Raw genomic sequence first — 49,092 nt, forward strand, 5'->3', positions numbered from 1 at the left:
GGTGAAGTGACCCCCGGGAGTTGGACGCCAGATCCAACCCCGAGGGATACATGAACAGGTACGAAGCTCGATTCAAACTGCAGGTCGCCAAAGAAGCCTGCAAGACCTCCACGTCGGTCAAAGCCATCGCCCGACACCACGGTTTGGAGTTCTCCACGGTCAGACGCTGGGTGGCTACGTATCGGCTGCACGGTTGGCGCGGGTTTCACCGCCAGACCCGGTCCTATGACCTCGCGTTCAAGCTGGCTGTTCTGGAGAAGATGAGCCGGGACGGCATGTCCGGGCGTGAGGCCACCACCTACTTTCAGATTGGCGATGCCGGCGCAGTGGGGCAGTGGCGGCGCCTGTATGCTCAGGGCGGTGCCCAAGCGTTGGCACCGCCGCCGCTGCCGCCCCGAAAGCCGATGAAAAAGACCCGTTCGTCCAAACCACCTGAGGATATGAGCCGCGATGAGCTGCTCAAGGAAGTCGCCTATCTGCGTGCGGAGACCGACTACCTAAAAAAACTCGATGCCTTGATCCGGGAAGAGCAGGCGGCGCAGGACGCAAAGCGCAAGCCATCCAAGGATTGAGGCAGGTTCATACGCTGTCGCTTCTGCTCGAAGCGGCAGAGCTGTCGCGCAGTACTTTCTATTACCAGAACCATGTCCTGGCCCATCCGGATCAGGACGAGGCAGATCTGTGCGAGCGCATCCGTGCAATCTACGATCAAAGCCAAGGGCGCTATGGCTATCGCACGGTGACGCTGGAATTGGCCAATCAGGGCCATCGGACCAATCACAAGCGGGTACAGCGTCTGATGGGAGAGATGGGCCTGAAATCACGGGTCCGCGTGAAGCGCTACCGATCTTTCAAAGGGGCAGCCAATGTTGTGGTTGGCAATGACCTCAATCGCCAGTTCCATGCCGAGCGGCCCAACCAGAAGTGGGTGACCGACGTCACCGAGTTCAAGGTGCAAGGGATGAAGCTCTACCTGTCGCCGATCATGGACCTCTACAACGGCGAAATCGTGGCTTATCAGATCAAGCGTCAGCCCGTGTTCGATCTGGTAGGTCAGATGCTGGACGAAGCCATCAACAAGCTCTCCCCGGATGAGCGCCCCATGATCCACTCCGACCAGGGCTGGCAGTACCAGCATGAAAACTACCGGCACATGCTGGAAAAGCACTCGTTGAAGCAAAGCATGTCCCGGCGTGGCAACTGCCTGGACAATGCGGCAATGGAAAGCTTTTTCGGGACGCTGAAGTCAGAATTTTTCTACCTGAACAGCTTTGACAGCATCGAGAGTCTGGAGGCTGGGCTCGTGGATTACATCAAGTACTACAACCAAGAGCGCATCAGATTGAAATTGAAGGGCCTGAGCCCGGTACAGTACCGGAAACAGGCCCAAGCGGCCGTTTGACCCCACCGTCCAACTCTCGGGGGTCACTTCAGGGATGGGTTTACGGCGTCTCCCGCAACCGGACCCACCCCGCCATCCCGCAGGAAATCCGCTTCTGCTTCGGCCGTTGTTGTTGCTCCAGCTTGCAGCAGGTGCAGGGCTGCAAGCCCTGCCGACCAACACCCTCCTTACGAACGACTGACGTGACGCTCATGCGCTATGCGCGAGGCTGTCCGCTTGGTGTTCGAGTGGAGGTGGCAACGGTGCACTGGGAAAGCGCACAGGCCTATGCATGGCCGTTGGGATTGGCAGTGTTGGTGGGTGGCATCGGCGCGTGGTTGATCCTGTGGATCTATCATCGGCTGAAAGGACGTGATCGTCGCCGCGCGCGCATCGGTCGTGTGCTCGGGCTGCCGATGGCCACCGCATGGCCGTTGCTGCTGCTGATTCCCGCGTTGCAATCCACGCCACTGCCGGAACACGCGCTCGATCAACTGCTGCGCGTGCTGCACATCGGCTTGACCGCGTGCTTCATCTGGCTGCTGGTACGCGGCGTTGCTGCGGGCGAACGCGCGATCCTGCGCAGTCATCCGATTGATGTCTCGGACAACCTCGAAGCGCGCCGCATCCAGACCCAGACGCGGGTGCTCAGCCGCGTGCTGATGGGCGGCATCATCGTGCTCGGTGCTTCGTTGGTACTGCTGACCTTCCCGATGGTGCAGAAGATCGGCACGGCGCTGCTGGCTTCTGCGGGCCTGATCGGCCTGGTGGCGGGTATCGCTGCCAAACCGGTGTTCGGCAATCTGATCGCCGGCCTGCAGATCGCGGTGACACAGCCGATCCGGCTCGATGACGTGGTGATCGTCGAGGGCGAGTGGGGGCGTGTCGAGGAAATCGGCAGCAGCTATGTGGTGGTGCGGATCTGGGATGAGCGGCGGATGGTGGTGCCGCTGACATGGTTCATCGAGCATCCCTTCCAGAACTGGACGCGACGCAGTGCCGACCTGCTGGGTACGGCCTTCCTGTGGCTGGACTACCGCGCGCCGATCGCGGCAATACGCGCCGAGCTGGAACGCATCTGCCAGGGCCAGCCGCTGTGGGACGGCCGGGTGTGCGTGACCCAGGTGACCGAGACCAGCGAGCGCGCGATCCAGGTTCGTCTGCTGGTCAGTGCGCGCAGTTCCGGTGATGCGTTCGACCTGCGCTGCCTGGTGCGCGAGCGCATGCTGGATTTCCTCGCGCGCGAGCATCCGCAATCGCTGCCGCAGGTGCGCGCGCGGCTGCAGCGGGACGATGAGCTGGACATGCCGCGGATGCGTCGTGCAGGCAGCGCCGATGTGCGTTCACCCGGTGCGGAGGACGGTGAGGCAGCGATCGCGCCGGTGGAGCCGGATCCAGAACGGTAGCGCCGGGCCATGCCCGGCTGCTTTCGATTTTCCGGTGAAGCCGAGCGTGGGCTCGGCTCTACAGAAACACGATCACGGATCGCCGGATTCGATCAGGGTGTCGGTATCGAAGCGCGGCGGACGCCGGGCGCGCGTGCGCTGCTCATAGGCGTAGGCCATCTCGATCAACTTCGGTTCGCTCCAGGCCGTGCCCATGAACAGCAGCCCCGCAGGCAGGCCATCGATCTGGCCCATCGGCACGCTCAGGCTGGGGTAGCCGGCGACGGCGGCGACACTGTAGCTCTCGCCGGGGAAGTCATCGCCGGTGCTGCGCAGGGGCCAGGCCACGCCGGTCGTCGGTGCGACCAGCGCGTCGAGCTTCTGCGATGCCAGCACGGCGTCGATGCCTTCCGGGCCCGCCAGTCGCCGCGCATCGCTGCGCGCGCGGATGTAGACGGGATCGCCCAGGCCAGGGGTTGCCTGGGCCTCCTGCAGCAGCTCCTGGCCGAACAGGCCCAGCTCCTGGCCCTTGTGTGCCTCGTTGAAGGCGATCAGCCCGGCCAGGCTGCGCAGTGGCGCGTGGTAGGTGTTGAGGTAACGCTCCAGGCCCGCCTTGAATTCGTACAGCAGGACGATGCGCTCGGCATCGGCCCAGGCGCCCTGGTTGGGCAGTTCAACCGGCACCACCACGGCGCCGGCGCGGCGCAGCTCGGCGACCGCCTGCTCAATCAGCGGTGGCATCCCTCGATATTTCAGCAATGGTGTCTGCAGCAGGCCGATGCGCTTGCCGCGCAGGCCCTGCGGATCCAGTCGTGCGGTGTAGTCGTAGACCGCGCGGCCAGGCATGGTCGCGGTGGCGGGATCGGCGTCATCGCGGCCGGCGATGGCGGTCAGCACGGCGGCGGCGTCGGCGACGCTGCGGGTCATCGGGCCGGCGGTGTCCTGGCTGAAGGAGATCGGGATGATGCCTTCGCGGCTGACCAGGCCGACGGTCGGCTTCAGACCGACCACGCCGTTGATCGCCGCCGGGCAGACGATGCTGCCATCGGTCTCGGTGCCGATCGCCACGCTGGCCAGGTTGGCGGCCACGGCCACCGCGCTGCCGCTGCTGGAACCGCAGGGCGAATGACTGAGGCGGTAGGGATTGCGGGTCTGGCCGCCGCGCGCGCTCCAGCCGGAGATGGAGTCGTTGCCGCGGAAGTTGGCCCACTCGCTGAGGTTGGTCTTGCCCAGCACCACCGCGCCCGCTTCGCGCAGGCGCCGGACCAGGTAGGCATCGTCGGGGCGGAAGCCCTGCAGGGCGAGCGAGCCGGCACTGGTGGCCATTGGCGCGGCGTTGATGTTGTCCTTCAGCAGGATCGGGATGCCATGCAGCGGTCCGCGCAGGCGGCCGTTACGGCGCTCGCGATCACGCTCGGCGGCTTCCTTCAGGGCATCGGGGTTGAGTTCGATCACCGCGCGCAGGCGTGGCCCAGTGCGGTCCAGGGCGGCGATGCGCTTGAGGTAGGCGCCGGTCAGGGTGACGCTGTCGAGCTCACCGGCGACCATCCGCGCCTGCAGGTCGGAAACTTCGGTCTCGGCGTAGGGGAAGGGCATGGTGCTGTTGCCGGGTTCACCGGCATGCGCGGTGGACGCGGCCGGGCTGCAGCCAGCAGCGAGCCCCGCAGGCAACGCGGCGATCAGGAAGGACAGGAGGGGCGGCAAGGACAGGCGCATGGGGCAGCTTCGACGGCTCCGATCCCCAGTGTAGCGGCTGCTCAGCGGCGGCGCTTGCGCAGGTCGCGCGCCAGTACGTAGACAACGATCAGGTTGATCGCCAGCACCGTCCACGAGGCCCAGCCGGGATGGCGGACGATCGCGTAGATATCGAAGGGCAGGTAGATGGAGGCGGTCAGGCAGCCCAGCCAGGAGGCCCATGCCTTGGCTTTCCACAGACCCCAGGCTTCGACCAGGTGCAGCAGGCCGTAGCCGATCATCGCCGCCGCGGCCAGGTGCACCGCGTCGGGACTGATGGCATTCAACAGCGAGGGCAGGGTGCCGTGATCCGGGTCCAGGCTGAAACGCCGGATCAGGGCATTGACGCCGTCGCGGAGCGGCTGCGGACCGAGGATTTCCAGTCCGGTAGCCGCCAACAACGCCAGCATCGCCTTGCTCGCTTCAAGCAAGGCGATGACATGGAGGCCCGGATGCCGATGCGGATCCGGGTTGTAGCCGTTCTGGCTCACGGTTCGCTGGATCAGCCGCCGCGCGAGTTCTTCTTGCGGTCGCTTTCGGTCAGGAACTTCTTGCGCAGACGGATCTCCTTCGGGGTGATCTCGACCAGCTCGTCGTCTTCGATGAAGTCCAGGGCCTGTTCCAGCGAGTACTTGATCGCCGGGGTCAGCTGGATCGCATCGTCCTTGCCCGAAGCGCGCATGTTGGTCAGCGGCTTGGTCTTGATCGCGTTGACGGTCAGGTCGTTGTCCTTGGAGTGGATGCCGACCAGCTGACCTTCATACACGTTGTCGCCTTCAGCAGCGAACAGCTTGCCGCGTTCCTGCAGCGGGCCCAGCGAGTACGCCGGGGTGGTGCCCGGGGCATTGGCGATCATCACACCGTTGATGCGCTTGGCGATGGCGCCCTGTTCCTTCGGGCCGTAATGGTCGAACACGTGGAACAGCAGGCCCGAACCCTGGGTGAGGGTCTTGAACTCGTTCTGGAAGCCGATCAGGCCACGGGCCGGGATCTGGTATTCCAGGCGCACACGGCCCTTGCCGTCCGATTCCATGTTCTTCAGCTGGCCCTTGCGGGTGCCCAGCTTTTCCATCACGCCGCCCTGGTGGACTTCTTCGATGTCCACCACCAGCTGCTCGATCGGCTCCATGGCCTGGCCGTCGATCTGCTTGATGATCACTTCCGGGCGCGACACGGCCAGCTCGTAGCCTTCGCGACGCATGTTCTCGATCAGCACCGACAGGTGCAGTTCGCCACGGCCGGAGACCAGGAACTTGTCGGCGTCTTCCAGCTGTTCGACCTTCAGGGCCACGTTGTGGACCTGCTCGCGGTCCAGACGGTCCTTGATCTGGCGGCTGGTCAGGAACTTGCCACCGGACAGGTCCTTGTTGCCGGCGAACGGCGAGTTGTTGACCTGGAAGGTCATCGAGATGGTCGGCTCGTCGACGGTCAGTGCCGGCAGCGCTTCCGGGGTTTCCGGGTGGCACAGGGTGTCGGAGATGGTCAGTTCCGGAATACCGGAGATGGCCACGATGTCACCGGCTTCGGCGGTGTCCTGCTCGATGCGCTCCAGGCCCAGGAAGCCCAGCACCTGCGCGACCTTGCCGTTGCGCTTCTTGCCTTCACGGTCGATCACCGCGACCTGCATGTTCTTCTTCAGGGTGCCGCGCTGGATGCGGCCGATGCCGATCACGCCCACGAAGTTGTTGTAGTCCAGCTGGCTGATGCGCATCTGGAACGGACCTTCCGGGTCCACTTCCGGCTTCGGTGCGTGCTGCATGATCGCTTCGTACAGCGGGGTCATGTCGCCGTCGCGCACGGTGTCTTCCAGGCCGGCGTAGCCGTTCAGGGCCGAGGCGTAGACGATCGGGAAGTCGAGCTGCTCATTGGTGGCGCCGAGCTTGTCGAACAGGTCGAAGACCTGGTCGATCACCCACTCCGGACGCGAGCCCGGACGGTCGACCTTGTTGACCACGACGATCGGCTTGAAGCCCATCGCGAAGGCCTTCTGGGTGACGAAGCGGGTCTGCGGCATCGGGCCGTCCATCGCGTCGACCAGGATCAGCACGGTGTCGACCATCGACAGCACGCGCTCGACCTCGCCGCCGAAGTCGGCGTGTCCGGGGGTGTCGACGATGTTGATCCGGTTCTTGATACCGGTCTTCTTGTCTTCCCAGGTGATGGCCGTGTTCTTGGCCAGGATGGTGATGCCGCGTTCCTTTTCCTGGTCGTTGCTGTCCATCACGCGCTCGGCGAGGACGGTACGCTCGGACAGGGTGCCGGACTGCTTCAGCAGCTGGTCGACCAGGGTGGTCTTGCCATGGTCGACGTGGGCGACGATGGCGATGTTGCGAAGATTTTCGATGGACATACGAAAGGGGGCCAGTCGGCGCCGGATTTGGAAAAAGAAGTCCAACATTATACGTCGAACTTGACGATTGGCGAAAACCTGGATTTCAGACCAGTCGAGGCCCCCATTCAGCCTGGGTCCCGGCGCTGCCCGTCCGCGGGCTGAAGACCCTGCCTGCGCCGATGGTCGAAGCCGCCCATGCCACGGGGGAGGTGTATCCTTATGGGGCTGATTACACACCCCGCATCCCAAGGATCTGCATGTCCCTCATCGCCACTTTCGACACCACCCAGGGCCCGATCAAGGTCGAGCTGTTCGCCGACAAGGCGCCGCTGACGGTCGCCAACTTCGTGAACCTGGTCAAGCGCGGCTTCTATGACGGCCTGATCTTCCACCGCGTGATCCCCGATTTCATGATCCAGGGCGGCTGCCCGCAGGGTCGTGGCACCGGCGGCCCGGGCTACAAGTTCGAAGACGAGAAGAATGGTGTGAAGCACCAGATCGGCTCGCTGTCGATGGCCAACGCCGGCCCGAACACCAATGGCAGCCAGTTCTTCATCACCCACATCAAGACCGACTGGCTGGACGGCAAGCACACCGTGTTCGGCCAGGTCCTGGAAGGCCAGGCGATCGTTGATTCGGTCAAGCAGGGCGACGTGATCCATTCGATCACGCTGGAAGGCGACACCGACGCCGTGCTCGCCGCCCAGGCTGAGCGCGTGGGTGAGTGGAACAAGATCCTCGCCGCCTGATCCGCCCCCGACGGCCCCCTGCAGAGGGGGCCGTTTCCATGTTGCGGCCGCCCCGCCAGGCCATCCCCGCCCGCGCGGCCATCTTCTACAACGCTACTTAGCTTCTTAGCAGAGGAAATCCCCATGAAAGCACCTGTTCGTGTTGCCGTGACCGGCGCCGCCGGCCAGATCGGCTACGCCCTGCTGTTCCGTATCGCCTCCGGTGAAATGCTGGGCAAGGACCAGCCGGTCATCCTGCAGCTGCTGGAGCTGCCGGTCGACAAGGCCCAGGCCGCCCTGAAGGGCGTGATGATGGAACTGGAAGACTGCGCGTTCCCGCTGCTGGCCGGCATGGTCGGCACCGACGACGCTGAAGTCGCCTTCAAGGACGCCGACATCGCCCTGCTGGTCGGCGCGCGTCCGCGCGGCCCGGGCATGGAGCGCAAGGATCTGCTGCTGGAAAACGCAAAGATCTTCACCGCCCAGGGCGCGGCGCTGAACAAGGTCGCCAAGCGTGACGTGAAGGTGCTGGTGGTCGGCAACCCGGCCAACACCAACGCCTACATCGCCATGAAGTCGGCGCCGGACCTGAACCCGCGCAACTTCACCGCCATGCTGCGCCTGGACCACAACCGTGCGCTGAGCCAGCTGTCGACCAAGCTCGGCAAGCCGGTCGCCGGCATGGAGAAGCTGGTGGTGTGGGGCAACCACAGCCCGACCATGTACCCGGACTACCGTTTCGCCACCGCCGATGGTGCGTCGATCGCCGATGCGATCAACGACCAGGAGTGGAACGCCAACACCTTCATCCCGACCGTCGGCAAGCGCGGCGCGGCGATCATCGAAGCCCGTGGCTCGTCCTCGGCTGCTTCGGCCGCCAACGCAGCGATCGACCACGTGCGCGACTGGGTGCTGGGCAGCAACGGCAAGTGGGTCACCATGGGCGTGCCGTCCGACGGTTCCTACGGCATCCCGGAAGGCGTGATCTTCGGCTTTGCGGTCACCACCGAGAACGGCGAGTACACCCTGGTCAAGGATCTGCCGGTCGACGACTTCAGCCAGAAGTACATCGACAAGACCCTGGCCGAACTGGAAGAAGAGCGCGCCGGCGTCGCCCACCTGCTGGGCTGATGCGGTCGGTGCCGGCAGCTTGCCGGCACGTCTTCCATCGCGGTAGGTACCAACCGTTGTTGGTGCTTTTCCAGCGAGGTAGGTACCGACCGTTGGTCGGTACGCAGAAAACGGGGAAGCTTCGGCTTCCCCGTTTTCGTTTGAGGGGCAAGGAAACCGATGATCCATCTGCATTACATCGACGAGGCGCTGCTGGTGGCTGAGAAGCCTGCCGGCCTGCTGTCCGTGCCCGGCCGCTCGGCGGAGAACCAGGACTGCGTGGTCGCGCGGTTGCAGGCCGTGTATGCCGATGCGCTGACCGTGCATCGCCTGGACCAGGTCACCTCCGGCCTGCTGCTGCACGCGCGCGGCAAGGACATGCAGGTGGCGCTGTCGATGCAGTTCGAGAAGCGCGAGGTGGGCAAGCGCTACGAAGCCATCGTGCAGGGGCTGCTTGAAGGTGATGCGGGTGAAGTGGACCTGCCGCTGATCGTCGACTGGCCGAACCGGCCGCGGCAGATGGTCGACCACGAACGCGGCAAGCCGGCACTGACCCGATGGCGCGTGCTGGCGCGTGACGTCGCGGCGCAACGCACGCGTGTTGAACTGGAGCCGGTCACCGGCCGCAGCCACCAGTTGCGCCTGCACATGGCCAGCCTCGGTCATCCCATCGTCGGCGACGTGCTGTACGGCGCGGACGCGGCGCAGCGCGTGCACCTGCATGCGCGGAAGCTGCAGTTCACCCATCCGGTGACGGGCGAAGCGCTCGCGTTCGAGTCTGCGACTCCGTTCTAGAGAGTAGGTGTATCGGCAGGGCTGCGCCCTGCACCTGCTGCGAACCGAAGCAACGTCAAAGGCCAAGGCAGCTCTGGTTTTCTGCTTGTTGGGCGGGCCGGTGTGGGTTGGCAGGACACGCCGTAAACCCATCCATGGGGGCTCGTTGGCGCCATCCATGGCGCCAACGGTCCTGGCAACCCACACCGCCCCGCCTTCGACAGATCTCCGGTGACGGATGGTCTGTCCACGCTTTGCGTGGATCAAATCCATCGAAATCGAATATTTCGATAAGTGAACGAGGAGCATCCACGCATGGCGTGGATCTACGTGTCGACCAAGGTCGACAGCTACCAACAGCAGCCCAACAGCCGCGGGAAATTGTCGGAGGCGGGGTGGGTCCGGTTGCGGGGGCGTGAGCGCCATGGATGGCGCGACCGAGCCTACAGGGACGTATTCACGGCGTCCCCCGCAACCGGACCCGCCCCGCCATCCCTCAGTAGCCCAGCTTTTGACGTTGACGTTGACGTTGATTCTGCGGGTGCAGGGCTGCAAGCCCTGCAGAAAACCCCACCCCCTACCAAGGTAGGGCGGCCCGCGCGCCAACGCCGGACTATGCTCGAAGCCATGACTTTGTCTGGGAGGGCTGCGTCATGAACTACGAGGAAACCTACCGCCGTTCGATCGACGAGCCGGAGGCATTCTGGGGCGAGGAAGCCAAGCGCATCCATTGGCACAAACCGCCGCAACAGGTGCTCGACTACAGCAACCCGCCGTTCCGGCGCTGGTTCGTCGGTGGCGAAACCAATCTCTGCTACAACGCCGTCGACCGGCATCTGGCCGACCGCCCGGACCAGCTCGCACTGGTCGCCATCTCCACCGAAACCAACAGCACCCGCGAAGTCACCTATCGCCAGCTGTATCGCGAAGTGAACGACTTCGCCGCCGTGCTGAAACACCTTGGTGTCGGCCACGGCGACCGCGTGGTGATCTACATGCCGAACATGGCCGAGGCCGTGTTCGCCATGCTTGCCTGTGCACGTATCGGTGCGGTGCACTCGGTGGTGTTCGGTGGCTTCGCCGCACACAACCTCGCGCTGCGCATCGACGATGCCAAGCCGAAGCTGCTGATCGCCGCCGATGCCGGCATGCGTGGCGGCAAGCTCATTCCGTACAAGGCGATGGTCGATGCTGCCTGCGCCGAAGCCAGCCATCCGCCGCCGCATGTGCTGATCGTGTCGCGCGGGCTGGATCCGGCCGAGCCCCGCATCGAAGGGCGTGATGTCGAGTACGCCAGCCTGCGTGCGCAGATCGGGCAGACCGATGTGCCGGTGCAATGGCTGGAGTCGAGCGAGCCCAGCTACCTTCTGTACACCTCCGGCACCACCGGCAAGCCGAAGGGCGTGCAGCGCGATGTCGGTGGCTATGCGGTGGCGATGGCGCAGTCGATGCAGACCGTGTTCGACTGCAAGCCGGGGCAGGTGATGTTCTCCACCTCCGACGTCGGCTGGGCCGTGGGCCATTCCTACAACGTATATGGCCCGCTGATCGGCGGCTGCACCTCGCTGCTGTACGAAGGGTTGCCGACCAACCCCGATCCGGGCATCTGGTGGGCGCTGTGCGAGCAGTACAACGTACGCACGATGTTCTCTTCGCCGACGGCGATCCGCGTGCTGAAGAAGCACGATGCCGATTTCATCCATCGGCACGACCTGGATGCGTTGAAGTATCTGTTCCTGGCCGGCGAGCCGCTGGACGAGCCGACCGCGCACTGGATCAGCGACGCGCTGGGCAAGCCGATCATCGACAACTACTGGCAGACCGAAACCGGCTGGCCGGCGCTGACACTGCTGCCAGGCCTGGACATGAAACCGGTGCGTTTCGGCTCGCCGGGTTTCCCCAATCTCGGCTATCGGATGAAGGTGATCGACGAGAACACCGGTGAAGAAGTGGCGGCCGGGCAGAAGGGTGTGCTGGTGATGACGCCGCCGTTGCCGCCGGGCTGCATGAGCACGGTCTGGAATGACGACAGCCGCTTCCTGCAGAGCTACTTCAGCCACTTCAAGGAACTGCTGTACAGCTCGCTGGACTGGGCCATCCGCGATGACGATGGCTATACCTTCATCCTGGGCCGCACCGACGATGTGATCAACGTGGCTGGCCATCGCCTGGGCACGCGTGAGATCGAAGAGGCAATCTCCAGTCACCCGCGCGTGGCCGAGGCCGCGGTGATCGGAGTGAAGGACGAACTGAAGGGGCAGGTGCCGCTGGTGTTCGTGACGCTCAAGCAGGGCCTTGATGGCGAAGACCCGGCGGCGGTGGTGGCCGAGATGATGGCCACGGTGACCGCGTCGCTGGGCGCGGTGGCGCGGCCGGCGCACGTGCACGTGGTCAACGCCCTGCCCAAGACCCGTTCGGGCAAGCTGCTGCGGCGTTCGCTGCAGGCATTGGCCGAGCAGCGCGATCCGGGCGATCTGTCGACGCTGGACGACCCGGGTGCGCTGGAAGAGATTCGCCGCGCGCTGGGCCGTTGACCCGGTCCTGTAGCGCCGAGCCCATGCTCGGCTGCCCGGGTCAGGCACACGCAGCCGGGCATGGGCTCGGCGCTACAGAGATCCAGTGGTGCTGCAGCGCAGCTTCCTCGCCGCCACCGGTGCGCTAAGCTCGCCCCGGGGAGCGTGCCCGCAACGGCACGCATGCGTATCGCATCGACGGAAGGGGGAGCTATGGCACTGCTGCATGCCAAGACGGCCGCTGGCCGCCAGGAGATCGAAGACCGTGCCCGGCGCCTGCCGGCGGCACTGCGCTCGATCCTGTTGATGGTGGACGGTCAGCGCGATGAAAGCGAACTGCGCGGCTTGTTCGAAGGACTGCGCGCACCGCAGGATGCGCTGGAGCAATTGGCCGCACTCGGCCTGATCGAAGTGGTCGGCGGCAGGGCCGAGCCTGCCCCGCAGCGCGGACTCTGCAGCGGCCGCGAGCAGGATCCGGCGCTGTACCAGCACCTGTACGACGCGATGAGCGATGCCGTGCGCCGCCATCTCGGCCTGAAAGGCTACTTCATGCAGTTGAAGATCGAGCGCTGCACCGACGCAGTCACCCTGGAGCGGCTGTGCCCGGAAATGATCACCGCGATCGGCAAGGCGCGCAGCCCGGCGCTGGCCCAGCGCTGGTGGCAGGAGGTCCAGGTGTCGCTGGCAGCGGTCACCGCCGAGGTCGTGCCCGGCTGACGCACGGGGTAAAGTGGTCCGCTCTTTTTCCGCCCAGGAGCCCCGCATGCAGGAGGACACCGACACCCCCGGTTGGGATGCGATCAATGCCGCGCTGGCGCCGCTGTACGCCGGCCAGGAACCGCGTCACTTCGGTACCGCGCTGCCGTACACGCTGGGTGGCCAGGATCCGCTCGACGGCATCAGCGTGTACTGGGTGCAAGCACCAGTTCCGCATTGGCATTACGTCACCTACGGTCTGTCCGAACTGTATGCAAAAGAGAGCAGCGATGCGGCCACCAGTGGCTACGGCTTTGAGCTGACGTTTCGCCTGGCTGCGGACAAGGGCGAGCATGCGGAGAGCACGCCGCCGGCGTGGCCGATGAACCTGCTGCAGAATCTGGCGCGCTATGTGTTCAGCAGCGGCAATGTGTTCGAGGATGGGCATCACCTCAACGCCAACGGCCCGATCGCGCTGGAGACCGACACCCGTCTTTGCCATCTGGCGTTCGTCGCCGATCCGCAGCTGCCCGCGCGCGAGACCGCCAATGGACAGCTGCAGTTCCTGCAGGTGGTCGGGCTGACCGACGGGGAAATGGACGCGATCAAGCGCTGGTCCACGCGCGGCGTGCTGCAGGTGCTTGAGGAAGCGATGCCGCTGTGGATCACCGACCTGCATCGCGGCAACCTGCTGGACGATCCGGCGCTGGCCGCGCGGGTGCAGGCCGGCAGCGAGCGTGAGGGATCCAGTACCGGCATGTTGTTCATCGAGACGCTGGACTGGCGGCAGACGGCGGGCATCACCACGCTGGTGCTGGGGGCAGGGCAGGTCGGCAGCGTGGGTGAACTGCTGCCACTGCGCCTGCGCCACGGCAAGGCACTGACGCTGGTCAGCCGCGAACGGCAATGGGAGTTCATGCCTGCCACCGATGGCGCCGCCACGGTCGAGGGCGACAACGTGCGCTGGGCACTGGACGACGCGGCGTTGCAGGCCTGGCATCAGGTGAGGCCGCAGCGCGGAACCTACACGGTGTCGAGCACGTTGCAGGTTGAGGTGGTGCCAACGTTCCTGCGCGATGCGAAGGGCGAAGTGATCCGCGAAATCGGCTGATCGCGCCGATGGAGCCGATGGGGTCAGAGCCGCCTGCTGCGCAGATGGATCCGACCCCGCCTCCCGGACCGTTGGGGTCGGAGCCGTTCGCGATGCGAACCGGTCCGACCCCGGTTACATCAGGCCAGGCCTTCGGCCTTCAGGGCTGCCTGCACGCCCGCATCGGCGTCCATGCGCGCCTTGTAGGCGGCCAGGTTGTCCAGGCCCGACAGGTCGACCTTGGTGCCGGCCGCCCAGCGCAGGGTGATGTAGAAGTAGGGATCGGCGAAGCTGCGGAAGCCTGCCAGCCACGGCTTGTCGGCCAGCTGCTTGTCGGCGGTCTCGAACAGCGCGCGCAGGCGCTTGTGTGCAGCGGCGCGGATCGCGTCGTACTGCCCTTCGTCGGCGATGAACTTGCCTGGCGAGAACAGCGGCGAGAACGCCGGGTGCACGTCGGAGTTGACGAAGGCCAGCCAGCGGGTGGCTTCAGCGCGCTGGCGCGGGCTGCCATCGCCGCCGAGACCGGCCTGCGGGTAGCTGTCGGCGATGTAGCCCATGATCGCCGCGTTCTGCAGCAGCACGAAGTCGCCATCGACGAGCGCCGGCACGGCGCCGGCCGGATTGATCTTGAGGAATTCCGGACCCTTCAGGGTGTCCTTGTTCAGCAGTTCGACCTCGAACGGCTGGCCGGTCCACTGCAGGGCGATGTGGTCGGCGGTGGAACAGGCACCGGGCTTGCTGTACAGCTTCATGGGAACTCCAGGCGGGGTGTGGCGGGAATCCACCACTATCCCAGAGCCCACCGGCGTGCGGCAACGCCGCCGCCGGCAACGGATCGTTACGACTGCCGGGGCTTGAGGTTCTGCACCTTGTAGAAGGTGTGATCGCCGATGGTGGCCACCTGGTAGGCATTGCGCCAGTTCGGGCTGGCAATGGCCAGCGCAGCGAAGTGGCTGGCACCGGGCACGATCTCGCGGCGCTCGCCGGCCGGCAGTGCCCAGTTGCGCTCGGCGTCGAAGGCGACGTCCATCGCTTCACTCCACGCGGCATCGTTGCCCAGCTGGGTGCCGGGGGAGACGATGGTGGGGGCGAACTGCTTGCGCGCGGTCACCACCTGGCACATCGAGTCGCCCCAGAGCCCGCTGTCGAGGCGGCGCAGGGCGACCTCGGCCACGGCCTGCTGGCCACGCAGGGTCTGGTCGCGGGCTTCCAGGTAGACGGTGGTGCTCAAACACAATGAATCAGCGGCCGGCTGCGGCAACAACTGCGACAGCCAGAGAATCCAGGCCAGTTTCATATAACTCCTTGCTCCGTGTGGGACGCACCTGGCGGTTCCGGCAGCGCAGGCTGCTGGAGGCGGGGTACGACTTGGCGTCATGGGGAGGCGGCCATCGGGGCTGCCCCGTGGGCGGCCCCAAGAACACGATCGTGGATCGATCGGCGGGGTCCGCACCGGCTCACCGGAAACTGGCTGGTGAGCGGAAAGATGGCGCAAGGTAGGGGGGCATTGCCGAACGCATCCTGAATCGTCCGGCTTGACATTCAGCTTGGGGCCGGTGACGGAAATCACATTCCGGCCCCCATTCAGGTGTTGATCAGAGCGCGGCGGCGACCCGGCTGCCCTGATCGATGGCGCGTTTTGCATCGAGTTCGGCGGCCACATCGGCGCCGCCGATCAGCTGTGCGGCGATGCCGGCTGCCTGCAGTTCGACCTGCAGCGCGCGCTGCGGTTCCTGCCCGGCACAGATCACCACGTGGTCGACCGGCAGCAGTTGTTCGCTGCCATCGACGCGGATGCGCAGGCCTGCATCGTCCACTCCCAGGTACTCGACACCACCCAGCATGCGCACGCCCTTGGCCTTCAGCGTGGCGCGGTGGATCCAGCCGGTGGTCTTGCCCAAGCGCGCACCGGGCTTGCCGGCGCTGCGCTGCAGCAGCCACAGCCTGCGCGGCGATGCCTCCACGGCGGGTCGGGCCAGTGCGCCGCGGGCCTCGAAGCTGGCATCCACGCCCCATTCGGCCATCCAGCGCTGCGGGTCCAGCGACGGCGAAGGGCCGTCGTGGGCAAGGAACTCGCCGACATCGAAGCCGATGCCGCCGGCGCCGATGATGGCGGCGCTGGCACCGACCTCGACCCGGCCCAGCAGCACGTCCAGGTAGTTGACCACCTTGGCGTGGTCGGCACCGGGGAAGTCGACCTTGCGCGGCACGATGCCGGTGGCCAGCACGACCTCGTCGAAACCGGCCAGGCTGGCCGCGTCGGCACGGGTGCCCAGGCGCAGCTGCACGCCGGTCTCGGCCAGCTTGTGGCGGAAGTAGCGCAGGGTCTCGTGGAATTCTTCCTTGCCGGGAATGCGCTTGGCCACGTTGAACTGGCCACCGATCTCCTCGCTGGCGTCGAACAGGGTGACCTGGTGGCCGCGTTCGGCAGCGACCGTGGCGCAGGCCAGACCGGCCGGCCCTGCGCCGACCACGGCCACCCGCTTCGGTGCGGTGGTCGGGGTATAGACCAACTCGGTCTCGTGTGCGGCGCGCGGGTTGACCAGGCAACTGGCCAGCTTGTTCTCGAACACGTGGTCCAGGCAGGCCTGGTTGCAGGCGATGCACGTATTGATGGCCTCGGCACGGCCGGCGCGGGCCTTGTTCGGCCACTGCGGATCGGCCAGCAGCGGACGTGCCAGCGACACCATGTCGGCCCCACCCTCGGCGAGGATGCGTTCGGCCACCTCGGGCATGTTGATGCGGTTGGTCGCCACCAGCGGCAACGTCACGTGTGGCTTGAGCTTGGCGGTGACTGCGGCGAACGCGCCACGCGGTACCGATGTGGCAATGGTCGGAATGCGCGCTTCATGCCAGCCGATGCCGGAATTGAGGATCGTCGCACCGGCGGCCTCGATGGCCTGGGCCTGCTGCACGATCTCTTCCCAGTTGCTGCCGTCTTCAACCAGGTCGACCAGCGACAGGCGGTAGATGATGATGAAATCCGGGCCGCAGGCTTCGCGGATGCGACGCACGATCTCCACCGCGAAGCGCATGCGCTGTGCGGCATCACCGCCCCAGCGGTCGTTGCGCTTGTTGGTGCGCGGGGCGATGAACTCGTTGATGAGGTAGCCCTCCGAGCCCATCACTTCCACGCCGTCGTAGCCGGCCTCGCGGGCCAGCTTCGCGCTGCGTGCGTAGTCGGCGATGTGCCGCTCGACGCCACTGGCCGACAAGGCGCGCGGGGTGAACGGATTGATCGGCGCCTTCAGCTTCGACGGCGCCACCGACAGCGGGTGATAGGCATAGCGCCCGGCATGCAGCAGCTGCAGGCAGATCTTCGCGCCGTGCTGGTGCGCGGCGGCGGTCAGCTGCCGATGCGGGCGCACTTCCCAGGGCCAGGACAGCTTGCCGCCGAACGGCTTGAGCCAGCCCACCACGTTCGGTGCGAAGCCGCCGGTGACGATCAGGCCGACACCGCCTTCGGCACGCTCGGCGAAGTAGGCGGCCAGGCGCGGGAAGTCGCGTGCGCGGTCTTCCAGGCCGGTGTGCATCGAGCCCATCAGCACCCGGTTGCGCAGCTGGGTGAAGCCCAGGTCCAGCGGGGCGAACAGGTGGGGGTAGGTGCTTTCGTTGGCTGGCGACATGTCGATACGCTTGCGTACGGAAGCGCGAAGGGTGCCGCGAAACGGCGCCGGGGGCAAGGGCTGGCAGATGGGTAGCGCCGGTCCCTGCCCGGCGACGCGACTACCCGTGGCCGCGCTGCGCGCTCGCCGGGCGTGGCCCGGCGCTACCGACCGCCGGCCAGCCGATCCCGAACCAGCCGAGGGTGATCCCGCACAGCGGCCCGATCAGTAGTGCGAAGGCGAGCGTGCCGACGCCGACGTTGCCACCCAGCCACCAGCCCAGCAGCAGCACGCTGCCTTCAATCAGGCTCCGCACCTTCCAGATCGGCCAGCCGGTGCGCGCGTGCAGGCCGGTCATCAGGCCATCGCGCGGCCCGGGGCCCAGCTTCGCGCCGATGTACAGGCCGGTGGCCAGCGCCACCAGCAGCATGCCGGCGCAGAACATCGCCACCTGCCAGCCGAGGCCGACGGCCGGGGGCAGCAGCCACAGCCCGAACTGGGCCGAGGGGCCGATCAGCATCACGTTGAGCACGGTGCCGACGCCGGGCTTCTGTCGCAGCGGCCACCACAGCAGCAGTACCAGCGCGCCGATCACGTTGGTGGCCAGGCCGAACGACAACGGGGTCTGTGCCGCAATGCCCTGCGACAGCACATCCCACGGCGCGACACCGATCGCGGCGCGGATCATCAGCGAGGCGCCGAAGCCATAGAGGAACAGGCCGATGATCAGTTGCAGCAGGCGCAGGGGCAGGGCGGTGGGCATGACAGGCTCGGGGCAGGGGAATCTGTTTCCACCCTATCCCCCAAACGGGCCATTCAATAGATACAGATGTCGGCCAATCCGCCGCGACAGGCTGTGGATCGTGAATCAGTCGTCCCAGCCGGCCAGCGCCAGCTTGCCGATGGTGCGGCCGCTGGCCAGGCGCTGGTGGGCGGCTTCCAGATTGGCTGCATTGATCGGCCCCAGCACTTCGCTCAGCGTGCCGCGCAACTGGCCTGCATCGATCATGCTGGCGGCGCGGTTGAGGATGCGGTGCTGCTCGATGCGGTCGGCGGTGGCAAAGCGCGCACGGGCGAACATGAATTCCCAATGGATGCCAATGCACTTGGCTTTGTAGGGATCGCCGATGCGCAGCGGGCCGCGCGGTTCGACGATCAGGCCGACATGTCCCTGTGGTGCCAGCAGCTCGCCCAGTTCGTCCCAGTAGTGATCGGTATCGGCCAGGTTCAGTGCCACCTGCACGTGGTCGATGCCGAGCGCCTGCAGCTGCGGAAGCAGGGGCTGCCGATGGTCGATGACATGCTGGGCGCCCATCCGCCGGCACCAGTCGATCGAGGCTTCACGCGAGGCGGTGGCAATCACCTCGAATCCTGCGTGGTGGGCCAGCTGGATCGCCATCGAGCCGACGCCGCCGGCACCACCGATCACCAGCAGGCGCTGGCCGGCGTGGCGGCGGTCATCAAGCTGCAGGGGCATGCGCTGGAACAGCAGTTCCCAGGCGGTCAGGGTGGTCAGCGGCAGCGCGGCCGCTTCGGCGAAGTCGAGGGTGGTCGGTTTGCGCGCCACCAGTCGCTCATCCACCAGCTGATACTGCGCATTGCAGCCAGGGCGGGTGACATCTCCGGCGTAGTAGACCTCGTCACCGGAGGCGAACAGGCTGGCCTCCTCGCCCATGGCTTCGACCACGCCAGCGGCGTCCCAGCCGAGAATGCGCGGAGTGTCCAGCGACGCGGCTGACGTACCTGCACGCAGCTTGCCATCCACGGGATTGACGGAAAGTGCTTCGACGCGGATCAGCAGGTCACGGCCACGCGGCGGCGGTGGCGGTGGCAGCGTCAGATCGCGCAGGGCAGGGGCGGATTCACGGCACAGGGCGACGGCTTTCATTGCGGCTCCAGCTCGGTTCCTGTCTGCATCATAAGGTTCCTCACCTCGATGGGCGCGCGCTGAACCGCTTTCCGATAAAGCAGGGCCAAAACTGTCGCATCTGGCCCTTAAACCCTTCCAAACCCTTGTGGTATGTGGGTCTTGCGGATTTTCATCATCCTGTATAGGGTTTCAACGTCGGGCCGGTAGCCGGTCGTGCACGACGCTTCACATGTTACGGGACTGTTAACATGACCTTCACCCGCCTGAGCATAATGTTCGCGGCGGTGGCGTGCTGAATCGGCTGTCTGAACATCGACGCAGTAGTGCTGGCCCATGCCTCTACCGGTTTCATACCCCCGAAATAGGAGCTGTACTCAATGAACAAGAAGATCCTTACTGCCGCGCTGCTGGGCGGTCTGGCTTTCGCCCAGGCTGCGTCGGCGCAGGAGTTCGATGACCGCTGGTACCTGACCGGTTCGGCCGGCTTCAACTTCCAGGATAACGACCGTCTGACCAACGACGCTCCGTTCGTGACCCTGGGTCTGGGCAAGTTCATCAGCCCGAACTGGTCGCTGGATGGTGAGCTGAACTATCAGAACCCGAACTTCGACGCCAACCAGGATCAGAACTGGTCGCAGTACGGCGTGTCGTTCGATCTGCGTCGCCACTTCATCAAGGAAGGCCGCGGCTGGAACCCCTACATCGTGGGCGGCCTGGGCTACCAGAAGTCGGAAGAAGAGTACCCGGCTCTGGACACCAACGGTCCGCGTGAGCGCAAGGACGGCAACCTGGCTGCCAAGCTGGGCGTCGGCCTGCAGACCACCTTCGACAAGCGCGTTGCTGTCCGCGCCGAAGTGGCCTACCGCGCTGACTTCGACGACCAGAGCATCGCCGCGCGCGACGAAAGCTGGTTCGGCGACGTGCTGGCTTCGGTCGGCGTCGTGATCCCGCTGGGCCCGGCCCCGGTGGCTGCTGCTCCGGCTCCGGCTCCGGTTGCCCCGAGCTGCGCCGACCTGGATGACGACGGTGACGGCGTCAACAACTGCGACGACAAGTGCCCGAACTCGCAGCCGGGTCAGACCATCGGTCCGGACGGTTGCCCGGTGCCGGTCTCGATCGACCTGAAGGGCGTGAACTTCGACTTCGACAAGTCGAACCTGCGTCCGGACGCTGTGGCCATCCTGAGCGAAGCCACCGAGATCCTGAAGCGTTACCCGGATCTGCGCGTTGAAGTCGCCGGTCACACCGACTCGAAGGGTACCGACGCTTACAACCAGAAGCTGTCGGAGCGCCGCGCCACCGCGGTGTACAACTACCTGACCAAGAACGGCGTCGACGCTGGCCGTCTGGCCGGTCCGATCGGCTACGGCGAGAGCCGTCCGATTGCGCCGAACACCAACCCGGATGGTTCGGACAATCCGGAAGGTCGCGCCAAGAACCGTCGTACCGAGCTGAACGTCCAGAACTAAGTTCTGACGCTCTGCCAGTAAGACACAGCAGGACCCGGCTTCGGCCGGGTCTTGTTGTTTGTGCGGCCCGGAATGATGAATCAGCGTTTCAGTGGCGACCGTTCGTCGGCGATTTGCCCATGAAACCAATGAGTTGCCGTATTCATTGAAAGTGGCGCTTGAAAGATGACGCGGCATTGCTAAACTCGCCGCGTCACTTCCTTTCGTGGATGCCCTCATGCTGCGCTCTGCATCGGCTGCCGTTCTGGCGCTGGCCCTGGTTCCTGCTGCTCACGCTGCGGTCGATTGCTCGGTCAACACCAGCGCTTCGCCGCTGCCGTTGCCGGCCACGGCCGTCGCCCCGGTGGCCGACGAGCTGTACATCCGCAGCAGCCAGCTGGGCATGGCCAGCGGCGTGCTGGGCAGCAGCTACGATCCGTCCCAGTCGCTGGACCAGGTGCTGCAGCGGTTGCGCATCGATGGCTGCCAGAACATCGCCAAGGCGATTCCGAGTGCGCCGGCGGTGAAGCCGAATGATCCGGCCGCGTACAAGCCGCAGACCGAGTTCGACAACACGCCGTGGCGCTTCGACATGAGCCAGAACGGCAAGCGCATGACCGCCGAAGAGTTCGACGCCTGGATGAAGGCGCGCGGCGTGCGTGTGGTCAAGGCGCGTCCGGTTCCGGCAGCCACCCCGGCCGCAGCCGAAGTACCGGCTGAGACCAAGCCGGTCGACAAGAAGTAAGCGCGGCGGGGAGCAGAGGCTTGCGCACGCGCCGCCCACCTGCTGCCCCCGCTGCCCGCTCCCACGCTGCGCGTGGGCGTGCGAATCCTGCTGCGGTTTCCGCTGGTGTGCGCCATGGCCTGGCGCGCGTGCTGTCCAAGGCCGGCGTGTGCTCGCGCAGCGAGGCCGCGCGCTGGATCGCCGATGGCCGCGTTCGTGTCGCCGGGCGCATCGTCCGTGATCCGGAATTCCCGATTGCCAGCCCGGCGCCGCCGATCGAGGTCGACGGACAGCCGATGGGCGCACCACAACGCCTGTACCTGATGCTCAACAAGCCGCGCGGGGTGGTCACCACCGTGCAGGACGAGCGTGGCCGCGACACCGTGTACCGCTGCTTCGATGGCGCCGGCCTGCCGTGGATCGCGCCGGTCGGTCGCCTGGACAAGGCCAGTGAAGGCCTGTTGCTGTTCAGCAACGATCCGCAGTGGGCCGCGCGTCTGACCGATCCGGAGACCGGCCCGCAGAAGACCTACCACGTGCAGGTCGATCGCCTGCCCGATGACGATACCCTGGCCGCGCTGCGCGCCGGTGTCGAAGACGAGGGGGAATTCCTCCTCGCCCTGGCCGTGCGCGTGCTGCGCAGCGGCGACAAGACCGCCTGGTTGGAGGTGGTCCTCGACGAGGGCCGCAACCGCCATATCCGTCGCCTGCTGGCGGCCTTCGACCTGCAGGTGCTGCGCCTGGTCCGGGTTGCGATCGGAGAGCTCACGCTCGGCGATCTCGGCAAGGGCCAGTGGCGGGCGCTGGAGGTCAGCGACCAGCAGCGGCTGGGGGCCGCTGCACCGGGCTGAGTGATGCCCACGGCCGGCAGTTGCCGGCCACCGTTCCAGGCGTAGGGGGCGCCTGGTAGTCGAATGTCCAGAACGGAGCCTGCCCATGTATCACCCGACCCTCAAGCAAACCCTGCGCTGCGCCAGCCTGTTGTTGCCGATCGTGCTGTTGACCGCGTGTGGCGGCCACAAGAAGACGGCCAAGGCCGATCGCCCGGCCGAGACCCCGGTGGTTGAAGTGAAGACCCCGGAACTGGATGGCCGCGGCAGCTATCGCTTCATGATGAGCAACGGCGACCAGAAGATGACCGCCGACCAGTTCGATGCCTGGATGAAGGCCAATGGCATCCGCGTGGCCAAGGGCAATGGGCAGGATGCTGCTGCCAAGCCGGTGGTGGTTGCCAGCAAGGACGAGCCCAAGGACAAAAAGAAAAAGAAATGACGCGCGCCGCGCGTCATTTCGGTAGCGCCGGGCCGTGCCCGGCGAGCGCATGGCGCGGCTATCGGGAAACCGCCGGGCATGGCCCGGCGCTACCCGTGGGGATCCGACCCCGCCGCTGATCAGCCCTTGATCACGCCCAGCTCGACGCCGATGCGGGTGAACGCATCGATCGCACGGTCCAGATGCTCACGGCTGTGCGCGGCGCTGATCTGGGTGCGGATGCGCGCCTGGCCCTTGGGTACCACCGGGAAGAAGAAGCCGATCGCATAGATGCCTTCTTCCAGCAGGCGCTCGGCGAACTTCTGTGCCAGCGGTGCGTCGTACAGCATCACCGGGCTGATCGGATGCACGCCGGGCTTCACGTCGAAGCCGGCAGCGGTCATCTTCTCGCGGAAGTAGGTGGTGTTCTCGGCCAGGGTGCTGCGCAGGTCATCGGCTGCGGCCAGCATCTCGAAGGCCTTGATGCCGGCGGCGACCACGTGCGGCGGCAGCGAGTTGGAGAACAGGTACGGGCGTGAGCGCTGGCGCAGCAGCTCGATCACTTCGGCGCTGGCGCAGGTGAAGCCACCCAGTGCGCCGCCCATGGCCTTGCCCAGGGTGCCGGTGATGATGTCGATCTTCTCCAGCACGCCCTTGACCTCGGCCGAGCCGCGGCCCGTCGCGCCGAGGAAGCCGGTGGCATGGCATTCGTCGATGTGCACCAGCGCGTTGTACTTCTTCGCCAGTGCGGTGATTTCGTCCAGCGGCGCGATGAAGCCGTCCATCGAGAACACGCCGTCGGTGGTGATCAGCTTGGTCTTGCAGCCAGCCGCATCGGCGGCCTGCAGCTGCGCCTCCAGGTCGGCCATGTCGCAGTTGGCGTAGCGGAAGCGCTTGGCCTTGCACAGGCGCACCCCGTCGATGATCGAAGCATGGTTCAGCGCATCGGAGATGATCGCGTCGTTCTCGCAGAGCAGCGGCTCGAACAGGCCGCCGTTGGCGTCGAAGCAGGCCGCGTACAGGATGGTGTCCTGCTTGCCGAAGAAATCGGCGATCTGCTTTTCCAGCTGCTTGTGCAGGTCCTGGGTGCCGCAGATGAAGCGCACCGAGGCCATGCCGAAACCATGGCTGTCCAGCGCGTCCTTCGCGGCCTGGATCAGGTCCGGATGGTCGGCCAGGCCAAGGTAGTTGTTGGCGCAGAAATTCAGCACCGTGCGGCCGTCTTCGAGGGTGATCTCGGCGGACTGCGGGCTGGTGATGATGCGCTCGGACTTGAACAGGCCCTGGGCGCGGATGGCGTCCAGTTCCTCAGCATAGTGGCGGGTCAGGGCGGAGGAGTCGGTCATGGCGTGGGCACGGCTCAGCACGGGAAACCGCTGATTCTACCGGGCATCGACGGTTGCGGACCGGGCCGGAGGGGGCCCCGCCATGGACGGCACATGTTGCATCGCAATAGCAAACGGGTTAAAAATTCGTGAACCGGGCCTGTCTGGCTCCGGTCGCTGCGCCCGCTGCAGATCCCGCCTTCCACGCCACCGACCCCACCGGAGACGCCCATGAAGCACGCCCGTGCCTGCCTCGCCATTGCCGCCGCCCTGACCCTCGCGCCGTTCGCCGCCAGCGCCCAGGACAACGAATCTCCGTACAGCTGGAACGTCACCGCCGTCTCGGACTACCTGTTCCGTGGTGTGTCGCAGACCGATGAGGATCCGACCCTGCAGGCCGGCTTCACCTACACCAGCCCGGTCGGCCTGTATGCCGGCGTCTGGGGCTCGGGCGTCGACTTCGGCGCAGGCGATCCGAAGACCGAGGTCGACTACCTGATCGGCTACGGCGTGGACGTGACCGAGCGCGTCAACTTCGACGTGCTGTTGAACCGTTACACCTACCTCAAGTCCAGCCACCAGAACTACAACGAGCTGATCACCACCACCACGCTGGACGACACCTACAAGCTGACGGTGGCCTACAGCAACGATGTGTGGAACAGCAGCACCGATGGCTGGTACTTCGGCCTGGGTGGCAGCTGGGGCCTGCCGAAGGACTTCAAGCTCAATGCCAACGTCGGTCGCAGCACCTTCGAGGACGGCATCGCCAAGGACTACACCGACTGGAACGTCGGCGTCGCCCGCCAGTTCGGCCTGTTCAACGTTGGCCTGGGCTACTACGGCACCGACGGCAACGGCCGCGACAACTCCGGCAAGCTGGCGCACAGCCGGGTGATGCTGAGCGTCGCCGTCGGAAAGTAACGCCGCAGGCGTTACTGGTAGTGCCGGCCGCTGGCTGGCAACACCAACGAGAAAGGCGCCCATTGGGCGCCTTTTTCAATTCCAGCGACGCCGGGCATGGCCCGGCGCTACACCGTGGACCGGGTCAATTCCAGCTCAATACCACCTTGCCGGCCTTGCCTTCTTCCATCAGGTCGAAGCCCTTCTGGAAGTCGTCGATCGGCAGCTGGTGGGTCATCACCTTGCCGAGCGGGAAACCGGACAGCACCAGCTGCGTCATCTTGTACCAGGTCTCGTACATCTTGCGGCCGTAGATGCCCTGCACGGTCAGGCCCTTGAAGATGATCTTGTCCCAGTCGCAGCCGGCGCCCTTGGGCATGATGCCGAGCATGGCGATCTTGCCGCCGTGGTACATGCAGTCGAGCATGTCGTTGAACGCGCGCGGATTGCCGCTCATTTCCAGGCCCACGTCGAAGCCCTCCATGTGCAGTTCCTTCATCACGTCCTTCAGCGACGTGTTGGCAACGTTGACCACTCGCGTGGCGCCCATGTCGGCGGCCAGCTTGAGGCGGAAGTCGTTGACGTCGGTCACCACCACGTTGCGCGCACCGATGTGCTTGCAGATGCCCGCCGCGATGATGCCGATCGGGCCGGCGCCGGTGATCAGCACGTCTTCACCGATGACGTTGAATTCCAGCGCGCAGTGCGCGGCATTGCCGTACGGGTCGAAGAAGGCGGCCAGTTCGGACGGGATCTGGTCGGGGATCGGCCACAGGTTGCTGGCCGGCATCACCATGTATTCGGCGAACGCGCCGTTGACGTTGACGCCGATGCCGACGGTGTTCGGGCACAGGTGCGGACGACCGCCGCGGCAGTTGCGGCAGTGGCCGCAGACGATGTGGCCTTCGGCCGACACGCGCTGGCCGATCTCGTAGCCGGTCACGCCCGGGCCGATCTCGGCGATGCGGCCGACGAACTCATGGCCGATGGTCAGGCCCGGCTTGATCGTGCGCTGGCTCCATTCGTCCCACAGGTAGATGTGCAGGTCGGTGCCGCAGATCGCGGTCTTTTCCAGCTTGATCAGGACCTGGTTGGGGCCCGGGGTCGGCACCGGAACCTCTTCCATCCAGATGCCCTTGGCCGCTTCGCGCTTGACCAGGGCCTTCATCGTTTGCTGCGCCATCGGGGTGGAACTCATCAGGGGGAAAGCGCGGATTATAGGGCGCCACGCGGATTTCCCATGTTGCGCTGCGGGTGCATTGGTGGAACGAAAGCTGCGCGCAGGCGGGCGTTTCGAACGTTGCCGCTGCGCTCGCCGGGCATGGCCCGGCGCTACCCCGCATGGCGGCTGCCCCGGTAGCGCCGGGCCATGCCCGGCGGATGCGTGGGTGCCAGCCAAGGTTGGCTGCTGCCGGGCATCGGGGCGTCCGGCCCATGACTTCCGGGGTTCGGGGCGGGGCAGGGTGGCGGGCTACAATCGAGGGTTCCACTACCAGGGGCCGCTCCATGCGCTCGAACCTGCTTGCATTCTCCGTCGTCGCCAGCCTTGGGCTGGTCCAGGTCGCCCATGCCGCTGAAGGCATGTGGGTGCCGCAGCAGCTGCCGGAAATCGCCGGCCCGCTGCAGAAGGCCGGCCTCAAACTGTCCCCGGAACAGCTGGCCAACCTGACCGGCGACCCGATGGGCGCGGTGGTCGCGCTGGGCGGCTGCACCGCCAGCTTCGTCTCCCCGCAGGGCCTGGTGGTCACCAACCACCACTGTGCCTACGGTGCGATCCAGCTGAATTCGACCGCGCAGAAGAACCTGATCAAGGATGGCTTCAACGCGCCCAAGCTCAGCGACGAACTGAGTGCCGGCCCGAACGCCCGCGTGTTCGTGCTCGACCAGATCACCGACGTCACCGCCCAGGCCAAGGCGGCCATCGCCGGCGCCGGCAAGGATCCGCTGGCCCGCAGCCGCGCGCTGGATGCCTTCGACAAGGCCCAGGTTGCCGCCTGTGAAGCCGATGCCGGCTTCCGCTGCCGCCTGTACAGCTTCTCCGGCGGCAACACCTACCGCCTGTTCCGCAACCTGGAAATCAAGGACGTGCGCCTGGTCTATGCACCTCCGGGCAGCGTCGGCAAGTTCGGCGGCGACGTCGACAACTGGATGTGGCCGCGCCACACCGGTGACTTCTCGTTCTACCGTGCCTACGTCGGCAAGGACGGCAAGCCGGCGGCGTTCTCGGCCGACAACGTGCCGTACCAGCCCAAGCACTTCCTGAAGTTCGCCGATACGCCGCTGGGCGCCGACGACTTCGTGATGGTGGCCGGCTACCCGGGGCGCACCAACCGTTACGCGCTGGCCGGTGAGTTCAACGAAACCGCCAGCTTCACCTACCCGACCATCGCCCGCCACTACAACGCGGTGCTGAAGATGATCGCCGACGCCGGCAAGGCCGACGCCGACGTCAAGGTGAAGTACGCCGCCACCGCCGCCAGCATGAACAACGTGGCCAAGAACTACCTGGGCCAGCTGGAAGGCTTCAAGCGCATCGACGCCGCCGGCCAGAAGCAGGCTGAAGAAGCGGCGGTGCTGGCCTGGCTGAAGAAACAGGGCGCTGCCGGCAAGCCGGCGCTGGCTGCGCACGCGCAGCTGCTGCAACACCTGGACACCAGCAAGTCGACCCGCGAGCGCGACCTGTTCGTTGGCCAGTTCAACAACACCTCGGCCGTCGGCGCGGCGATCACCCTGTACCGCCTGTCGATCGAGCGCAGCAAGCCGGACGCCGAGCGCGAAGCCGGCTACCAGGAACGTGACCTGACCACCATCGAAGGTGGGCTGAAGCAGATGGATCGTCGCTACGTGGCGAAGATGGACCAGCAGCTGCAGACCTACTGGCTGGACCAGTACGTGGCCCTGCCGGCCGCGCAGCGCGACAACGTAGTGCTGAACAAGTGGCTGGCCGGCAGCGATGCCGCTGCGGTGAAGTCGCTGGTGGCCAAGCTGGGCGGCACCGAGCTGGGCAGCCTGGACAACCGCCTGAAGTGGTTCAAGGCCGACCGCGCTGCGTTTGAAGCCAGCAATGATCCGGCCATCCAGTACGCGGTGGCGGTCATGCCGGCGCTGCTGAAGCAGGAAGAGCAGAAGAAGATCCGCGAGGGCGAATCGCTGACTGCCCGTCCGCTGTACCTGCAGGCCGTGGCCGACTACAAGAAGAGCCAGGGCGAGTTCGTCTACCCGGACGCCAACCTGTCGCTGCGCATCACCTTCGGCAACGTCATGGGCTATGGCAAGGACGGCGTGAAGTACACCCCGTTCACCACCCTGGAAGGTGTGGCGGCGAAGGAAACCGGTGAAGATCCGTTCGACTCGCCGAAGGCGCTGCTGGATGCGGTCAAGGCCAAGCGTTATGGCGGCCTGGAAGACAAGCGCATTGGTTCGGTGCCGGTGAACTTCCTGTCCAACCTGGACATCACCGGCGGCAACTCCGGTTCGCCGGTGCTCGATGCCAACGGCAAGCTGGTCGGCCTGGCCTTCGACGGCAACTGGGAATCGGTCAGCTCCAACTGGGTGTTCGACCCGGTGATGACCCGCATGATCGCCGTCGACAGCCGCTACATGCAGTGGATCATGCAGGAAGTGGCGCCGGCGCCGCAGCTGCTGAAGGAACTGAACCTGGCGAAATGATCCGTCTGCGGTCGCTGGCGATCTATCCACGCATGGCGTGGATCTACTGGCCGCCTCCGGTAGCGCCGGGCCATGCCCGGCGGAATCCGTAGGAAACCTGAAACCCCGTGACGCCAGTCGCGGGGTTTTTTCATGCCCGGTCCGGCGCGGTGCGCCGAACAGGTATCATCCCTGTTCCGCGTACTTCACAGGATGTGAACACTGCGCCGGAATTCCTCCCCCAAGGACCCCTTGTTCGCATGCGCATCCTGCTTGCCCGTCACGGCGAAACGCCGTGGAACGCCGAAGGCCGCTACCAGGGCCAGATCGACATCCCGCTTTCGCCCATCGGTGAGGCCCAGGCGCAGGCGCTTGGCGCCCGCCTGGCGTCGGTGGACATCACCCGTGCGGTGACCTCGCCGCTGTCGCGCGCCCAGCGCACCGCGCAGCTGGCCCTTGGCGCCGCACGCGCCGACATGCTGCTGACCGAGCCGGAACTGCAGGAGATCGCGCACGGCGAGTGGGAAGGTCTGCTGGCCAGCGAAATCAACGAAAAAGATCCGTCGCGCCTGCAGGCCTGGCGCACTGAGCCGGACACCGTGCTGATGCCCGGCGGTGAGTCGCTGCGCCTGGTGCTGGAGCGCAGCTGGCGCGGCCTGGCCCGTGCCGTGGAAGGCCTTGGCGAACACGACACGCTGCTGGTGGTCGCCCACGACGCGGTCAACCGGGTGATCCTGTGCAAGGTGCTGGGCCTGCCGATTTCCCGCCTGTGGAGCTTCCGCCAGGCACCGACCACCCTCAACCTGCTTGAAGGCCCCGATCTGGACAGCCTGGAAGTGGTGCGCCTGAACGACTGCGCCCACCACACGCCGTTCTTCGGTGAAGCCAAGCACCGCGCACTCTGAATTTCCTGTCCTGAACCACCTGTACCTGTTGGAAGCCTTGCCGTGAAGAACACCCCGACCACTCTGGCCGAATGGCTGGATTACATTGAACGCCAGCACCCGGCAAGCATCGACATGGGGCTGGAGCGCGTGCGCACCGTGGCCACCGCGATGGGCCTGGGCACGCCGGCCAGGCACACCATCGTGGTCGGTGGTACCAACGGCAAGGGGTCCACCGTTGCCTTCATCGAAGCCATCGCGCGCGCTGCCGGCTGGAAGGTCGGTGCGTACACCTCGCCGCACCTGCTGCGCTACAACGAGCGCGTACGCATCGATGGCCAGGATGCCGATGACGCCGCACTGGTCGCTGCGTTCAACGCGGTCGAGGCCGCGCGCGGTGATGTGACGCTGACCTATTTCGAGTACGGAACGCTGGCCGCGCTGCAGTTGTTCGCCGACGCCGATCTTGATCTGGCCGTGCTGGAAGTCGGCCTTGGCGGCCGTCTGGATGCGGTCAACATCGTCGACGCCGATGTGTCGGTGATCACCACCGTGGACATCGATCACGCCGAATGGCTGGGCGAGGACCGCGAGGCCATTGGTGCCGAGAAGGCCGGCATCATCCGCGGCTGGAAGCCGGTGATCCTGGGCGAGACCGATCCGCCGTCGAGCGTGCTGGCGCGCGCCTATCTGGTAGGTGCCAATGCGATCCGCGGTGGCAGCGACTATTTCTACGAACCGATCGACGCGCAGCGTTGGCGCTGGCGCGATGTCGGCACCCGGCTGGAGCTGCCGACCCCGGCGCTGGCCGGGCCGATCCAGCTGGCCAACGCCGGCGCGGCGATCGCGGCGCTGCGTGCGCTGGACAAGCCGGTGCCGCGCGCGGCATGGGCCGCAGGCGTGGCCGCAGCGCGCATCGCCGGGCGCCTGCAGGCGTTCGAGCGCGATGGCGTGCAGGTCCGCGTCGATGTCGGCCACAACCCGCAGGCGGCCGGCCAGCTGGCGCGCGCGCTGAAGGCCGAGGCGACCCCCGGGCGCACCCTGGCGGTGTACGCCGCGCTGCAGGACAAGGACGCCGTGGGCGTGGTGCAGGCCCTGCAGGAGGTAGTGGGCGACTGGACCCTGGCCGGCCTGGATGGCCCGCGTGGGCAGAGCGCGGCGCAGCTGCAGGCGCGCCTGGCCGATACCGCTGCGGCCGCTGCGGCATTGGCCGACACGGTCGAACAGGCGCTGGCGAAGGTGCTGGCCCGTGCCGAGCGCGGCGACCGGGTATTGGTGTTCGGTTCCTTCCATACCGCCGCCGCTGCACTGCAATGGCTGCAGGCCCACGCCTGACCGCCGTTCAGCCATTACCGACGCCGTCCGGTCGCGCACCCGTATAATCGACCGCAACGTCCAGCCTGCCGCCTGCCCTACGTGGATACGCCCCTGAAACAGCGTCTGATTGGTGCCATCGTCCTGGTGGCCTTGGCCGTCATCTTCCTGCCGATGCTCGTCAAGGGCCCGGCCCCGGACAGCGGTGTGGCCAATGTGCCGATCGCCGCGCCCGATGCGCCGGCCGATGGCCAGTTCGAAACGCGTGAACTGCCGCTGGTCGCGCCTGCCGGTGGCGCCACCGGATTGCAGAGCGGCCAGGCCCGTCCTGTCGAGGAGGCCGCTGCACCGGCTGCGCCGCCGACCGTGGACACCTCGCCAGCAGTCGCCGCCGGCAACTACGCGGTGACCTTCGGCGCCTACGGTAGCCAGGCCGATGCCGATGCGGTGGTCGCCTACCTGAAGCGCTCGCAGCTTCCGGGCTTCATCGAGACCGCATCGATCAACGGTCGCCCGGCCTGGCGCGTGCGCGTAGGACCGTATGCCGACCGTGCGCAGGCCGAAGCGGGCCGGCTGCAGGCGGTGAAGGTCCGCGCCGACGTGAAGGCAGAAGTCATCACCCTCGATGCCAAGCCCTCGACCAGCGCACCGGTGGCCAGCACGCCGGCACCCGCGCCGAGCGCCAGTACGCCCGTTGCGGCGGCTACGCCGTCGGCGACCGGTAACCCGGTGCGCAGTGAAAGCCTGCCGCCGAGCACGCCGACCGCAGCAACCGCGCCGGCTGCCAAGCCGGAACCGGCCAAGCCGGTGGTCAAGCCGGAACCGAAACCCGAACCCAAGCCGGAAGCGACTGCCAGCAAGCCGGCCACCCCGCCGACTACGCCGGCCGCGCCGGCTGCCAGCGGAGTAGGTTTTGCCGTGCAGCTCGGTGCATTCGGCCAGGCCAACGATGCCAACGCCCTGCGCGACAAGGTCCGCGCGGCAGGCTTCAGCGCCTTCGTCGAGCAGGTGCGCACCGAAAAGGGCAGCCTGCACCGGGTCCGCGTCGGGCCGGTGGCCAACCGCGCTGATGCAGAACAATTGAAGGCGCAGGTCGCCGCCAAGGTCGGCGTGGCCGGCATGGTGCGACCGCACCCATGACCTGTACGCAGCCCCGTTGCCAGCGCCGCCGAAGGAGCGGGGCGCCATGATCGACGTGGTGCTGCTGATCGTGATCGCCGCCTCCACCCTGCTCGGGTTGCTGCGCGGCTTCGTCGGCATCGTCATCGGCACCGTATCGTGGCTGGTGGCGGCCTGGGCGGCCTTCGCCTTCGGCAACGACGCCGCGCGCTGGTGGGCGGCACCGGCCGCGCCCGGCGGCGAGCATTTCATCGGCGGCTACCTCAGCGTCGGCATCGGCGTGATGATCGTCGTCGCGGTGATCGGCATGGTCATCAAGGCCATCGTCCACCGCAACATGCTGGGCAGCCTGGACCGCCTGCTGGGCGGCGTCCTCGGCGCTGTTCGTGGGGGCCTCATCGCGGCCGTGCTGGTGTTGCTGGCCGGCTTCACTCCGCTCACTGCCGAACCCTCCTGGCGCGGCTCGGCGCTGCGGCCGGTGCTGAACCCGGCCGTGGCCTGGATGAACAGCAAGCTGCCGCACTGGCAGGTGCCGGGGGCCGACCTGCTGCCCAAGGCCTTGCCGATGGACGCACTGTCCCCATCTGCGTTGATGGAGCTGGGCAAGAGTGCCGGCGCCGGAGTGGGCAAGCCGGGGGCGACAGGCGATAATGGCGTACTCGGTCAGATAGTGGCGGGCAGCGGATGGCTGCGGCCTGCGAAGGCGGAACAGGGCGAGGCATACGATCCGGCCGAAGTGCGCCCGGACGCCCCAGCACTACCGGGCAGCATCGAGCCGGACGACCCGGCCAATGTCGACCGCAGACGCGGCGACAACTCTGGCCAGGTACGGCCACCTTCCTTGTAACTGGGCACAGCCCAGCGGAGACCTCGCATCATGTGTGGCATCGTCGGAATCGTCGGCAACCAGAACGTCGCCGGGCAGTTGTATGACGGCTTGACCGTCCTCCAGCATCGCGGCCAGGACGCGGCGGGCATCGCCACCGTCAACGGCAGCCGCCTGCGGGTGCAGAAGGCCACCGGCCTGGTCCGCGATGTCTTCGATGCACGCACCATGTCCACCCTGGAAGGCAGCGTCGGTATCGCCCATGTGCGCTACCCGACCGCCGGTTCGGAAGGCATGGACGAGGCGCAGCCGTTCTACGTCAATTCGCCGTACGGCATCGCGCTGGCCCACAACGGCAACCTGATCAACACCGAGGACCTGCGCCAGCAGGTGTTCGAGCAGGACCGCCGCAACGTCAATACCGATTCGGACAGCGAAGTGCTGTTGAACGTGTTCGCCTACGAACTGGAACAGCAGCGCCAGCTCAGCCCGGAAGCCGCCATCCGCGCGGTGGCCGGCGTGCACCGTCGCTGCAAGGGCGGCTATGCGGTGGTCAGCGTGGTGCTGGGCCTGGGCCTGGTCGCTTTCCGCGATCCGCATGGCATCCGCCCGCTGGTGCTGGGCAAGCGCAGCCACGCCGAGGGTGACGAGTACATCGTGGCCTCCGAGTCGGCCGCGCTGGACGTGCTGGGCTTCCAGCGCGTGCGTGACGTGCAGCCGGGCGAAGCACTGGTGATCACCGCGCGCGGCGAACTGTTCTCGGAAATCTGCGCCGAGCCGGCCGAACACACCCCGTGCATCTTCGAGTACGTGTACTTCGCACGCCCGGATTCGATGATCGACAACGTGTCGGTGCACAAGGCGCGCATGCGCATGGGCATCAAGCTGGGCGAGAAGATCCTGCGCCTGCGCCCGGACCACGACATCGACACCATCATCCCGATCCCGGACACCTCGCGCGATGCTGCGCTGGAGATCTCCAACGTGCTCGGGGTGAAGTACCGCGAAGGCTTCATCAAGAACCGTTACATCGGCCGCACGTTCATCATGCCGGGCCAGGGCGAGCGGGTGAAGTCGGTGCGCCGCAAGCTCAATCCGATCCACCTGGAATTCCGCAACCGCGTGGTGCTGCTGGTGGATGACTCGATCGTGCGCGGCACCACCAGCCAGCAGATCGTGCAGATGGCGCGTGACGCCGGCGCACGCAAGGTCTACCTGGCCAGCGCCGCGCCGCCGGTGCGTTACCCCAACATCTACGGCATCGACATGCCGGCCGCTGAAGAACTGGTCGCGCACAACCGCAGCATCGAGGAAATCGAAGCGCACCTGGGCTGCGACTGGCTGATCTACCAGGACATCGAAGACATGGAAGCGGCGGTGAGCGAAGGCAATCCGGCGCTGCGCAACTTCGATTCGTCGTGCTTCAACGGGCATTACCCGACGGGCATCGAGCCGGGCTACTTCGAGCGCATCCAGCAGCTGCGTTCGGACGACGCCAAGCACAAGCGCCGCGCCTGAGGTCCAGGCGGTGATCGACGTGCCTGACGTCGGCGGCAATCTGCTGCGCGCTGCGCAGCAGTGCCTGGCCGAAGCCGATCCCCTGCACAAGGTCGCACTGACCCAGGCCTACGCGGCGGCGTTCCGCGCTGGCCGGCTGCATGTGCCGGCCGATGCGCCGCCTGCCGAACCGATCCGCATGCCGGGCCGACCGCCCCAGCTGCTGATGGTGCATCCGCGTGAAGTGCCCCGGCGCGGCCTGGGCGGGGTGGAGGGGCGCGCGGCGTTCATCCATGCCATCGCCCATATCGAGCTCAATGCGATCGACCTGGCCTGGGACGCGGTGTACCGCTTCCGTGGTCTGCCGGCAGCGTTCCACGCCGACTGGGTGAGCTGCGCCGACGACGAATCGCGCCACTTCATGCTGCTGCGCGAGCGCCTGCTGGCACATGGCCATGAGTACGCCGATTTTCCTGCGCACAACGGCCTGTGGGAAATGTGCGAGAAGACCGCGCACGACGGCCTCGCGCGCATGGCGCTGGTGCCACGCGTGCTGGAAGCGCGTGGGCTGGACGTGACCCCGGGCATGATCGACAAGCTGCGCAATGTCGGCGACGGTGAAACCGCCGATGTGCTGGAAGTGATCCTGCGCGAGGAGGTTGCACACGTTGCTGCCGGATCGCGCTGGTTCCGCTGGTACTGCGAGCGCGCCGGCGTCGAACCGCGTGCACGTTTCAGGGAACTGCTGGTCGAGTATGCCGGTGGCTACCTGCACGGGCCGTTCAACATGGAAGCGCGCCTGCTGGCTGGGTTCGATGCGGATGAGCTCGCCAATCTGATCGAGCAGGCGGGTTGACCGGCGTCGGTTGATCCATCATCCACGCATGGCGTGGATCTACTGGGCTGGCGGGTGGAGGTCATCCAACGAAGCACCGGCTTTGCAGTAGATCCACGCCATGCGTGGATGCCGTTCACCCGTTCGGCAACACCACGCGCCTGCCATCCACCGTCGGCCGGTTGATGTAGAACAGCCCCGGCCCGGGCCGATACGGCAGCTCGCTGACACCAGCATCAGCGGTGTAGGTCAGGGCGGTATCGCCCAGTGCATCGAAATTCCAGTGTGCGGACTGCATCAGGTAACGGCGGCGCAACAACGCTTCCTGCGTCGGGGTCAGCGACTGGCCAGCGATCAGGCGGCGCGCGATCGGCTGCAGTGCACCAGGCAGTTCCCAACCCGCCACCTCGGCGGCGTCGGCGGTCCAGGTCACGCCGGCATCGATGGCGTGCTTCTGCATCACCTGCAGCGCCACCAGCTGATAGCGCCAGTCGATGGGCCGGTGCAGCACCACCGCAGCGGTGGCGTACAGCACCGGCGACAGCAGCACGCTGCGGCTGCCCGCGCGTCGTTGCTGCTGCCACTGGTGCCAGACATCGACCCACACTTCCTTCGGGCTCAGCCCCAGCTGCTGCCGCCAGCGTTCGGCGTCGGCCTGTGCTTCAGCGTAGGCGGTCGTCGCCTGCAGCAGGGTCAGTGGCGGTGTCTGGTAGTCCTCCACGCCGGGCCGGCGCAGCTGCTGCCGTCGCGGCCGGCTGAGCAGCTTGGGCCCTTCCTCCCCCTGGTCATAGCCACCACCGATGTTGGCGTGTACGCCGGGCAGTGCGATTTCGCGATAGGCAGGTGCGACAGTGGTCAGCGCATAGTGCTGGCGATGCTCATCACGCGCGCTGAGCTGCAACACCGCCTCGGCGATGCCCGCGGGCAGGGCGATGCGGGGATGCTCGTCGGCGCGTCCGCCGTTGACGGCGACCACCGTGTCGAACAGGCCGATGAAGCGCAGTGTTGGCCGCGGCAGGGCGAAATCGGCGCTGCACGAAAGCCCGGCCTGCTGCAGCAGCTGCCGCCAGCGCGCGGCATCCCACCCGCGCAGGTGGTTGGCTACATCGCGTGCGGCGGCCGCGCCCCGCGAATAGCCGAACAGATCCAGCTGCACGCTGTGCAGCGGCGCGCGCCACTGCGAGGCAAGTGCTGACAGTGCCGCCGGCAGCAACACCTGCAATGCACGCTGCACCTTCGCCTGCACGCCGCTGGCGCCAATCCCGAAAGCCAGACCGATCAGGTCGTCCTCGGCATTGTCGCGGGTGCCGACACCTTCAACATAGATCGCCAGCGAAGGTGCGCTGCCCGGTGTGCGCCGGCTGTCCGGATACAACTGGTGCAGGCGCGCGATGTTGGTGGCGCCGTTGTCGTAGCTGCTGGTCAGCCGGCTCTGGTAGGTCGAATCGTCATCGGCGCGGAGCAGGGCGGGGCGCGGTCGCGGCACCTGCCGGTGCCCCTGGGCCAGGTTGTGCGCGTTGTTGCGGGTGCCGTCGAAGAACAGGCCGATCCGCAGCAGGCCCGGATCAGCCGTCGTGTCACTGCCGTGCTGCGCTGGCGCCATGTGCATCCCCTGTCGTGGCCACGTCACGGTAGCGCGAAAGCCATGTGTTGGCGAAGTGTACTGACGCTTTTGACCTGACTGAACGTAGATGCGGTCGATCACAGATCGCGATTTCCATTCCCCTGATCTATTGAATTCACACGCCCTGCGCAGGCCTGATGGCCGAACCCGGCACTCCGGGTCGTGCTGCATCAACGCTGTCCACTTCACTCCAAGGAGCGACAAGATGATGTCCAGATCGATAGGTAAAGCGACAGGTGGTCTGTTGTTGGGATTGTCGGTAGCGGCCGCCGCCAGTGCGGCGCCGTTGTTCGAACCGGTCACCGTGCTCAGCCGTGCATCGGCCACCAACGAGCCGGCACTGGGGCGATTGCTGGCCACCCCGTCCACCGCCGCCGTGCAGGAAGTGCGTGTCGATGCTGCCGCCACCGCGCAGCCGCAGCTGGAATTCGAGCTGCTCGGGCAGAAGGTGCAGGCCGTTCGCAGCAAGGTCGAGGCGCTGCCGGATGGTGGCAGCGTCTGGTATGGCCAGTTGCGCGCGCCGTCCGATCGCCTGCAGGCGGCCACGTCCAATGGCCAGGACGATCCGGGCAACTCGCTGATCCTGGTGCGCTCGGGCAACACTCTCACCGGCTCGATCCGCAAGGACGGCAAGCTGTATCGCCTGCGTCCGCTGGGCAATCGCCACGTGCTGGTCGAGGTGGATGAGTCGCGGATGCCGGCCGACCATCCGGCCGACTACAACCAGTTGCCGAAGATCGCCATGCCGGCCAATGATCGCCTTGGCACCGCGCAGGCCTCGTCGGGAAGCCCGGCGACCATCCGCGTGCTGGTGGTGGCGACCAACGCTGCGGTGAGCGCGTACGGTGGCAACATGCAGTCGCTGGTGCAGTTGGCCGTTGCCGAATCCAACCAGGGGTACACCAACAGCAACGTGGGCCTGACCCTGCAGCTGGCCGGTTATGAAACCACCAGCTACATCGAGTCGGGCAATTTCACCACCGACCTGTCGCGCTTCCGTGGCACCAGCGACGGCTACATGGACAGCATCCACACCAGCCGCAACAATACGGCTGCCGACGTCGGCGTACTGCTGATCAACAACACCAGTTACTGCGGGCTGGCCTCGGGCATCGGCTCCACGGCGTCGACGGCGTTTGCCGCGGTGTACTGGGATTGCGCCACCGGCTACTACTCGTTCGCCCATGAAATCGGCCACCTGCAGAGCGCACGGCACGATATCGCCAGTGATCCGAGCACGTCACCGTATGCCTATGGCCATGGCTATCGCTATGAGCCGGCCAGCGGATCACGCTGGCGCACGATCATGGCCTATGACTGCTCGGCCGGCTGTCCGCGGCTGAACTACTGGTCCAATCCGAACATCAGCTACAACGGCGTGCCGATGGGCATCGCCAGCAGTGCCGACAACCAGCGAGTGCTGGTCAATACCAAGGCCACCATCGCGGCCTTCCGCTGAGGCCAAGCGCCGACCAGGGTCGGCGTCTGGCAGAGCGCGTACACCTGCTCTGCTGGATGCCAACCTTGGTTGGCACCCTGCGATCCATCATGCGCGGCTGAGCGTATCCAGCGTCCAGCCGTTGGCATCCACACGCAGCACCGAGCCCTGTTCGTACCAGTCGCCCAGCACGATGCGGGTGCAGCTGCGTCCGCCGGCCTGCAGGGTGTGGATCGCCGGGCGATGGGTATGGCCATGGATCATCGTGTCCACGCCGTGGCGCACGTAAGTGACTTCCACTTCGGCCGGGGCCACGTCGGTGACGGTCTCGAACTGCGCGCGGTCGCCCTGTTTCATTTCCGACTGGCGCGCCTGGCTGGCATCGCGCGCTTTCTGCGCGAAGGCGATGCGCGCTTCCAGCGGCTGCGACAGGAACTGCGCCTGGAAGACAGGATCGCGGGTCTGGGCGCGGAACTGCTGGTAGGGAATGTCATCGGTGCACAGCAGGTCGCCGTGCTGCAGCAGCACCGGGCGGCCGTACAGCTCGATCATGCACGGGTCCGGCAGGATCCGAAGGCCGGCGCGGCGGGCATAGTCTTCGCCCAGCAGGAAATCACGGTTGCCGCGGATGAAGAACACCGGCACGCCGCTGTCGGACAGTACCTTCAGTGCATCGGCCACCGCATCGGCTGCGGCCGAGGGGGTGTCATCGCCGATCCAGGCTTCGAACAGATCGCCAAGGATGTACAGCGCGTCGGCGCCGGGCGCCTCCTCGCGCAGGAAGCGCAGGAACAGGTCGGTGATGGCCGGACGGCTGGGGTCCAGATGCAGATCGGAGATGAACAGCGTGGTCATGCGGATATTCTAGGGCATCGCTTTGCCGCTGGCGCAGGGCTCTGCCCGTCGCAGGGCGTCACACCGGCAGCGGCAACCAGGCCAGGCTGGCCGAGGCCAGCAGTGCAGCGATGCCGGTGGCCGCCAGAACGTCGCTAGGATAGTGCAGGCCCAGTACGACGCGCGACAGGCCCACGCCGAAGGTGAACGGCACCAGCAGCGGTGCCAGCCAGGGGTAGTAGGCCAGCGCAACGATGGTGAACGACACCGCGTGCAGGGTATGCCCGGACGGGAAACTGAACTCATCCAGCGGCGCCACCCAGGCACGGATACGCAGGTCGGCCGCGTACGGCCGCGGTCGCCGGGTCCAGCGTTTCAGCCCCTTGTACAGCAGCAGCGCGGCCAGCCCGGTGGCGGCCATGTGCACCGATGCACGCAGGCCGTCGAAGCCATCAATGAGCACCAGCGCGCCCATCAACATGTACCAGAACACGCCATCGCCGAGCCGGCTGATGATCGAGAACACGCGCCGCACGCGGCGACGTCGGCAGTAGTGGTTGGCGCGGCGGCACAAGCGCGCTTCGCGGCCGGCCAGCAGTTCAAGCGGCGTGGTGCGCATGTCCGCTCCTCCGTGCATTGGCCAGTTCCGCCAGCAGGCTTTCAAACTCCGCCACCACCTGCTGCGGGTGCAGCCGCTTCATCGCCCGTGCCGCGTTGCCGCCCAACTCGCGGCGCAGGGCGTCATCGGCAGCCAGTTGAACTGCTGCCTGCACGAACTGCTCGTCGTCATCCACTGCCGCACCATTCTCGCCGTTGCGCAGGTACTCGCGGGCCGCGCCGTAGTCGAAAGCGACAGTAGCCAGGCCGCTTGCCATGCTTTCCAGGGTCACGTTGCCGAATGTCTCGCTGCGGCTGGGGAACAGGAACAGGTCGCCACTGGCGAAATGGCGGGCGAGGGCATCGCCACGCTGGATGCCGCAGAAGATGAAATCGGGATTCTCATGGGCCAGTTTTTCGCGCGCCGGGCCATCGCCGACCCAGATGAAGCGTGCTTTCGGACGCACCTGCTGCAGCTTGCGGAAGGCTTTCACCGCCAGGCCGAGATTCTTTTCGGCGGCGATGCGGCCGACGTAGATCGCTGCCAGCCCCGTACCATCGATGCCCCATTCTTCGCGCAGCGCCGGGTCGCGGCGTGCGGGGTCGAACTGCTGGTTGTCGACCGCGCGCGCGAGCAGGCGCACACGCTCGAAACCCTGTTCGGTGAGAAATTCCTGCAGTTCACGGGTGGGCACCAGGGTCGCATCGGCCTGGTTGTGGAAGCGGCGCATCCAGCGCATTGCCGCCGACTGCAGCCACGCCACGCCATAGTCAGGCAGGTATTCGTCGAAGCGGGTGTGGAATCCGGTAGCCACCGGAATGCCGAGGCGGCGCGCGGTGCGCAGCGCCGACCAGCCCAGCGGGCCTTCGGTAGCCACGTAGATCGCGTCCGGGCGCTGCTGCCGCCAGTGCCGGCCCAGCCGGATCGGTGCGGGCAGGCCGAAGCGCAGGCCGGGATAGCGCGGCAAGGCCGCACCCGGAACCAGCAGGGTGCCCGGTGCCGCCTCCAGCGCTTCACTGGCCTGTCGCGGGCGGATCAGGTCGACCTCGTGGCCGGCGGCGCGCAATCCCTGCTCCAGGCCCTGCACGGTCAGTGCGACGCCGTTGATCTCCGGCGGGTAGGTTTCGGTGACGATGGCATAGCGCATGGCGGGCCTCCGGTTTTACGCATGCTCAGGCCTGGCGATGTAGCCGACATGACCGCTTTGCGACAGCGTGATGACGGCCACGCCGGGCGCCGCCCGCGTAGTTCAGGAGCACAAAAAACCACGGCCCCGAAGGGCCGTGGTCATGGTGTTGCGCCAGTGCGTGGATCAGAAGCGCTGCTGGTACTTCATGTAGATGAAACGACCGATGTCAAAGCCGCCGTAGTAGGAGAAGTTGGAACTTGGCTGGCTGTACAGGATCGGTCCCTGGCGAGCGAACACATTGTTGGCGCCGATCGAAACGGTGGCGCTCCACGGCAGGGTGTAACGCGCCTGCACATCATGGAACGTGACCGAACCGCGTCGGTTGTAATCGCGGCTGCCGCTGTACCAGGGCGCGCGCTGGTCCGGATCGGAACATTCGTCCGGATGGCCGCTCGCGTCCAGGCAGCGTTCCTTGACGGCGGAGAAGTAACGCAGGCTCCAGGTGAGGCCCAGGTTGCCCTGCTCCCAGCCCAGCGATGCGTTGGAGCGGACCCGGAAGCCGATACCGTCGTTGGTGGCGATGCCATTGCTGGGAATCGGCGGCACATCCGCCTCGTTGGTGGTCCGCTCTTCGGCGGCAACCACATAGGTGCTCTTCCAATCGGCGCGCAGCGTGCCCCAGCGGGTTTCGAGCTTGTGGCCGATCTCCAGGTCATAGCCTTCGGCCTGGCGGAAACCGCTGTTGCGGTTGCCGAAGCTGAGCTTGTCGATGATGCCCAGTTCCGGGTCACGGGTGAAACCGCCGCAACGTTCGGCGATGCCCAACTCGTAGCAGTCGCGGAGGATGTCATTGGGATGGTCGGAAACGATCGTGTTCTCGATGCGGATCTTCCACCAGTCCAGCGCGATGTTCAGCCCTTCGGCGAACGTGGGGCTCCAGACCAGGCCCAGTGTGCGGCTGGTCGAGGTCTCCGGCTCCAGGTCCGGATTGGAGCCGTTGGTGAAGGGCCGCGGCGTCTGCCCGCTGCTGCTGGTGATCGGCTCGTTGCCCTGGCCGAGCTGGCGGTAGGTGTCCGCATTGGCGATGTCGGCGGCGCAGCGTGCACGCACCTCCGGGCTGCTGGCGGCTGCACCGTAGACGGTGTCGCAGGGATCGCGGAAGCCGGTGGTGAAGGTTTCAGAACCACCGCCATACAGGTTGGAGATGGTCGGTGCGCGGAAGCCCTGGGCCCAGGTGCCGCGGACCAGCAGCTGATCGATCGGCTTCCAGGTGAAGCCGAACTTGCTGTTGAGGGTGCCGCCGAAGGTGGTGTAGTCCGAGTATCGGGTAGCGGCGCTCAGGCTCAGCTCACGCGCACCGGCCAGGTCGCGAAGCACCGGCACGCTCAGCTCCAGGTAGGCCTCGTCTACACGGTAGCCACCGCCGGTGGGGCCTGCGGCCAGGTTGGTGGTGGCACCGGTCTGTGCCAGCGCATCGGGGATGAAGCGGCCATCCTCGCGGCGGCTCTCCGCACCCACCGCGAAGCCCAGTTCGCCGGCCGGCAGCGTGGCGAGACTGCCGCTGAGGCTGGCGAACAGGTTGCGGGTAGTGGTACGGCCGCGGGTGAGTTCTTCTGGGAACAACCAGTCCTGCAGTTCCGGGTTGCCGGTCAGGCCATAGGGATCATCCTGGCCATAGGGCACCAGCGGGTTCCAGGGCCTGCAACCGGCGATCGGCGCATCCGGTGTACCGCACTCGACCTTGCCGGTTGCCGGATTGTAGAAGGACGGCCCGGTGGCATCGGCGACGCGTTGCTTGTGCAGGTTGCCGGTGGCGCGTTGGATCAGTTCGCTGCGGTTGTACTGGTAGCCGGCTTCCCAGTCGAAATCGCGACCGCCGAAGGCGAAGCTGCCCTCGAACGCCGCCACGCCCTGCCAGGAGGTCAGTTCGCTGGTACTGACCCGCGGAATCTCCCAGGTACGGCGGTTCCAGTCCACGTCGCTGGGCGTTTCGTAGCCGTGATGGCTGCCGAACGGGTTGAACCAGCTGTCGACGGACATCGGCGTGATGCCGGCTGCGCCGGACTGGAACGGGTAGCCGGCCACCTGACGCCTGGTGGTGCGTTGGTTGTAGGCCAGCTGGGTGTTGAAGCGGACCTGGTCGTTCAGATCCACGCGCGCGTCAACGAAGATCGAGTCGCGCTTGATCGGTGTCTGCAGGTGCATCTGTTCGTTGCTGTTGCTGACATCACCGGTGAACGGGGTGTTGTCGCTGAGATGGAAGCTGTCCGGACCTCCCGGCTGGCCGCCACGGTCGAGCGAATAGCTGCAGCCGCGGCTGTTGCTGCAGCCCGGACCGTTGAAGCCGGTAATGCGGCCCCACTGGCCGACCGTGGTCCAACCATCGTCCGGATGACGATCGGTATAGGTGTAGGCACTGAAGCCCCGGTCCTTCGCCCACACGCCCTTTTCTTCGACATGCTCGGCGGCGAGGCTGATCGAGGCGCGTTCATTCGACCAGCCTGCAACCACGTCGTACTGGGTGCGGGCGCCATCGCCTTCGCTGAACTGGCCATGGTAGACGCTGGCGGTCACGCCCTCGACGTTGCGGCGGGTGATGATGTTGACCACGCCGGCCATGGCATCGGAACCGTAGATGGCCGATGCGCCATCCTTCAGAACTTCCATGCGCTCCACGGCAGCGGCAGGAATGCTGGAGATGTCCTGGTAACCACTGGTCGTCATGCCCAGGCGTTTGCCATTGATCAGCACCAGCGTGCGCTGTGCACCCAGGCCGCGCATGTCCACGTAACTGCCACCGGCGGTTTCGCCAGCACTTAGGGGGCTGGCACGGCTGATTGCCGGGCTGCCGGTTGCGGTCAGGTTCTGCAGGATGTCGGCGACGGAATTGAAGCCTTGCCGCTCGATGTCAGCGCGGCTGATGGTCAGCACGGGCTGTGCGGTTTCCAGATCGACCTGGCGGATGCGCGAGCCAGTGATCTCGATGCGGTCCAGGGTGGTGGCTTCAGCGGAATCCTGGGCGAATGCGGGAACGGCCAACGCAGTGGTGGCGGTCATCGCAAGCACTCGGCGGATCGCCAACCCAAGTTCGGGAATACGGATGGTCATGGGTCTCTCTCTCTTCCAATTCATCGGTGCGCGGCCAAGCAGGGCGGCGCCAGTTCCACCGCAGGCGGTGGACGTTCAAACCTAGTGAAGGCCCGCAGGCAGAAGTAGAGGAAAGCGACGAAAGCGCCCGGATCGGTGATGACGCTTTTGTACAAAGCGGAAGCGAATCAATCGATTGCTCGGTCATGTGGTGTTCCGGCTGAAGGTGTGCCCGGGCTCGCGTGCTGGATTGAAAGCGTCAAGGCCGATGTGGATGGCGACAACCTGCGCAGGCAAAAAAAAACCACGGCCCCGAAGGGCCGTGGTCATGGTGTTGCGTCAACGCGTGGATCAGAAGCGCTGCTGATACTTCATGTACATGAAACGACCGATGTCGTAGCCACCGTAGTAGGAGAACGACGAATTCGGCTTGCTGTACATCACCGGGCCGTCCTTGCCGAACACGTTGTTGGCGCCAACCGACACGGTGGCATCCCACGGCAGGTTGTAACGGAACTGCACGTCGTGGAAGGTGACCGCGCCACGCTGGTTGTAATCGCGCGTGCCCTTGATCCACGGAGCCATGAAGCCCGGATCGGAGCACTCATCCGCGTAACGGGTAGCGTTGAGGCAACGCTCCTTCACGCCGGAGTAGTAACGCGCGGTCCAGCTGACGCCGAAGTCGCCGATATCCCAACCCAGCACCAGGTTCGAACGCACCCGGAAGGCCAGGCTGGTGCTGGTGCCGATGGTGTTGGCCACGCCGTTGATCGGGGTGGGAACCACGCCGGTATCGTTGGTCGAGCGGTACACGTTCTTGCTGACGTAGGTGCTGGTCCAGCCAGCGCTCAGCTTGCCGTAGCTGGTATCGACGCGGTAGCTGACGTCCAGGTCGTAGCCTTCGGTCTCGGCGAAGCCGGCGTTGCGGTTGCCGAACTTCAGGCCAGTGACGATGCCGGTGGCCGCGTCGCGGGTGAAGCGGCTGCAACGTGCTGCGATACCCTGCTCGTAGCAGTCGGTGAGGATCTGGTTCGGGCTGTCATCGACGATGGTGTTGTCGATGCGGATCTTCCACCAGTCCAGCGCAACGTTGAGGTTGCTGACGAAGGTCGGGCTCCACACCAGGCCCAGCGTCTTGCTGGTCGAGGTTTCCGGGGTCAGCTGCGGGTTGGAACCGGAAACGAACGGCGTCGGCGTTGCGTCCTGCGCGGTGGTCACCGGCGTGTTGCCCTGGCGCAGCTGACGGAAGTTGCCGGCATCGGCGATGTCGCGTGCGCAGCGTGCGCGGACTTCAGGACTGTTCTTGGAAGCGCCGAACACGGTGTCGCAGGGATCGCTGAACTGCGCGAAGGTTTCCGAACCGCCGCCGTACAGGTCACTGATGGTCGGTGCGCGGAAGCCTTCGGCCCAGGTGCCGCGGACCAGCAGCTGGTCGATCGGCTTCCACTTGAAGCCGAACTTGCTGTTGAGGGTGTTGCCGAAGGTGTTGTACTCGGAGAAACGCGTTGCGGCGCTGATGCTCAGTTCCCTGGCACCCGGCAGGTCGGCCAGGATCGGCACGTTGAGCTCCAGGTACGCTTCCTTCACCGTGTAGCTGCCGCCGGTCGGGCCAGCGGCCAGGTTGGTGGTGGCACCGGTCTGGGCCAGCGCGTCAGGCGTGTACTTGCCATCTTCCTTGCGGCTTTCGACACCGAAGGCAAAGCCCAGGTCGCCGGCCGGCAGGGTCATGATGCTGCCCGACAGATTGGCGAACGCATTCTTGGTGGTGGTGCGGCCGGTGGTTTTTTCGGCCGGGAACAGCCAGGACAGCAGTTCTTCGTTGCCGGTCAGGCCGTTCGGGTCATTCTTGCCGAACGGCACCAGCGGGTTCCACGGCTTGCAGCCATCGATGACCGCGCCCTGGCGGCCGCACATCACCTTGCCGGTGGCCGGGTCGAGGAACGACGGGCCCACGGCGTCACGCACGCGCTTCTTGTGCAGGTTGCCGGTGGCGGTGGCGGTCAGCTCGTTGCGGTTGTACTGGTAGCCCACGTCCCAGTCGAAGTAGCGCTCGCCGATCTCGAAGGCACCATCCAGCGACACCACCGCACGATAGGTCTTCAGTTCGCTGGTGCTCACGCGCGGCACTTCCCAGGTGCGGCGGTTCCAGGACACTGCGGTCGGGTTGGCATAGCCGTGCTGGCTGCCGAACGGATTGAAGTAGCTGTCCCTGGACATCTGGCCCGTGGCGTTCGGGTCATTGGGAATGGACACCGAGCTGGACTGGGTCGGGTAGCCGGCGATCTGGCGCTCGGAAGAACGCTTGTTGTAGCCGAACTCGGTGCGCAGGTTGATGTCATCGGTCAGCTTGAAGCGGCCATCGAAGTACACCGAATCACGCTTGATCGGGTACATGACGTGCATCTGGTCGTTGGCATTGCTGACGTCACCGGTGAACGGCGTTGCATCGGTCAGGTGGTAATTGGCCGGGTTGGTCGGATCGGCACCGCGGTTGAGCGAGTAGCCGCAGCCCAGCCGGGTATCGGTGCAGCCCGGGCGGCCCTTCAGGCCAGTGATCTGGCCGTACTGGCTCAGCGTGGTCCAGTTGGACGGGTCATTGGGGTTGTGGTCGCTGGTACCGTACTTGCTGAACCAGCGGTCACGTGCCCACACGCTCTTTTCTTCGGAGTGCTCCAGCGCCAGCGTCAGCGACACGCGGTCGTTGCTCCAGCCACCCACCACGTCGAAGCGGTCGCGCGCGCCGTCGCCTTCGCTGTACTGGCCGTGGTAGACGTTGGCGGTCACGCCGTTGACGTTGGAACGGGTGATGATGTTGACCACGCCGGCCATCGCATCGGAGCCGTAGATGGCCGAGGCGCCATCCTTCAGCACTTCGATACGCTCCACCGCCGACACCGGCAGCGAGGACACGTCCTGCAGGCCCGAGGTGCTGATGCCCAGACGCTTGCCGTTGACCAGCACCAGGGTGCGCTGCGCGCCCAGGTTGCGCATGTCGATATAGGTGCCGCCGGTGTTCTCGCCCGAGCTCAGCGCGTTTGCGCGGCTGATTGCCGGGCTGCCCATCGCGGTCACGTTCTGCAGGATGTCGGCAACGGAGCTGAAGCCCTGGCGTTCGATATCGGTACGGCTCAGTGCCAGCACCGGCTGCGCCGTTTCAACGTCCACCTGGCGGATGCGCGAACCGGTGATTTCGATGCGGTCCAGGTTGGTCGGCGAGGCGGTGCTGCTGCTCTGGGCGAACGCCGGCAGCGCAGCCAGCGTCGCGGTGGTTGCCAGGGCGTAGCGGATGGCCTGCCCCAGTGCGGTGGTGCGTGAAGTCATGACGAGCTCTCTCTCTCTCGGGTCGTGCAAAGGACGCCAAAACGGGCGTCGAAGGAATCGGCAGGTCCAGGACCGAGCCGATGACCCGATAGTAGTCTCGTTGGTTAATGCTATGTAAAGAGCGCGTGTCGGTTTGTGTCGTTACGCATCACGCGCTTTCACCAAACGTGAACAAAAGCAGGGGTTTACGTCAGAACGAGTCGCACGCCGCCGAAGCCTGCTGCTGCGTTGCAGCAGGAATTGGCGGTCGATTGCGCGGACTGTAACGAAATGTAATCGGGCGCCGACGGCGATGCGTGGGCGCCCGGCGCCCTGCTCAGACCACGAACGGACGGAACTGGATGCCCAGCCCGGCGATGCCTTCGGTCTCGCCGATCAGGTCGGCGCGCAGCAGCGGCCGCGCATCGATGAAGGCCTGCGGCACGATCAGCGACAGGCGGCTGTCGTCGGCGGTCAGTTCCAGCGCCGGCAGTGGTGCGTCTTCATGCGCGCGGTTGAGCAGTACCGCCAGGCGCAGCAGGGCAGCCAGGCGCCGTGCCGTCAGCAGCAGGCGTTCGGGAATGGCATCGAAGGCGGTCTTGCTGATGCTGCGGCGGTGATTGCGCACCAGCGTCGCCAGCATCTGCTGTTCCTGCCGCGAGAAGCCGGCGATGTCCGAGTTCTCCAGCACGTAGCTGCCATGCACGTGGTAACCGCTGTGGGCGATCATCAAGCCCAGTTCATGCAGGCGCGCGGCCCAGCCGAGCATGCGTGCATCATCGGCATCCAGCTTCCAGCGTTCCTGCACCTGCTCCAGCAACGACAGTGCGGTGTCCTGTACGCGGCCGGCCTGCACCGTGTCGATGCCATAGCGATGGGTGAGGGCGGCCACCGATTCATCGCGCGGGTCGTTGTCACCGGCACGGCCGAGGATGTCATAGAGGATGCCCTCGCGCATCGCGGCCTTGCTGACCAGCAGCTTCTGCAGGCCCAGTGCCTGGAAGGCGGCCTCCAGCACCAGGATGCCGCCGGCGATGATCGGGCGGCGATCGCTGGACAGGCCGGGCAGCACGATGTCGTCGATCTTCTTGGCCTTCAGCAGCTCATCGCGGAGCTGCGGCAACGCCTCGGCGGTGATCGCACCCTTGCTCAGCTTCATCGTCGCGCAGATTTCGCTGATGGCCTTGTGGGTGCCGGACGAGCCAAGGGCTTCCTGCCAGCCCAGCGCGCGGTATTTGCTGGCGAAGGGCTGGAACTCGCGGCCGATTTCGGCCAGTGCATCTTTCCAGCGCTTCTTGCTGAGTTTGCCGCCCGGGAAGAAGCGACGGGTGCTGGCAATGCAGCCGGCCTGCAGGCTCTCGCGCTCCAGCGTCTGCATGCCCTTGCCGATGATGAACTCGGTCGAGCCGCCGCCGATGTCGATGACCAGGCGATGCTGGTCGGGCTTGGGCGGTTGTGCATGGGCCACGCCCAGATAGATCAGTCGCGCCTCTTCGCGGCCACTGACCACTTCGATGGCATGCCCGAGTGCGGTTTCGGCCGGCATCAGGAAGGCCTGCGGCGAACGCAGCTGGCGCACCGTGTTGGTGGCCAGTGCACGCACGCGATGCGGCGGGACGTTGCGGATGCGCTGGCCGAACCGGGCCAGGCACTCCAGCGCGCGCTGCCGCGCTGCTGCGGAGAGTCCGCCCTTGCCGTCCAGGCCATCGGCCATGCGCACGGTTTCGCGCAGGCGGTCGATCACCCGCAGCTGGCCAAGCGTGTAACGCGCGATGACCATGTGGAAACTATTGGAGCCAAGGTCGATGGCGGCCAGCAGGTCGCCATCCTGCAATGCGGGCGGAGTCGTGGTGGTATGCGGCATGGGCGAATGTTAGCCGAAGGGGCGGTGAACTCGTCACCGCGTGGCCTTCACATTTTGTGGGGGGAGTGCGGCAGGGCTGCGCCCTGCACCCGCAGAATCAACGTCAACGTCAAAGGCGGGGTATCCGTGGGATGGCGGGGTGGGTCCGGTGGCGGGGGACGCTGCAAGTACGTCCCTGTAAGCTCGGTCGCGCCATCCATGGCGCTCACGCCCCCGCAACCGGACC

At 66.1% G+C, this 49,092-nt stretch carries 38 protein-coding genes; 21 read left to right on the forward strand and 17 right to left on the reverse strand.

Annotated features, from left to right (window positions below):
* The first annotated feature begins 50 nt into the window (after positions 1–50).
* A protein-coding gene (locus AC13GI_RS19705; RefSeq protein WP_482995612.1) for an IS3 family transposase occupies positions 51–1,402 on the forward strand; the annotation gives its coding sequence in 2 pieces (ribosomal slippage) (positions 51–498 and positions 498–1,402; 1,353 coding nt in all).
* Positions 1,403–1,644: 242 nt separating this feature from the next.
* Positions 1,645–2,787 carry a mechanosensitive ion channel domain-containing protein gene (locus AC13GI_RS19710; protein ID WP_180163698.1) on the forward strand — a complete coding sequence of 381 codons (1,143 nt, stop codon included), beginning with the start codon at positions 1,645–1,647 and terminating at the stop codon, positions 2,785–2,787.
* Between the two features lie 72 nt (positions 2,788–2,859).
* On the opposite strand, the gene AC13GI_RS19715 is transcribed toward AC13GI_RS19710, so the two are convergent.
* The 3 genes from AC13GI_RS19715 to typA are packed head-to-tail and all read right to left on the reverse strand — an operon-like array spanning position 2,860 to position 6,850.
* A complete protein-coding gene (locus tag AC13GI_RS19715; protein WP_482997129.1) occupies positions 2,860–4,482 on the reverse strand; it encodes an amidase in 1,623 nt (540 codons plus the stop codon).
* Between the two features lie 41 nt (positions 4,483–4,523).
* The gene (locus tag AC13GI_RS19720; RefSeq protein ID WP_025879438.1) at positions 4,524–4,991 is read right to left on the reverse strand and encodes a DUF2127 domain-containing protein; all 468 of its coding nucleotides are present in this window, start codon (positions 4,989–4,991) and stop codon (positions 4,524–4,526) included.
* Between the two features lie 11 nt (positions 4,992–5,002).
* Positions 5,003–6,850 carry a translational GTPase TypA gene (typA, locus tag AC13GI_RS19725; RefSeq protein WP_025879437.1) on the reverse strand — a complete coding sequence of 616 codons (1,848 nt, stop codon included), beginning with the start codon at positions 6,848–6,850 and terminating at the stop codon, positions 5,003–5,005.
* A gap of 239 nt (positions 6,851–7,089) precedes the next feature.
* Between typA and AC13GI_RS19730 the strand changes: the two genes are divergently transcribed.
* The 6 genes from AC13GI_RS19730 (at position 7,090) to AC13GI_RS19755 (ending at position 13,764) form a co-directional block, all read left to right on the forward strand.
* The gene (locus AC13GI_RS19730) at positions 7,090–7,581 is read left to right on the forward strand and encodes a peptidylprolyl isomerase (protein WP_025879436.1); all 492 of its coding nucleotides are present in this window, start codon (positions 7,090–7,092) and stop codon (positions 7,579–7,581) included.
* Positions 7,582–7,704: 123 nt separating this feature from the next.
* Positions 7,705–8,691 (forward strand): malate dehydrogenase, encoded by a 987-nt coding sequence (locus tag AC13GI_RS19735; protein ID WP_025879435.1) that lies wholly within the window; start codon positions 7,705–7,707, stop codon positions 8,689–8,691.
* A 159-nt stretch (positions 8,692–8,850) separates the two neighbouring features.
* A complete protein-coding gene (locus AC13GI_RS19740) occupies positions 8,851–9,465 on the forward strand; it encodes an RluA family pseudouridine synthase (RefSeq protein WP_099819144.1) in 615 nt (204 codons plus the stop codon).
* 632 nt (positions 9,466–10,097) lie between these two features.
* Entirely contained in the window at positions 10,098–11,978 is a 1,881-nt protein-coding gene (gene prpE / locus AC13GI_RS19745; protein WP_099819145.1) for a propionate--CoA ligase, read from the forward strand.
* 192 nt (positions 11,979–12,170) lie between these two features.
* On the forward strand, positions 12,171–12,674 hold the full coding sequence (locus tag AC13GI_RS19750) for a hypothetical protein (protein WP_099819146.1): 504 nt from the start codon (positions 12,171–12,173) through the stop codon (positions 12,672–12,674).
* A 46-nt stretch (positions 12,675–12,720) separates the two neighbouring features.
* Positions 12,721–13,764, forward strand: a complete 1,044-nt coding sequence (locus tag AC13GI_RS19755; protein ID WP_099819147.1) for a suppressor of fused domain protein — start codon at positions 12,721–12,723, stop codon at positions 13,762–13,764.
* Between the two features lie 119 nt (positions 13,765–13,883).
* Here the strand turns inward: AC13GI_RS19755 and AC13GI_RS19760 are convergent, their stop codons facing one another.
* The 5 genes from AC13GI_RS19760 to AC13GI_RS19780 form a co-directional block, all read right to left on the reverse strand.
* Positions 13,884–14,495 carry a glutathione S-transferase N-terminal domain-containing protein gene (locus AC13GI_RS19760; protein ID WP_099819148.1) on the reverse strand — a complete coding sequence of 204 codons (612 nt, stop codon included), beginning with the start codon at positions 14,493–14,495 and terminating at the stop codon, positions 13,884–13,886.
* A gap of 86 nt (positions 14,496–14,581) precedes the next feature.
* Positions 14,582–15,040 carry a cell wall hydrolase gene (locus tag AC13GI_RS19765; protein WP_025878087.1) on the reverse strand — a complete coding sequence of 153 codons (459 nt, stop codon included), beginning with the start codon at positions 15,038–15,040 and terminating at the stop codon, positions 14,582–14,584.
* Between the two features lie 298 nt (positions 15,041–15,338).
* Positions 15,339–17,369 carry an FAD-dependent oxidoreductase gene (locus AC13GI_RS19770; protein WP_099819149.1) on the reverse strand — a complete coding sequence of 677 codons (2,031 nt, stop codon included), beginning with the start codon at positions 17,367–17,369 and terminating at the stop codon, positions 15,339–15,341.
* A gap of 100 nt (positions 17,370–17,469) precedes the next feature.
* Positions 17,470–18,111 (reverse strand): membrane protein YczE, encoded by a 642-nt coding sequence (gene yczE, locus AC13GI_RS19775; protein ID WP_482997130.1) that lies wholly within the window; start codon positions 18,109–18,111, stop codon positions 17,470–17,472.
* Between the two features lie 105 nt (positions 18,112–18,216).
* Complete coding sequence (locus AC13GI_RS19780; protein ID WP_482997131.1) at positions 18,217–19,236, reverse strand: zinc-binding alcohol dehydrogenase family protein; 1,020 nt, start codon at positions 19,234–19,236, stop codon at positions 18,217–18,219.
* Positions 19,237–19,595: 359 nt separating this feature from the next.
* Here AC13GI_RS19780 and AC13GI_RS19785 point away from each other — a divergent pair, with 359 nt between their 5' ends.
* From AC13GI_RS19785 to AC13GI_RS19800, 4 genes are all read left to right on the forward strand, one after another.
* Positions 19,596–20,687, forward strand: coding sequence for an OmpA family protein (locus AC13GI_RS19785; protein ID WP_025878092.1), 1,092 nt, complete (start codon positions 19,596–19,598; stop codon positions 20,685–20,687).
* 217 nt (positions 20,688–20,904) lie between these two features.
* Positions 20,905–21,411 (forward strand): hypothetical protein, encoded by a 507-nt coding sequence (locus tag AC13GI_RS19790; protein ID WP_049467667.1) that lies wholly within the window; start codon positions 20,905–20,907, stop codon positions 21,409–21,411.
* Positions 21,412–21,431: 20 nt separating this feature from the next.
* Complete coding sequence (locus tag AC13GI_RS19795; RefSeq protein WP_181393101.1) at positions 21,432–22,241, forward strand: pseudouridine synthase; 810 nt, start codon at positions 21,432–21,434, stop codon at positions 22,239–22,241.
* An 85-nt stretch (positions 22,242–22,326) separates the two neighbouring features.
* The gene (locus tag AC13GI_RS19800; RefSeq protein ID WP_132825840.1) at positions 22,327–22,662 is read left to right on the forward strand and encodes a hypothetical protein; all 336 of its coding nucleotides are present in this window, start codon (positions 22,327–22,329) and stop codon (positions 22,660–22,662) included.
* Positions 22,663–22,781: 119 nt separating this feature from the next.
* On the opposite strand, the gene kbl is transcribed toward AC13GI_RS19800, so the two are convergent.
* Positions 22,782–23,987 carry a glycine C-acetyltransferase gene (gene kbl / locus AC13GI_RS19805; RefSeq protein ID WP_482997132.1) on the reverse strand — a complete coding sequence of 402 codons (1,206 nt, stop codon included), beginning with the start codon at positions 23,985–23,987 and terminating at the stop codon, positions 22,782–22,784.
* Positions 23,988–24,197: 210 nt separating this feature from the next.
* On the opposite strand from kbl, the gene AC13GI_RS19810 reads away from it, so the two are divergent.
* Positions 24,198–24,890: a TorF family putative porin gene (locus tag AC13GI_RS19810; protein WP_482997133.1), complete on the forward strand. Its 693-nt coding sequence runs from the start codon at positions 24,198–24,200 to the stop codon at positions 24,888–24,890.
* A 124-nt stretch (positions 24,891–25,014) separates the two neighbouring features.
* On the opposite strand, the gene tdh is transcribed toward AC13GI_RS19810, so the two are convergent.
* Positions 25,015–26,037 (reverse strand): L-threonine 3-dehydrogenase, encoded by a 1,023-nt coding sequence (gene tdh, locus AC13GI_RS19815; RefSeq protein ID WP_032952044.1) that lies wholly within the window; start codon positions 26,035–26,037, stop codon positions 25,015–25,017.
* A 338-nt stretch (positions 26,038–26,375) separates the two neighbouring features.
* Here tdh and AC13GI_RS19820 point away from each other — a divergent pair, with 338 nt between their 5' ends.
* The 7 genes from AC13GI_RS19820 to AC13GI_RS19850 all read left to right on the forward strand — a co-directional run bounded on the left by AC13GI_RS19820 (position 26,376) and on the right by AC13GI_RS19850 (position 35,013).
* Positions 26,376–28,538, forward strand: coding sequence for a S46 family peptidase (locus AC13GI_RS19820; protein ID WP_482997134.1), 2,163 nt, complete (start codon positions 26,376–26,378; stop codon positions 28,536–28,538).
* 239 nt (positions 28,539–28,777) lie between these two features.
* Positions 28,778–29,422: a histidine phosphatase family protein gene (locus AC13GI_RS19825; RefSeq protein ID WP_482997135.1), complete on the forward strand. Its 645-nt coding sequence runs from the start codon at positions 28,778–28,780 to the stop codon at positions 29,420–29,422.
* 42 nt (positions 29,423–29,464) lie between these two features.
* Positions 29,465–30,736, forward strand: coding sequence for a bifunctional tetrahydrofolate synthase/dihydrofolate synthase (folC, locus tag AC13GI_RS19830; protein ID WP_099819156.1), 1,272 nt, complete (start codon positions 29,465–29,467; stop codon positions 30,734–30,736).
* Between the two features lie 81 nt (positions 30,737–30,817).
* A complete protein-coding gene (locus tag AC13GI_RS19835; RefSeq protein WP_099819157.1) occupies positions 30,818–31,855 on the forward strand; it encodes an SPOR domain-containing protein in 1,038 nt (345 codons plus the stop codon).
* Between the two features lie 46 nt (positions 31,856–31,901).
* On the forward strand, positions 31,902–32,681 hold the full coding sequence (locus AC13GI_RS19840; RefSeq protein WP_099819158.1) for a CvpA family protein: 780 nt from the start codon (positions 31,902–31,904) through the stop codon (positions 32,679–32,681).
* Positions 32,682–32,711: 30 nt separating this feature from the next.
* On the forward strand, positions 32,712–34,178 hold the full coding sequence (gene purF, locus AC13GI_RS19845) for an amidophosphoribosyltransferase (protein WP_025878104.1): 1,467 nt from the start codon (positions 32,712–32,714) through the stop codon (positions 34,176–34,178).
* A 10-nt stretch (positions 34,179–34,188) separates the two neighbouring features.
* Positions 34,189–35,013: a ferritin-like domain-containing protein gene (locus AC13GI_RS19850; RefSeq protein WP_482997136.1), complete on the forward strand. Its 825-nt coding sequence runs from the start codon at positions 34,189–34,191 to the stop codon at positions 35,011–35,013.
* Between the two features lie 115 nt (positions 35,014–35,128).
* On the opposite strand, the gene AC13GI_RS19855 is transcribed toward AC13GI_RS19850, so the two are convergent.
* Positions 35,129–36,595, reverse strand: coding sequence for a DUF2235 domain-containing protein (locus AC13GI_RS19855; RefSeq protein WP_482997137.1), 1,467 nt, complete (start codon positions 36,593–36,595; stop codon positions 35,129–35,131).
* Positions 36,596–36,821: 226 nt separating this feature from the next.
* Between AC13GI_RS19855 and AC13GI_RS19860 the strand changes: the two genes are divergently transcribed.
* Complete coding sequence (locus AC13GI_RS19860) at positions 36,822–38,075, forward strand: zinc-dependent metalloprotease (RefSeq protein WP_482997138.1); 1,254 nt, start codon at positions 36,822–36,824, stop codon at positions 38,073–38,075.
* A gap of 87 nt (positions 38,076–38,162) precedes the next feature.
* Here AC13GI_RS19860 and lpxH read toward each other — a convergent pair whose 3' ends face one another.
* The 6 genes from lpxH to ppx all read right to left on the reverse strand — a co-directional run bounded on the left by lpxH (position 38,163) and on the right by ppx (position 48,866).
* Entirely contained in the window at positions 38,163–38,909 is a 747-nt protein-coding gene (lpxH, locus tag AC13GI_RS19865; RefSeq protein WP_482997139.1) for a UDP-2,3-diacylglucosamine diphosphatase, read from the reverse strand.
* Positions 38,910–38,967: 58 nt separating this feature from the next.
* Complete coding sequence (locus AC13GI_RS19870; RefSeq protein ID WP_180163719.1) at positions 38,968–39,507, reverse strand: phosphatase PAP2 family protein; 540 nt, start codon at positions 39,505–39,507, stop codon at positions 38,968–38,970.
* Positions 39,488–40,633 carry a glycosyltransferase family 4 protein gene (locus AC13GI_RS19875; protein ID WP_482997140.1) on the reverse strand — a complete coding sequence of 382 codons (1,146 nt, stop codon included), beginning with the start codon at positions 40,631–40,633 and terminating at the stop codon, positions 39,488–39,490. Before AC13GI_RS19875 ends, AC13GI_RS19870 begins: the two co-directional genes overlap by 20 nt.
* A gap of 165 nt (positions 40,634–40,798) precedes the next feature.
* Entirely contained in the window at positions 40,799–43,723 is a 2,925-nt protein-coding gene (locus AC13GI_RS19880; protein WP_482997141.1) for a TonB-dependent receptor plug domain-containing protein, read from the reverse strand.
* A 330-nt stretch (positions 43,724–44,053) separates the two neighbouring features.
* Positions 44,054–47,023, reverse strand: a complete 2,970-nt coding sequence (locus AC13GI_RS19885) for a TonB-dependent receptor domain-containing protein (RefSeq protein WP_482997142.1) — start codon at positions 47,021–47,023, stop codon at positions 44,054–44,056.
* Positions 47,024–47,339: 316 nt separating this feature from the next.
* A complete protein-coding gene (ppx, locus tag AC13GI_RS19890) occupies positions 47,340–48,866 on the reverse strand; it encodes an exopolyphosphatase (RefSeq protein WP_099819167.1) in 1,527 nt (508 codons plus the stop codon).
* Positions 48,867–49,092: the final 226 nt, after the last annotated feature.

The organism is Stenotrophomonas sp. 82F1 (genome assembly GCF_056861525.1).

Bases quoted from the DNA above. Each gene is read 5' to 3' on its own strand.
- AC13GI_RS19715 (WP_482997129.1), bottom strand. From the start codon at position 4,482: ATGCGCCTGTCCTTGCCGCCCCTCCTGTCCTTCCTGATCGCCGCGTTG.
- typA (WP_025879437.1), bottom strand. From the start codon at position 6,850: ATGTCCATCGAAAATCTTCGCAACATCGCCATCGTCGCCCACGTCGAC.
- AC13GI_RS19730 (WP_025879436.1), top strand. From the start codon at position 7,090: ATGTCCCTCATCGCCACTTTCGACACCACCCAGGGCCCGATCAAGGTC.
- AC13GI_RS19735 (WP_025879435.1), top strand. From the start codon at position 7,705: ATGAAAGCACCTGTTCGTGTTGCCGTGACCGGCGCCGCCGGCCAGATC.
- AC13GI_RS19740 (WP_099819144.1), top strand. From the start codon at position 8,851: ATGATCCATCTGCATTACATCGACGAGGCGCTGCTGGTGGCTGAGAAG.
- prpE (WP_099819145.1), top strand. From the start codon at position 10,098: ATGAACTACGAGGAAACCTACCGCCGTTCGATCGACGAGCCGGAGGCA.
- AC13GI_RS19750 (WP_099819146.1), top strand. From the start codon at position 12,171: ATGGCACTGCTGCATGCCAAGACGGCCGCTGGCCGCCAGGAGATCGAA.
- AC13GI_RS19755 (WP_099819147.1), top strand. From the start codon at position 12,721: ATGCAGGAGGACACCGACACCCCCGGTTGGGATGCGATCAATGCCGCG.
- AC13GI_RS19760 (WP_099819148.1), bottom strand. From the start codon at position 14,495: ATGAAGCTGTACAGCAAGCCCGGTGCCTGTTCCACCGCCGACCACATC.
- AC13GI_RS19765 (WP_025878087.1), bottom strand. From the start codon at position 15,040: ATGAAACTGGCCTGGATTCTCTGGCTGTCGCAGTTGTTGCCGCAGCCG.
- AC13GI_RS19770 (WP_099819149.1), bottom strand. From the start codon at position 17,369: ATGTCGCCAGCCAACGAAAGCACCTACCCCCACCTGTTCGCCCCGCTG.
- yczE (WP_482997130.1), bottom strand. From the start codon at position 18,111: ATGCCCACCGCCCTGCCCCTGCGCCTGCTGCAACTGATCATCGGCCTG.
- AC13GI_RS19780 (WP_482997131.1), bottom strand. From the start codon at position 19,236: ATGAAAGCCGTCGCCCTGTGCCGTGAATCCGCCCCTGCCCTGCGCGAT.
- AC13GI_RS19785 (WP_025878092.1), top strand. From the start codon at position 19,596: ATGAACAAGAAGATCCTTACTGCCGCGCTGCTGGGCGGTCTGGCTTTC.
- AC13GI_RS19790 (WP_049467667.1), top strand. From the start codon at position 20,905: ATGCTGCGCTCTGCATCGGCTGCCGTTCTGGCGCTGGCCCTGGTTCCT.
- AC13GI_RS19800 (WP_132825840.1), top strand. From the start codon at position 22,327: ATGTATCACCCGACCCTCAAGCAAACCCTGCGCTGCGCCAGCCTGTTG.
- kbl (WP_482997132.1), bottom strand. From the start codon at position 23,987: ATGACCGACTCCTCCGCCCTGACCCGCCACTATGCTGAGGAACTGGAC.
- AC13GI_RS19810 (WP_482997133.1), top strand. From the start codon at position 24,198: ATGAAGCACGCCCGTGCCTGCCTCGCCATTGCCGCCGCCCTGACCCTC.
- tdh (WP_032952044.1), bottom strand. From the start codon at position 26,037: ATGAAGGCCCTGGTCAAGCGCGAAGCGGCCAAGGGCATCTGGATGGAA.
- AC13GI_RS19820 (WP_482997134.1), top strand. From the start codon at position 26,376: ATGCGCTCGAACCTGCTTGCATTCTCCGTCGTCGCCAGCCTTGGGCTG.
- AC13GI_RS19825 (WP_482997135.1), top strand. From the start codon at position 28,778: ATGCGCATCCTGCTTGCCCGTCACGGCGAAACGCCGTGGAACGCCGAA.
- AC13GI_RS19840 (WP_099819158.1), top strand. From the start codon at position 31,902: ATGATCGACGTGGTGCTGCTGATCGTGATCGCCGCCTCCACCCTGCTC.
- purF (WP_025878104.1), top strand. From the start codon at position 32,712: ATGTGTGGCATCGTCGGAATCGTCGGCAACCAGAACGTCGCCGGGCAG.
- AC13GI_RS19855 (WP_482997137.1), bottom strand. From the start codon at position 36,595: ATGGCGCCAGCGCAGCACGGCAGTGACACGACGGCTGATCCGGGCCTG.
- AC13GI_RS19860 (WP_482997138.1), top strand. From the start codon at position 36,822: ATGATGTCCAGATCGATAGGTAAAGCGACAGGTGGTCTGTTGTTGGGA.
- lpxH (WP_482997139.1), bottom strand. From the start codon at position 38,909: ATGACCACGCTGTTCATCTCCGATCTGCATCTGGACCCCAGCCGTCCG.
- AC13GI_RS19870 (WP_180163719.1), bottom strand. From the start codon at position 39,507: ATGCGCACCACGCCGCTTGAACTGCTGGCCGGCCGCGAAGCGCGCTTG.
- AC13GI_RS19875 (WP_482997140.1), bottom strand. From the start codon at position 40,633: ATGCGCTATGCCATCGTCACCGAAACCTACCCGCCGGAGATCAACGGC.
- AC13GI_RS19880 (WP_482997141.1), bottom strand. From the start codon at position 43,723: ATGACCATCCGTATTCCCGAACTTGGGTTGGCGATCCGCCGAGTGCTT.
- AC13GI_RS19885 (WP_482997142.1), bottom strand. From the start codon at position 47,023: ATGACTTCACGCACCACCGCACTGGGGCAGGCCATCCGCTACGCCCTG.
- ppx (WP_099819167.1), bottom strand. From the start codon at position 48,866: ATGCCGCATACCACCACGACTCCGCCCGCATTGCAGGATGGCGACCTG.